Consider the following 57,179-nt stretch of genomic DNA (forward strand, 5'->3'; position numbering starts at 1 on the left):
GGCCTTCGTGACCGCCCTGCAGCTCCTACCGCCGCGCCAGCTCGCCGTGCTGATCCTGCGCGACGTCCTCGGATTCCACGCCAGCGAGGTGGCCTACATGCTGAGGGTGACCATCGAATCGGTCAACAGCGCCCTCAAACGAGCCCGCGCTAACCTGAAGCGCCGCCAGCAGCGGGCCGCCGACTACCAGCCGCGGCCTGCCGCTGGCTCGCCCGCCGAGGACGCGATCGTGGCTATGTTCGCAAGGGCGTGGGAGTCCGCCGATGTCGACGCGCTGGTGGCCCTGCTGACCGACGACGTTTTCATCGCGATGCCTCCGGAGCCTTTCGGATACGAGGGCCGAGAACTCGTGGCCCGCTACTGCGCCCGCCAGTTCGCCGCGGGCCGCAGGTTCGACCTTGTGCCGGCTCGAGCCAACGACCAGCCGGCGTTCGGGGCATACCTGCGCGGCCCGGGCGGAATCCGCCACGCGACCGGCTTCTATGTGCTCACCCTTGCCGGCGGCCAGATCTGCGGCATGACCCGCTTCGAGGCCAGCGTGCTGCCGTGGTTCGGGCTACCACGCTCACTCCCCAGCAGATAACGAGTGTCCGCAATACCCGATCTACTTCCAAGGAGGGCGCAATAGAACTGTCACGACCGCGTTCCAATCGAATTTCTCCGACATTTCCACGGTTATCCAGGCAGCCATTCAAGCTGTCTTTGACCGCGTCCGCCGGCGAGCTCCGACGTCGCCGGCATCACCGCTCGCACCACGAAGAGAACTCACTTGAGGAGAGCCCGTGACGCAGATGCCGCACCGTGTTGCCCGTGAGCTGATCGCCAGCCGAGTCGCCGACGGCGAACGGCGCCGCCTCGCTCGTCGTGCGGCCCACGCCCGCCGACGTCGTACCGCCGACTACCGCACCGACTAGACAACCTCCGCGCCGCAGCCCTACACCAGTGAGGGCTGCGCCGCGCCACTCCTGCGGCATCGAATGGCCACCAACCCAGCGGAGCCCGCACGGAGCCCGTCGGTGAAGGGAACGTCGCCCCGGCCGGGCCCGCGGCAAATCGCGACGCTCGTCGGATGGAACCCCACTCGACCTGCGCCCGCTCCCGGCGAAAGGGGCTAAGGCCGGATCAGCCGTGCCACCTCGAGCTTGGGCATACCGACCGGGCGGGGCACCGGCGCAGACCTTGCAACAGCCCGCCCCCTCCGGGTGGGTGCGCGATCTGAGTGGGGAGGGGCCTGCTTTCCCGAAGGCTCGAGGCGAGTTCGAGCTCTCGTACCACTACAGGTCGTAGTAGAGCTCGAACTCGTGCGGGTGTGGGCGCAGGGCGACGGGCTGGATCTCGTTGGTGCGCTTGTAGTCGATCCAGGTCTCGAGGAGGTCGCCGGTGAAGACCCCGCCCTCGAGCAGGAACTCGTGGTCGGCCTCGAGCGAGTTGATGACGGCATCGAGAGTGGCGGGCACCGTCGGGATGTCGGCGTGCTCGTCGGGCGGCAGCTCGTAGAGGTCCTTGTCGACCGGCTCGTGCGGCTCGATCTTGTTCTTGATGCCGTCGAGGCCGGCCAGCAGCATCGCGGAGAACGCGAGGTAGGGGTTGGCCGACGGGTCGGGGCAACGGAACTCGATGCGCTTGGCCTTCGGGTTCGAGCCGGTAATCGGGATGCGGACGCACGCGGAGCGGTTGCGCTGGCTGTAGACCAGGTTGACCGGCGCCTCGAAGCCCGGCACCAGGCGGTGGTAGGAGTTCACCGTCGGGTTGGTGAACGCCAGCAGCGACGGGGCGTGCTCGAGGATGCCACCGATGTAGTAGCGGGCGGTGTCGGAGAGGCCGGCGTACCCCGTCTCGTCGTAGAACAGCGGCTCGCCGTCGTCCCAGATCGACTGGTGGCAGTGCATGCCCGAGCCGTTGTCGCCGAAGATCGGCTTCGGCATGAAGGTCGCCGACTTGTTGTTGCGCCACGCGACGTTCTTCACGATGTACTTGAACTTCATCACGTCGTCGGCCGCCTTGAGCAGCTCGGCGAAGTTGTAGTTGATCTCGGCCTGGCCCGCCGTACCGACCTCGTGGTGGGCGCGCTCGACGGTGAGGCCGGAGCGCTCGAGCTCGATCACCATCTCGTCGCGCAGCTCGCCGAAGTGGTCGTACGGAGCAACCGGGAAGTACCCGCCCTTGTAGCGAACCTTGTAGCCGCGGTTGTTCTCCTCGGAGCCGGAGTTCCAGTACCCCGCCTCGGAGTCGATGTGGTAGTAGCCGGCGTTCACCTTGGTCTCGAATCGCACCGAGTCGAAGACGTAGAACTCGGCCTCCGGCGCGAAGTAGGCGGTGGTGCCGATGCCGGTGGACGAGAGGTACGCCTGGGCCTTGCGAGCGATGTTGCGCGGGTCGCGCGAGTAGGCCTCGCCGGTCAACGGGTCGTGGATGAAGAAGTTCACGACGAGGGTCTTCGCCGTACGGAACGGGTCGAGGTACGCCGTGGTCGGGTCCGGGAACAGCGACATGTCCGACTCGTGGATCGCCTGGAAGCCGCGGATCGACGAGCCGTCGAAGTTCAGCCCGTTGTCGAACACCGACTGGTCGAACGACGACACCGGAACGGTGAAGTGCTGCATGACCCCGGGCAGGTCGCAGAACCGTACGTCGATCATCTCGACGCTCTCGTCCGAGACGTACTTCAACAGCTCGTCGCTGGTGGCGAACATTCGTCCTCCTCGGCCGATGGTCGCGGCCTGGTGAGTCCGGGCGGGGCCGGTGTGTGCGGGTGTGGCCGCCACGGCAGCGGCGGACGTCGTCACCGTAGGAGCGGCCAGTTTCTCGACCGTATCCCCTGTGTTTCGCCGATGTAACGGGGCAGCCCGGGTGGGGTCCGGCGCGCGCCGGCCGTCGCCGTACGCTGACCCGGTGCCCACGCGCGACCTGCCCTTCGAGACGGCCTCGTGGGCCCGCCGGATCCTCGCCCTGCTCGTCGACTACGCGGCCTGCTGGGGCGTGATGCTGCTGATCTACGGCGGCGACTGGTTCGGCAGCGGGACCCTGCCGTCGGTGTACCTGAACCTGCTGTTCATCGCCGAGTCCGCGCTGCTGATGGCGTTGTCGGGTGGCTCGTTCGGCCAGCTGGCCACGCGCCTCCGCGTCATCCGGATCGACGGGAGTGCGCGGCCGCTGACCTTCCTGACGGCGCTGCTCAGGCAGTTCCTGATCTGCCTGGTGATCCCACCGCTGGTCTTCCGCCCGGACGGCCGGGGTCTGCACGACCTGATCTGCGGCTCGGCGACGGTCCCGCTGATCCCGCGCACCGACACCGCTTCGTGACCCGTTACGCCCTTGCGGCGGCGTCCTCGCGGTTACCCTGCCCAGGAGACCCGGTGTGCCGGGAGACCGGTTTCGCTCACGGGGAGCGGGGCCAGACCACGTGGAGCCCTGGAGGACCCCATGCGCAGCCTGACCCTTCGCACGGCGGCGCTCGCCGCCGTCGTACCGCTGGCCCTCGGGGCCCTGACCGCCTGTGGCAACGGCGACTCGACGACCGCGGCGGACCCGCAGGCATCGACGTCCGACAGCCCGAGCAGCCCGACCGGCTCGAGCACGCCGGAGGACACCCGGACCGGCTCGACCGGCGACGCCGTCGACCCGGCGGACTTCGTCGCCACGCTGAAGACCGCGGCGAAGGCCGTCACGACCGCGCGCTTCACGATGTCGATGGACCTCGGCGGCCAGACCGTCGACGCGAAGGGCGCCCTCGACATGACCGGCGACAAGCCGGCGATGCAGCTCACGATGGACCTGACCGGCATGGGCACGCCCTCCGAGATTCGCATGGTCGACGGGGTCATGTACATCGAGGCCCCTGGCAGCAACGGCACCTTCGTCAAGATGGACCTCAGCGACCCCAGCGGCCCCCTGAGTGGGTACGGCGGCGCGCTGACCGACTACGACCCGCAGTCGATGATCAACTCGATGTCGCCGGATGCGTTCAAGAAGATCACCGACCTCGGCTCGGAGACCGTCGCCGGGCAGCAGCTCGAGCACTACCGGATCAGCCTCGACACCGCCGAGGCGACCAAGATGTTCCAGAACCTGCCGAGCAGCGGGGCGACCCCGAAGACCCTGACCTATGACCTGTGGCTGGACAGCCAGAGCCGCTTGGCGCGGTTCAAGATCCTGGTCAAGGGCGTGAGCGCCGTGACCGCGACGTACTCCGACTACGGGGCCGAGGTGAACATCACCGCGCCCGACCCGTCGGACATCGTCGCGCTGCCGGGCAGCAGCACCGCGGGCTGAGCGAGTTCGCTCAGCGCCCGCGCATCTGACCGCGCATGCCCTTCATCGAGGTGGGCACCGGGCCCTTCGGCATGGGCACGACCGGGCGCGAGGCGTCGATCGCCTTGAGCCGGGCCAGGATGTCGGTGATCTCGGCGGGCTGCACCTGACGCTTCATCTTCTGCACGTGGCGGGACAGCTTGGCGAGCGGGATCTGGCCCTCGTCGTTGCCGACCAGGATCTCGTGCACCGGGGCGTCGACGGCGACCCGCTCGTGGCGCTTGCGCTCGCCGGTCATCAGGGCGCGGAGGCGACCCGGGCTGCCCTCGCCGACGAGGAGGATGCCCGGCGGACCGACCACGCGGTGCACGACGTCCTGCTGCTTGGTGAAGGCGATGGCGTTGTCGACGTGCCACCCGCGCTTGAGGAGGCCGAGCGCACCGGCGGCGGCGCCTACCTGGCCCTCCATCTGGCCGTACACGGCCTTTTGCGCGCGCCGGGAGAAGACGATCAGGCCCGACAGCACGCCGAACATGAGCCCGCCGACGACGGAGAGGATGAGGCCGAGGGTGCTGCTGCGACCGACCACGAGCCAGAACACGCCGAAGCCGACCACCAGCCCGAGCAGGCCGACGCCGAACACCCAGCGCCCGAGGGCCGGGTCGCTCTTCCTCGCCATCTGGTAGGTCTGGGCGAACTGCTGACGGCGGCTCAAGGCCGGAGGATCGGCCGGCTTGGGCGTGGGGCTCTTGGCCATGCGGGGACTACTCCGTTGACGTGCGGCTGTGATGGCAGGTGGTCAGGACGGCGTGCGTGCCGACATGGCCTGACGGTACAACCGTCCGGCCCGGTACGACGAACGCACGAGCGGCCCGGACATGACCCCCGAGAAGCCGATCTCCTCGGCCTCGGCGGCCAGCTCGACGAACTCCTCGGGCTTCACCCAGCGCTCCACCGGGTGATGCCGGGCGGACGGACGGAGGTACTGGGTGATCGTGACCAGCTCGCAGCCCGCCGCGTGGAGGTCGCGCAGCGCCTGGCTGACCTCCTCGCGGGTCTCGCCCATGCCCAGGATCAGGTTGGACTTGGTGACCAGGCCGAACTCCCGGGCCGCGGTGAGCACGCCGAGTGAGCGGTCGTAGCGGAACGCCGGGCGGATCCGCTTGAAGATGCGCGGCACCGTCTCGACGTTGTGGGCGAGCACCTCGGGCCGGCTCTCGAAGACCTCGGCCAGCAGGTCGGGCTTGGCGTTGAAGTCGGGGATCAGGTTCTCCACGCCGGTGTCGGGGTTCAGCGCGTGGATCGCCCGCACCGTCTCGGCGTACAGCCAGGCTCCGCCGTCGGGCAGGTCGTCGCGGGCGACGCCGGTGATCGTGGCGTACTTCAGGCCCATCTTCGACACGCTCTCGGCGACCCGACGCGGCTCGTCGCGGTCGAGCGGCTCGGGCTTGCCGGTGTCGATCTGGCAGAAGTCGCAGCGGCGGGTGCACTGGTCGCCGCCGATCAGGAACGTCGCCTCGCGGTCCTCCCAGCATTCGAAGATGTTGGGGCAGCCCGCCTCCTGGCAGACCGTGTGCAGACCCTCGGACTTCACCAGCCCGTGCAGCTCCTGGTACGCCGGCCCCATCTTCGCCCGCGTCTTGATCCACTCGGGCTTGCGTTCGATGGGCGTCTCGGCGTTGCGGACCTCGAGCCGGAGCAGCCGGCGGCCGTCGGGAGCGGCGTTGTGCCGTGCTTCGGGGGGCGTGCCGGTCGAGACTTGAGTCACCGCCCCATCGTACGTGGGGGGCCCAGTCCGCCCGAGTCGGGGAGCGACGCAGCGCCGACTCAGCCCGGGAGCCCGAGCACCGGGACGCGACGCTGGCGAACGGGCCCGGGCCGCGGCTCGTAGTCGGGCGTCGCGTCGTACGGCGCCCAGGCCAGCAGGTCGGTGAGATGCCGGCGCACGCTCGGCAGTACGTCGTGAACGGTCACCTCGCGGCCGAGCTCGGCGGTCAGAGACGTGACGCCGGCGTCGTCGATGCCGCAGGGGACGAACCGGTCGTACCACGAGAGGTCGACGTCGCAGTTGAGGGCGAAGCCGTGCATGGTGACGCCCTGGCTGACCCGGATGCCGAGGGCGGCGATCTTCCGCTCGGGACGGCCGGCGTCCGCCCGGAGCCACACGCCGCTGCGGCCGGGCACGCGCGCGGTCTCGAGGCCGAGGTCGGAGCAGACGCCGATCAGCGCCTCCTCCACTCGGCGTACGTAGTCGACCACCTTGACGTGGTCGGGCAGCCGGACGATCGGGTAGCCGACCAGCTGGCCGGGTCCGTGGAAGGTGATCATCCCGCCGCGGTCGACGTCGATCACGGATGCATCGCCGGGGTCGGCCGGCCGGTCGCCCGGCGCGGTGCGCTTGCCGGCGGTGAAGACCGGCGGGTGCTCCAGCAGCCAGACGGTGTCGGGCTGGGCGCCGCTCACGACGCGTTCGTGGATCGCGCGCTGGGTGTCCCACCCTTCGAGGTAGTCGACCGCGTCGGCGTCGAACCCGCCCTCGCGGAACACCAGGTCACTCACGCCATGAGCCTAACCTCCGGCCCACGAAGTCCAGCTGCGCCGGCAGCATCCGCGTCCAGTACGCCGCGTCGTGCGCTCCGTCCTCGAACGTCGACGTGATCGGTCGCGCGAACCCTGCGACGTACGCCTTGTCGTCGGGGTAGAAGGGGTCCTCGGTCCCGCAGTCGACCCGGACGGCGATCCCGTCGAGGTCCGCCTGGTGGCCGAAGACGGTGTACCGCTGGTACTCCGCCGCGTTCGCGAAGCCGTCGGGCGAGGCGTAGGCCGGGTCGCGCCAGACGGCCGGACTCAGCACGGACACGGCCCGGACCTTCTGTCGGCCGACGATCGGGCCGAGGCGCAGCGACCCGTAGCCACCCATCGAGTAGCCATGGAAGGCCATGCGGTCGGTGTACAGACCCTGCTCGGCCAGCAGCGGCAGGAACTCCTGGACCACCATGCCGCCGGCGTCCTCGCCGTTCGGGCGCGGGTGCCAGTACGTCGTACCGCCGTCGACGGTCGCGATCGCGAACGGCGGCACCTCGGCCGCGACGGCCGCGGCCAGGAACCGGTCGATCCCGAGCTCGTCGATCCAGGAGCGGTGCGTGCCGCCCAGGCCGTGCAGGGCGACCAGCACCGGCAACCGCTCAGTGTGGGGTCCGGGATAGATCACCGACCAGCCGGTCCGGGCGCCGAGTCGCAGCCGGGACGCGAAGGACCCGCTCACGACGCGACCCGGCGTCACGTCGGGAATGTGCCCGGCCGGGCCGGTCTGCCCCAGCGCCCGTCGCAGCCGCGACCGCCCCGGCAGCCAGCCCTCGTCGACGGCGAACCCGGCTGCGGCGACCGCGCCCGCGGCTCCGGCGACGCCGGCCAGGACTCCACGTCGGGACACGTGCACGCGCCCACCGTAGGAGCCTGTGGACAGTCCCTGCGGGGAGCGCGCCGGTCGGGTCACAGTGGTGGGATGCGGACTCGGACGCTCCTGTTGCTGGCGGTCGCGGTGACCGTCGTTCCGGTCTGGCTGGCCGGGGTGGCCGAGGGAGGGCGACCGTCGGTCCGTGTGCCGTCCGTGCCGATCGCCGGCGATCCCGGGTCTCCCGCGGCCCAGGCACTCACCGTGCTCCGTCGATGGGATGTACGCCGGGCGGCGGCCTGGTCGGCCGGCGACCCGGCCGCCCTCGCTCGGCTCTACGTGCACCGGTCGCAGACGGGCGCCCGCGACGTGGGCGACCTCCTCCGATGGGTACGCCGCGGTCTGCGCGTGGTCGGCCTCCACCAGCAGGTCACGGCGGTCCGGGTCACCGGGGGCGATCCGCGCCGGATCGTGATGGTGGTGACCGAGCGGACCGTCGACGGGATCGCGGTCGGCGCCCGACGCCGTACAGCGGTCCCGGCCAGCGCCTGGGCGACCCATCGGGTCTCCCTCCGGCTCTCACAAGGCCGGTGGCGGGTCGCCGAGGTGCGGACTCAGCCGGCCAGGTGACCCCAGCGGGTGGCGAGCCGCTCCCAGGGTCCGCTGTCGGCGACCCTGCCCTCGACCAGCACCACGACCCGGTCTGCCTGGGTCAGCGCCGCCGCCTTGGAGGTCGCGCCGATCACGGTGGCACCGCGCTCACGCAGCGCCGTCCAGAGCTCGACCTCCGTCGTCGCGTCGAGCGCCGATGAAACGTCGTCGGCAAGCAGCAGCTCGGCGTCGCAGGCCAGCGCCCGGGCGAGCGCGAGGCGCTGCACCTGGCCACCCGACAGGCGTACGCCGCGGTGGCCGACCAGCGCGTCGGGGCCACCGGCGTCGCTGACGTCGCGCCGCATCCGGGCCGCGTCGAGCGCCGGGACGACCTCGCGCCCGGCGTGGTCGAGGGCGACGTTCCCGCGGAAGGTGCCGGACAGCACGCGCGGCACCTGGGCCACGTGGGCCACCCGGCCCGGCCGGAGGTCGGCCTGGTGGTCGTCGAGGATCGTGTCGTTCCAGCGGACCTCACCGGTGCTGGTGACCAGGCCGGCCAGCGCGCCGAGCAGGCTCGACTTGCCGGAGCCGACCTGACCGAGCAGGAGGACCAGCTCGCCGGTCGTCACCTCGAGGTCGACGTCGCTGACGCCGATGGTCCCGTCGTCGTGGATCGCGGTGAAGTCTCTGACACGCAGCCCGGTCAGCGGGTCGTGCGGCGCGGGCACCGGGTCCGGCGCGATCCCGTGCACGAGGTCGACCCCCGGAGGCAGCTCCATCAGGTCTCCGCCGCCGGCGAGCCGGCTGGTCGCCCGCATCCAGGCACGGGTGCCCGGTGCCTCGGTGATTACCGAGCCGGCGACCCGGCCGAACCAGTCGAACCCGTTCACCGCGCCCGCGACCATGAGCGCCGTGGCGAGGCCCCAGCCACCGGTCACGAGAATGGCCCACGCCGAGACGACGCCGACCTGCACCATCACGATCGGGACACCGTCGAGCAGCGCCTGGACGCGGTGCTCGCGGACCGCGGCCGCGACGCGGCCGCCGTCCACGTCGCGCAGATGACGGTGGACGTCGGGGGTGGCCGCGGCCAGCTTCACCGTGCGGACCGAGTCGAGCGAGGAGACGAGGGAGCGGCCGAAGCGCGCGCGGGCCGCCGAGGATGCCGCGGCCGAGCGCCCCGCTACCCGGCGTCCGAACGACGATGCGACGGCGGAGGTGGCCATCACGCCGAGGAGCACGGCGCCGGCGAGTGCGGTGCCGGCCACCACGGCGGTGACGACGGAGATCGCCAGGCCGTTCAGGAAGTCGACCCAGCGGTCGGCGTACCGCGCCATCCGGTCGGCGTCCATGGTCCGGGCGACGACCTCGCCGGGCGGCGTCTTCTCGAGTCGGTGAGCCTCGGTCTGCCCGTGGAGCACCCGGGTGCGCGCTCGCAGCATCACGGCGATCCACCACTGCGGGTAGCGGCGGATCCCTACCGCCAGCAGCACCGGCGAGACGATCAGCGAGACGACCAGCAGCGCCACCAGCGGGATGGGGTGCTCGCCGTGCTGGAGGTCGGAGACGATGTGGCCCCACAGCCAGCCGGTGATCGCGCCGAACGCGCCGGTGAGCGCGCACACGAGGAACAGGCCCATGCTGTAGAGGCCCCACTGCGGCTCGATGAAGAGCGCGTTCTTGGTGGCGCGCGCCAAGCCGGGGATCGGCCGGAGGGTGGGTGCCGGCGGGGGAGCACCAGTGCGGCGCTGGGTGCCGACCGCACCGTCGTGCAGCGAGTCGTCGACCTCGCGCAGCGACGACTCGCTCGCCGAGGCGGTGAGCAGGTCGCGGAACGGTCCCGTCCGCTGCGCGAGGTCGTCTCGCGCACCCTGCTGGACGACGCGACCGCCGGCGAGCACCGCGACCTGCTCGGCGCGCTCGGTCGTCGAGAGGCGGTGGGCGACCAGGATCCCGGTGCGACCGGAGAGCAGCCGCTCGGCGGCCCGCACGACGCGGGCTTCGGTGAGGGGGTCCATCCGTGCGGTCGCCTCGTCGAGCACCACGACCCGGACGTCGCGCACGAGCAGCCGGGCGAAGGCGACCAGCTGCTCCTCGCCGGCGCTCAGGCTGGTGCCCCCCGGGCCGAGCGGGGTGTCAAGCCCCCGGGGCAGGCCCTCGACCCAGGCGGTCAGACCGAGCTCGGCGACCGCGGCGTCCACGGTGGCGCGCGGGAGGTCGGCGAAGAGCGTGATGTTCTCCGCGAGCGTGCCGGCCAGGATCTCGGTGCGCTGGGTGACGACGCCCACCGCCGAGCGCAGCTGCTGGAGCTCGAGGTGACGGACGTCGACACCGCCGAGGAGCAGCGACCCGGGCTCGGGCTCGACCGCGCGGGACAGCAGGGAGGCCAGCGTGGACTTGCCGGAGCCGGTGCGGCCGACTAGGGCGCACGTCGTACCGGCCGGGATCGTGAGGTCGACGCCGTTCAGGGCGAAGGTGCCCTGTGCATAGGCGAAGTGGAGATCGACGAAACGGACGGACAGCGCTCCCTCGGGCAGTTCCTGGCCGCCCTCGGGCTCGGCGTCGGAGGCCATCAGCCCGCGCAGGCGGATCACGGCACCGAAGCCCTCCTGCAGGTCGGGCAGGTGCCGCGCCAGCTGGTCGACCTGGCCGACGAACATCGTGGTGACCAGGAACAAGGTGACCAGCGAGGCGGTGGAGAGATGGCCGTCGATGACCAGCGTCACGCCGACCAGCGCCGTGGCCGCGAGCACGCCGTGGAGCAGCACCCCGGTACGGCGACTGATCCGGGCCTCCAGGCTGACCACGTCGGCGAACCGGGCGTGCACCCGGCCCGCGAGCTCGGTGCAGCGGCGCACGACGAACGGCTGGCCCAGGCTGGTCCGCAGGTCGTCGCGCGCGGCGACGCCCTCCTCCATGGCGGCGGCGTGGTCGGTCCACGCCATCTCCTCGACCACCTTGCGCTCGGAGATCTGGGGCAGGATCTGGCGCACGACGAGCAGGGCTCCGAGCCCAGACAGCGGGAAGAGGATGAACGCCGGCCACCACGTGAAGCCCGCGACCAGCCACAACGGGCCGGCGGCCATGAACGTGCGTACGGCCATCCAGACGCCCTGCCGAAGCAGCGTGCCGACCTCGTGGGTGTCGTCGTCGATCCGGTCGAGCACCTCGCCGACGGCCTGCTCGCTCAGCTCCGAGAGCGGCTGGGCCATCGCGGCGTCGAGCAGGTCGGCGCGCAGCCGACCCTCGGCGCGGTCGACGAGCCCGGCCCACAGCGTGCGGCCGCACGTGTCGAGAAGAGCGGCGCCGACGACGCACAGTGCCAGCAGCCGGACCAGACCCGCGCTCGGGTGCTCGGCCAGCCGCCCGGCGACGACCGAACCCGACGACGTCCCGATCGCGCCGAACAGCGAACAGGTGAGCGCGACGCCGGCGAACGGCGTACGCATGCGCCGCCAGTCGACCGGCACGCGACCGTCCGGCACGCGCGGTGTCGCGGTGCTCGGGCGCGCCGGTGTAGAGACGAGATCGGTGGTGGTCACGGTGCTACGACGGTACGGCGGACCGCCGACGTCCTGCCTCTTGTTTTCAGCGCAGGCCGGACAGGCCGGAGGCGACCACCGCGGTCGCGTCCCGGTCGCGGAACTCGAACCCCGCGTCGAGCAGTACCTGGGGCACGAGGTTGACCGAGCCGAGCAGCTCCGGCGCCAGCGGGCCGGCGCCGATGCGGATCGCGGGTGACGGCACCGCGACGAACGCCGGACGGCCGACCGCGTGGGCGAGGGCCCGGGTGAAGTCCGCGTTGGTCGGCGTCTCCGGGCAGCAGACGTTGATCGGCCCACTCACGCTGTCGTGCTCCGTCAGGTACACGACGGCGGCGAGCCAGTCGCGCAGCGACACCATCGGGAAGTACTGCCGGCCACTCCCGATCCTCCCGCCGAGGCCGAGCCGGTACAGCCGGCGCAGGATCCCCAACGGCTGCGACTCACGGTCCATCACCGGTGCGGTGCGGAGCACGCACACCCGCGCACCCGCTTCGCGGGCGGGTTGTGCAGCGGCTTCCCAGACCCGGGTCACGTCGGCCATCAGGGTGTGTCCACGACTGTCGCTGGCCTCGGTCACCGGCACGTCGCCGTGGTCGCCGTAGATCGCGATCGCGTTGCCCGCCACGAACGCCGGCTTCTTCGTCGACCCCGCGATCGCCTCGGCGAGGGTGCGGGTCGTGGTGACCCGCGACTCCCGCAGGTTGCGGGCCCAGCGCGTCGAGTAGGGGTTGCCGATGGTCGGGCTGCCGGCCGCGTTGACGACCAGGTCGGCATCCTCGATCACCTGGGCGTCGATCTCCCCGGTGGCGGGATCCCACCGAGACTCCGCGTCGGCCGTCGGTGTACGTCGTACCAGCGACGTCGAGGTGTGGCCGCTATCCCGCAGTGCCTCGATCAGGTGCCGCCCGAGGAACCCCGAGGCGCCACCGACGAGGACGTGCATCAGACCTCGAACTGACCGGCCTCGAGCCGCGCCTTCACGTCGGTGAGGAACCGGGCCGCGTCGGCGCCGTCCACGAGCCGGTGGTCGTAGGTCAGGGCCAGGTAGACCATCTGCCGGACCGCGATCGTCTCGCCGAGGTTGGGATCGTCGATCACGACCGGCCGCTTGACGACGGTGCCGGTGCCGAGGATCGCGACCTGCGGCTGGTTGATGATCGGGGTGTCGAACAGCGCGCCGCGGCTCCCGGTGTTGGTCAACGTGAACGTGCCGCCGGACAGCTCGTCGGGCGTGATCTTGTTCGTCCGGGTGCGCTCGGCGACGTCCGCGATCTTCCGGGCCAGCCCCGCGATCGACAGGTCGCCGGCCTCCTTGATCACCGGCGTCAGCAGACCACGCTCGGTGTCGACGGCGATCGCGAGATTCTCGCGGTCGAAGTAGGTGACCTCGCCCCTCTCGGTGTCGATCGCGGCGTTCAGGCTCGGGTGGGCCTTGAGCGCGTCGATCGCCGCCTTCGCGAAGAACGGCATGAACGAGAGCTTCACGCCCTCCCGCGACGCGAAGTCGGCCTTCGCCGAGTCGCGCAGCCGCGAGATCGCGGTGACGTCGACCTCGACGACCGTGGTCAGCTGGGCGCTGACGTGGAGCGACTCCACCATCCGGTGCGCGATCACCTTGCGCAGGCGCGTCATCGGCTCGGTCTTGCCGCGCAGCGGCGATGGGACCGGCGCGCCCGGTGCGGTGGCCGCCGATGCGGGCTCGGTCCGGGAAGGCTGGGCCGCCGCTGCCGCTGCCGCCGCCGGCTGGGTCGGCGTGGTGTCCTTGCCCTGCTTCTGCGCTGCGTCCAGCACGTCCTGCTTGCGGATGCGGCCACCGACGCCGGTGCCGACGATCCCGGCCAGCTCGACGCCGTGCTGGGCGGCCATCTTCCGCACCAACGGCGTGACGTACGCCGAGGAGTCACGGCCACTTGACGGCGCGGCCTGCGCCGCCGGCTGCTCGGCCTGCGCCGCCGGTGCCTCTTCCGCGGCCGGTTGCTCAGCCTCGGCCGGCACGTCCGCCGCCTGCTCGGCGGGCTGCTCCGGCGCGGATTCCTCCTGCGCGGGCTCCTCCTGAGCGGGCGGGGCCTGCTGCTCCGCCTGCGCGGGGGCCTCGCCCGACCCGATCACGGCCAGCTCGGCGCCGACGTCGACGGTCTCGTCCTCGTTGACCTTGATCTCCAGCAGGGTGCCCGCCGCAGGGGACGGGATCTCGGTGTCGACCTTGTCGGTCGACACCTCGAGCAGCGACTCGTCGGCCGCGACCTGGTCACCCACCTGCTTCAGCCAGCGGGTGACGGTGCCCTCGGTCACGGACTCGCCGAGCTCGGGGAGGCGTACGACGGTGTGCCCCCCGCCGGACGGCTCGGCGGCACCGGCTGTCGCCGCGGCCACTTCCTCGCGAGGTGCTTCGGCCGGCTGCTCGGGCTCGGCCGGGGTGTCCGCGTGCTCGGCCTCGGCGTGCGCCTCCTCGCGCTCGACCCGCTCCTCGTCGAGCGGGGTCTCCGCGGCCTGCTCGGGCTCCGGCTCGGGCTCCGGCTCGGGCTGCGCGGAGTCACCACCGCCGGCGTCCACGCCGCCGGACGACTCGTCGGCCGCACCGATCACGCCCAGTACCGCACCGACCTCGACCGTGTCGTCCTCGCTCGCCTTGATCTCCAGCAGCGTGCCGGCCACGGGCGACGGGATCTCGGTGTCGACCTTGTCGGTGGAGACCTCCAGGAGCGGCTCGTCGACGGCCACCTCGTCACCGACCTGCTTCAGCCATCGGGTGACCGTGCCTTCGGTGACGGATTCGCCGAGCTCGGGGAGGTTGACTTCGGTGGCCATGTGAGGGGGATCTTCCTGTCTCGTGGTCCGGCGTGTGGGTCAGGCGCCGCTCATGAATGGGCGTGCAAGGGCTTCCCGGCGAGCGCCATGTGGGCCTCGCCGAGGGCCTCGTTCTGAGTCGGGTGGGCATGCACCAGGGGCGCGACGTCCTCGGCGTGTGCCTCCCAGTTGTAGATCAGCTGGGCCTCGCCGATGAGCTCGCCGACCCGGTCGCCGACCATGTGGACGCCGACGACCGGCCCGTCCGTACGGCGTACGAGCTTCACGAACCCCTGGGTCATCAGGATCTGGCTCTTGCCGTTCCCGCCGAGGTCGTAGGTCACGGTCTCCACCCCGTCGTCTCCGTACGCCGCGCGCGCGGCGGCCTCGTCGAGCCCGACGGAGGCGACCTCGGGGTGGCTGTAGGTCACGCGCGGGATGCCGGCCTCGTCGATCGGCGCCGGCTCGAGCCCGGCGATGTCCTCGGCCACGAAGATGCCCTGCTGGAACCCGCGATGGGCCAGCTGCAGGCCGGGGACGATGTCGCCCACGGCGTACACGCCCTCGAGGTTGGTGCGGCAGCGCTCGTCGGCGAGCACGAAGCCGCGGTTCATCGCGACGCCCTGCTCGTCGTACCCCAGCCCGTCGGTCGACGGTGCGCGGCCGACCGCGACGAGCAGCAGCTCCGCCTCGATCACGTCGCCGCCCTCGACGGTGACGGCCACGCCGTCGTCGGTGACCTTGACGCTCTGGAACGGGGTGGAGGTGCGGAGGTGGATCTTGCGCTTGCGGAATGCGCGCTCGAGCGCCTTCGACGATGCCTCGTCCTCGGCAGCCACCAGCCGGGGGAGCGCCTCCACGATCATCACCTCGGCGCCGAAGCTCGCCCACACACTGGCGAACTCGCAGCCGATCACGCCGCCGCCCAGGACGACGACCGACGCCGGCACCCGGTCCAGGGCGAGGGCCTGCTCGGAGGTGAGGATCCGCTCACCGTCGATGTCGAGACCGGGCAAGGAGCGGCTGTAGGAGCCGGAGGCCAGCACCAGGTGCTTCCCGGAGTAGGAGGTGTCACCGACCGTGACCTGCCGGGGCCCGGTCATCCGCCCCACGCCCTCGATCACGGTGATACCGCGGCCCTTGATCAGCCCGGTCAGGCCCTTGAACAGCCGGGAGACGACCTTGTCCTTGTAGGCGTTGACCCCGGCCATGTCGATGCCGTCGAGCGTCGCGCTGACACCGAACTGGGACGACTCGCGAGTCTGGTCGGCGACCTCCGCCGCATGGAGCAAAGCCTTGGTCGGGATGCAGCCGACGTGGAGACAGGTGCCGCCGAGGTTGCCCTTCTCCACCAGGCCCACCGAGAGGCCGAGCTGAGCGGCGCGAAGCGCGCAGGCGTAACCACCGGATCCTGCCCCGAGAACGAGCACGTCGAACTGGCCTTCGGTCACCCGGTCATCCTTGCACTCTTTGCCACGCCGGCGGCAAGGAGGGCGAGAGGCGGGCGCTGCTGTGTGGCCTCATGCATCATGGCCTTCATGAGACTCTTCGGACGCGGTCGTGGACCGAGGTTCCGTCGTCCTAGCGGGGACACCGCGCGCACCGGCTCGACGCGGGTGCGGCCGTCGTCGAGCGACGACGAGCAGCACCTCGAGGACTTCGTCTCGACCCGCGAGGGAGTGGAGGGTTTCGTCGAGCCGCGGACGGCGGTCAGCGACGTCACCCTGCTCCTCGTGGCCTGGGACGGCGAGTTCACCCGTCGCCGGGTGCAGTCTGCGGACTGGGCCTACAAGTTCTGCCAGCGCCGGGGCATCGCGGCGTACGAGGCCGGCGTGGTCGGCATCCCGCAGCGGATGCGCGAGTACATCAAGCGACAGAAGGAGCGCGGTCGGTGAGCGCACGCGCGTAGTCGACCAGAGTCGTCAGGGTGAAGCCCGTGCCTCCCGAGGGCCAGTGACCCGTGGCGGCACCGCTGTTGAAGCCCGGGCCGGCGATGTCGAGGTGCCCCCACGGGCGGTCGCCGGTGAACTCGCGGAGGAACGCCGCAGCGAACAGCCCGCCGCCCCACCGCGTCCAGTCGTGCTGGAGCAGGTCGGCCAGCTTGCTGCCGCGTACCCGGTCCACGATGTCCTGCGGGATCGGCATCGGCCAGTGCTTCTCACCCGTCTGCTGCCCGGCCTCGACCAGCGCCGCGACCACGTCGTCGCTGCCGAACACCGCGCCCACGCGGTTGCCGAGCGCCATCGCCATGTGCCCGGTCAGGGTCGCCACGTCGATGATCACGTCGGGCTCCTGCTCGAGGGCACGGCCCAGACCGTCCGCGAGGACCAGCCGACCCTCGGCATCGGTGTTGAACACCTCGACGGTCTTGCCGCCGTAGATCGTGATCACGTCGCCGGGTCGCATCGAGGAACCGGACACCATGTTCTCGGCCAGGCAGGCGTACGCCGTGACGCGCACCGGCAGCCCGAGCCCGGCGATGGCCAGCGTGGCTTGAGTGATCGTGGCAGCACCGGCCATGTCGCACTTCATGGTCTCCATGCCCTTGGCCGTCTTGATGCTCAGGCCACCGGAGTCGAACGTGATGCCCTTGCCGACCAGGGCCAGGTGGGCGACCGGTTCGGCGGGGGAGTAGCGCAGCTCCACCAGTCGCGGCGGTGCGCTCGAGCCGCTGCCCACGCCGAGCAGGCCACCGCAGCCGAGCTCGGTCAGCGCGGCCTCGTCGAGGACCTTCGCCTTCACCTTGGTGCCCTTGACCGCCTTCGTGATCTCGGTGGCGAACAGCGGCGGCGTGAGGTCGCCCGCCGGCGTGTTGACCCAGTCGCGGACGCCGTTCACGGCGGCCGCCACGACCTGCGCGTCGTCGAAGGCGCTGATCGCCTCCTGGCGACGGGCGGCCGGGCTGAGCACCGTGACCGTGCCGGCCCGCTGGTCGGGCTCCTTGGACTGGTAGCGGGAGAACACGTAGCCACCGAGCAGGTAGCCCTCGAGCACGTTGCGCACCAGGCCCGCGTCGTCCGCGGGGAGGGCCAGCGCGACGGAGGCAGCGTTGGCCGTCGACCGGGCGGCGACACCCGCGGCGCGGCGTACGGCGAGGACCTGGGCGGGGCGCGCCTTCGGCTGCTGGCCCATGCCGACCAAGACGAGCAGAGGGCTGGACAGTGTGCCCCCGGTCGGCACGCGGGTCACCTCGCCACTCTTGCCGTTGAAGCCGAGGGTGCTGAGCAGCGGCCGTAGCGACCGCCCGAACGCGGCGGTGACCTCCTCCGCGCCGGCTGCCAGAGTGACGCCCTTGGTGCCCTTCCAGGCCCCGACGACCACGGCGTCGGCCCGAGTCTTCGCCGGGCTTGCGCCCCGCAGGTGGTAGCTGGTCACCGGGTCACCCTAGATGAGCGATGCGCGACGTCCGGGTCCCCGCGACGGGGTCCGGCCCGGTGTAGGTTCGCGGGCATGGCCGAGGACACCGCCCGCGGCACGGCGCTCCTGCAGTCGCCGCTGCACGAGCGGCACGTCGCACTCGGGGCCAAGTTCGCGGAGTTCGGCGGCTGGTCGATGCCGCTGGAGTACCCCTCGGGCGTGGTCAAGGAGCACACCGCCGTCCGCGAGTCCGTCGGCGTCTTCGACGTCAGTCACCTCGGCAAGCTCATGGTCACCGGCCCGGGCGCCGCGACGTACATCAACGCGACGTTGAGCAACGACCTCGGCAAGATCCGGCACGGCAAGGCGCAGTACACACTGTGCTGCGACGCCGAGTCCGGCGGCATCGTCGACGACCTGATCGCTTACTTCCACGACGACGAGCACGTGCTGCTGGTGCCGAACGCCGCGAACTCCGCGGAGGTCGCGCGTCGGCTCACGTCGCAGGCACCCGAGGGCGTGCGGGTGCTCGACCACCACCGGCAGTACGCCGTGCTCGCGGTGCAGGGGACGAAGTCCGACGAGGTCCTCGACGCGATCGGGATGCCCTCGTTGCACGAGTACATGTCCTTCGCCGAGGCGGAGTTCGAGGACACCGGTGTCGTCGTGTGTCGCACCGGCTACACCGGCGAGCGTGGCTACGAGCTGATCGCGCTCAACGAGGTGGCCGGCCTCCTGTGGGACCGGCTGCTCGCGGCGGGTGAGCCACTCGGAATGCTCCCATGCGGCCTCGGCGCGCGCGACACCTTGCGCACCGAGATGGGCTACCCCCTGCACGGGCAGGACATCACCGTCGACGTCACGCCCAACCAGGCCGGCCTCGGCTGGGCCGTCGGCTGGAGGAAGGACGCGTTCTGGGGTCGCGACGCGCTGGTCAAGGAGAAGGACGCCGGACCGCAGCGAAAGCTCCGCGGGCTCGTGTCCCTCGAGCGCGGCATCCCGCGCCCGGGCATGATCGTGAGCCTGGTGCCCGACGTACCGCTGTGCGAGATCACGTCCGGCACGTTCTCTCCTACGCTGAAGAAGGGGATCGGGATGGCGCTCGTGCCGACCTTCGTGGACCCGGAGGCCGAGCTCGGCGTGCAGGTCCGCACCCGCCGCGAGATCTTCGCCTCGGCCAAGCTCCCGTTCGTCGACACCTCCGTCCGCGAGTCATGAACCTCCCCGAGCAGCCGGCGACGTTTCGCCAGCCGTCGCCGGCCGAGCGGCCTTGGTGGTGGAAGCTGCTCGACGGCTCCGGCAGTGAGGCGCGGGTGCCGGAGGAGTACGCCCATCAGCGCTTCGCCTCACAGGCCGACGCCGAGTCGTGGGTCGGCGAGGTATGGGCCGAGCTCTCGGCGGCCGGGGTCGACGCGGTGACCCTGTTCGAGCACGAGCGCGAGGTCTACGGCCCGATGTCGCTCTCGGCGTGACGGCCGTTCTTCGGGGTCCGCGGTTGGGCGCCAAACCGCAACCCAATGCACAGAAATGACGCGGTTCTTGACCAATCGGTTGGGTGTGGAAACGGTTCAGGTGCCGGTCGGGACGAGTTCGCCGACGGGGACCTCGGCGTCGAGCCGGTTGCCGAGGGGCGCGAGGGGACAGGCCCAGTCGGGGTCGTAGGTACAGGACGGGTTGTAGGAGAAGTTGAGGTCGATCACCCAGGCTGAGCCGTCGGGTCCCTCGCGCCCGAGGTCGGCGCCCTTGACGGTGTCGAGCAGGTAGCGACCGGCGCCGTACGTCGTGCGGCCGGCCGTCGCGTCGCGCAGCGGCAGGAAGATCCCGTTGCCGTAGGAGCTCAGCCACCACACGTCGAGCCCGCCGAGGCCCGGGATCTCGAACCGGCCCGCCCGCCGGAACGGCACGGCCCCGTCGCTGCCGGTGGTCGGCTCCCACTCCTCGGGGTCCGCGGGCTCGATCGGAAGTGCGAACCGGTAGGCCGGGTCGTACGGCGCGTGCACCAGGCGCTGCCCCTCCTGCCGGGCGCTCGCGGGATGGGCACGGAACAGCTCGGTCCGTCGCTCGACCCACTCGGCGTGCGCGGCGGCCGGGTCGTCGTTCGCTCGGACGTCCGAGTAGAGCGCGTGCACCTCGCGTCGCCACGAGGCGACGTGCTGGGACCACGGAAGGAGATCGGCCATGCGGCCCAGCATGCCAAGGAGGGACGGTCGGGGTCAGGTGAGGGAGGGCGCGACACCGGGCTCGGACTCGTCGATCGGGAGCTCGCCGTCGACGATGCTCTCGCGCTCGAGGAACCGCTCGGCCATGTGCACCGACGGATGTGTCCCGGCGACGGCCAGGACCACGGTGCCGGCGATCACCAGCCAGCCGGCGCTCGGCAGCGCCTCGGGGTGCCACGACATCGCGAGGAAGGTGAAGGCGGCCGGTGCCCAGCGGCCACCGAGGGTGGAGAACACCTCGGCCACGCCGCCGTACTCGCCGCGTCGCGCGGGGTCCATGAGCTTGGCCTCGAACGCCCAGCTGGCGCCGGAGTTGTAGAGCTCGGCGCCGGTGACGGCCACGTGCCCCAGCCAGACCAGGAAGATGGTCAGGAAGCCGGCGGTGCTGTGGGTGGCCATCGTGATCAGGCAGGCGAGGATGAAGAACGCGCCGGAGATGCGCACCGATCGCAGCGCGTCCGAGAGCGTCGCGATGCCTCGAGAGGTGTAGGCCGGCAGGAAGATGCACATCACCGTGTTGGTGCCGAACAGCCAGGCGAGCAACCAGTGCGGGGCATCCGTGGCCTGCACCAGCCAGAGCGGGATCACGACGTTGAGCAGGACCTGGTTGGTCCACATGGTGCCGGAGAAGAGGCTGGTCAGCATCCAGCCGACGTTGTGCAGCGGGCCGCGCCCGCGTGGCTTCACCCGGGGCTTCGTGGGCTCGGACGACGACCGCGCCAGGTCATGCGGTGCGCGCGGCAGCCGGGTGATGAAGACGGCGTTGACCAGGCCGATCGCGAGCGTGAACAGCGGCATCCACCGCATCACCGTGAGGTTGTCGAAGGCCAGGGCGACGCCCCCGATGATCGCGCCGAGGGTGAACCCGACGTTCAGCGAGGAGTACATGTAGGCCTGGGTGGCCACCCGTTCGTCCTCGGGCATCACGTCGAGCACGTAGGCGTTGCGGCCGGCGCCACCGGCGTTCTCGATGATCTCGAAGGAGACGACCATCGCGACATAGCCGGTGAAGCTGTCGATGAACGGCCAGGCGGCGAAGAGCAGGGCTGCGAGGAACGCGCCCACCGCCCACGTCCGCTTGGGGCCGATCCGGTCGGTCAGCTTGCCGGCGGGGTAGGCCACGAGGAACGAGACGACGCCGGCAATGGTGAGGCCCAGTCCGACCTGGGCGGCCCTGAGCCCCACCACCTGGGTGAAGAACACGGCGGACCCCGTGAGGAACGTGCCCTCGGCGGTCGCAAACAGCAATGACTGCGTCGCCAGCCGTCGCGAGAGCGGCGTCGGCGGAACGAGGCGGCGTAACGAGCGTCCGAGACGTGGCACGCCCCTATCCGATCAGGAACCACCGACGGTCCACACCTGAATTTCGGCGAACCCGGTGGCGCCCTAACGTGGCCCCATGCGCCCGTTCTCCCAGGTCGATGTCTTCTCCACCGAGCCGCTCAAGGGCAACCCCGTCGCGGTGGTCCACGACGCCGACGGGATCAGCGACGAGGAGATGCAGCGGTTCGCGCACTGGACGAACCTGTCGGAGACGACGTTCCTGCTCACGCCGACGGACCCCGCGGCCGACTACCGGTTGCGGATCTTCACGCCGAGCGAGGAGCTGCCGTTCGCCGGTCATCCGACCATCGGCAGTGCCCACGCCTGGCTCGAGGCCGGTGGAGTCCCGAAGTCGGACGACGAGCTCGTGCAGGAGTGTGGCTCCGGGCCCCTGCGGATCCGGCGCGGCGAGCGGCTCGCGTTCGCCGCCCCGCCGTTGCTTCGCGACGGTCCGGTGACCGACGACGAGCGCCGGCAGATCCTGACCGCCCTCGCGCTCACCGACGACGAGGTCGTGGATCTCTCCTGGGGCGACAACGGCCCCGGCTGGGTGGTGGTGCTGCTGCGGGACGCCGATGCGGTGCTCGCCGTGCGGCCCGACTGGTCGTCGTTCGGGGGGCTGGACATCGGGGTGGTGGGCCCCTACCCGCCCGGCGCTGAGTGCGCCGTCGAGGTGCGGGCGTTCTGTCCGAGCATCGGGGTCGTGGAGGACCCGGTGACCGGCAGTCTCAACGCCAGCATCGGCCAGTGGCTCGCCAGCGACCGACTGCCCACGTCGTACGTCGCGTCGCAGGGGACGGTGCTCGGTCGCCGGGGCCGCGTCCATGTCGAGAAGGACGGCGACACCGTCTGGGTCGGCGGCGACGCGGCAACGACGATCAAAGGGGTTGTCGGCGTCGGCGCCTAACGTCGGAGCATGCTCGAGACACCCGACGACCTGGCCCGGCTGCAGTCGCTCCTCGACGCCTCGCACGCGCGCTCGACCGAGCACCTGCGCGGCATCATCCACGACGACCGGACCCTCTCTGCCGCCCAGATCGCCGGCCTGCTGACCGGGATGAAGGTGATCACGGCCGCCACGGTGACCGCGCACGGCGAGCCGCGGATCAGCGCGATGGACGGTCACTTCCTGCACGGCACCTGGACGTTCTCGACCAGCCGCACCTCGGCCAAGGCGCGTCACCTGGCCAGACGCCCCGCGGTCTCGGTCGCCCACGTGGACGGCGAGGCCCTCGCGGTGTTCAGCCACGGCCGGGTCCTGGAGCTGAGCGGCGACGAGCTGGCCTCGGTCGACGAGCACTGGACGGCGCACTACGGTTCGTCGCCGTTGTCGTGGGGCGACGTGGTGATGTGGCGGCTCGAGCCGACCTGGATGGTGGGCTACGCGTTCCAGCGCGATCAGCTGCTCGCAGATCGTGGTCTCACGACCTGAAATGGAACAACCTCCGATGGCGCGTCGTTGCGTCCTCACGTGAGCCTGCTCTTCTCGCCGCTGACCCTGCGCGGTACGACGTTCCGCAACCGCGTGTGGGTGTCGCCGATGTGCCAGTACTCCTCCACCGACGGACGTCCCACCGACTGGCACCTCGTCCACCTCGGTGCCCTCGCCCAAGGCGGGGCCGGGCTGGTGATGACGGAGGCGACCGCGGTGGTCCCGGAGGGCCGCATCTCGCCGCTGGACGCCGGGATCTGGAACGACGAGCAGGCGGCGGACTACGAGCGGATCGTCGACTTCGTCCGCGGCCAGGGCGCCGTACCCGGCATCCAGCTCGCGCACGCCGGTCGCAAGGCGTCGACCCGCGCACCCTGGCTCGGACGCGGCTACGTCCCGGTCGCAGAGGGTGGCTGGGAGACGGTCGGCCCGTCCCCGGTCGGGTACGCCGACTGGCCGGGGCCACGCGAGCTCACCAGCGACGAGCTGACCGCGATGCCGGGACGATGGGCGCTCGCCGCACGCCGGGCGCTCGAGGCCGGGTTCGAGGTCGCCGAGATCCACGCGGCCCACGGCTACCTGCTCCACCAGTTCCTCTCGCCGCTGACCAACCGGCGTACCGACGCCTGGGGCGGCAACCTGGCCGGCCGCAGCAGGCTGCTGCTCGACGTGGTGGACGCCGTGCGTGACGTGTGGCCCGAGGACCGGCCGCTCTTCGCCCGGGTGAGTGCGACCGACTGGGTGGAGGGCGGACTCGATGTGGACGATGTCGCGTCGGTCGCGGAGCGGCTCGCGCAACGCGGCGTCGATCTGGTCGACGTTTCGAGCGGCGGGAACTCACCCGACCAGGAGATCTCCAGCGGACCGGGTTACCAGGTGCCGTTCGCGACCCGGATCAAGAACGCATCCGGCCTCCTGGTCGGCACGGTCGGCCTCATCACCGAGCCGCGCCAGGCCGAGAAGATCCTCCAGGACGGCGAGGCCGACGTGGTGTTCCTGGCCCGCGAGCTGCTGCGCAACCCGCACTGGCCGCAGTACGCCGCGGCCGAGCTCGGGGCCGAGGTCTACTGGCCCGACCAGTACCTCCGCGCGCGTCCCTGACGACGTCGGCCCGCGCTCCTAGAGTGGGACCATGCAGGTCTACCTCGATCTTCTCCAGCGCATCCTCGACGACGGGGTCGAGAAGTCCGACCGCACCGGCACCGGCACCCGCAGCGTGTTCGGCCACCAGCTGCGCTTCGACCTGACCGAGGGCTTCCCGCTGGTCACCACGAAGAAGGTCCACACCCGTTCGGTCTTCGCCGAGCTCCTGTGGTTCCTGCGCGGCGACACCAACGTCAAGTGGCTGCAGGACCGCGGCGTGACGATCTGGGACGAGTGGGCCGACAGCGACGGCGACCTCGGCCCCATCTACGGCTACCAGTGGCGCTCGTGGCCGACGCCCGATGGCCGCCACGTCGACCAGATCGCGCAGGTCATCGAGCAGATCCGGGCCAACCCCGACAGCCGCCGCCACATCGTGTCCGCGTGGAACGTCGCCGACATCCCCGACATGGCGCTCGCGCCGTGCCACACGATGTTCCAGTTCTACGTCGCCCCCGCTCCCGACGGCCCGGGCCGCCTGAGCTGCCAGCTGTATCAGCGCTCGGCCGACGTCTTCCTCGGCGTCCCGTTCAACATCGCGTCGTACGCGCTGCTCACCCACATGGTGGCCCGGGTGACGGGGCTCGGCGTCGGCGACTTCGTGCACACCCTCGGCGACGCCCACCTCTACACCAACCACCTCGAGCAGGCGCATCTCCAGCTCACGCGCGAGCCGCGTGCCCTGCCGACTCTGTGGCTCGACCCGGCCGTGACCGAGATCGACGCCTTCGACCTCGAGCACATCGCGGTCGAGGGCTACGACCCCCACCCGGGCATCAAGGCCCCCATTGCCGTCTGAGCGACGTCGCCTCACGCTGGTCGCCGCGTACGCCGCCAACCGGGTGATCGGCGACCACGGTCGCATCCCCTGGCACCTGTCCGAGGACTTCGCCCACTTCAAGGCGACCACCATGGGTGGGGTGCTGGTGATGGGACGCGCGACGTACGACTCCATCGGCCGCCCGCTCCCCGGGCGGACGACGATCGTGGTCACTCGCAACCCCACCTGGTCCGCCGACGGCGTGCTCGTCGCGCACTCGCTCGACGACGCACTCGCCCTGGCCGCGGAACAGCCGGGGGAGACCTTCGTGGTCGGGGGCACGCAGATCTACGAACAGGCCCTCCCGCTGGCCACCCATCAGGTGCTCACAGAGGTCGACCTGGCGCCCGAGGGAGACGCGTACTACCCCGACTTCGACCTCGATGAGTGGGTCGAGACGAAACGCGAGCCCTGCGAGGGGTTCACCTGGGTCTGGTGGGAGAGGCGATGACGCTCGACATCACCGTCGACGGCACCGGCGACGAGCCGCCGTACGAGCAGATCCGTACCCAGATCGCGGGGCAGGTGGCGAGCGGCGAGCTGCCGCCCGGGACGAAGCTGCCGACGGTCCGCGCGCTGGCCGAGACCTTGGGGATCGCCCCGAACACCGTCGCGCGGGCCTATCGCGAGCTGGAGCACGCAGGGGTGGTCACCACTCGGGGCCGGGCAGGCACGGTCGTCAACGGCGACGGTGCGGACCGGGCCGCCAAGGAGGCCGCGACGACGTACGCCGACGCGATGCGGGCCCTGGGCGTGGGGCAGGATGAGGCTCTCGGGCTGGTACGCCGCGCGTTCGGCCGGCCCGTGAGCAGCTGACAACCAGACACCGAGCCGTTTTCAAGGGGGCGGACGTGCGGGTGCATGACGAGGTCCGTGACGCGCTGGCCGACGGGCGCGCGGTGGTGGCGCTCGAGAGCACGATCATCAGCCACGGTCTGCCGCGTCCCGACAACGCGCGGCTGGCGCGGGAGTTCGAGCAGGCGGTCCGAGATGGCGGTGCCGTCCCGGCAACGGTCGCCGTCATCGACGGCGAGGCCCGGGTCGGGCTCGACGACGCGGCGCTCGACCGGCTCGCCAACGACGAGGATGCGGTCAAGGTCAGCGTCCGCGAGCTGGCCGCCATCGCGGCCCGGGGCGGCGTGGGTTCGACGACCGTCGCCTCCACCGCACACCTCGCCGCCCGGGCGGGCATCATCGTCTTCGCGACCGGCGGTCTCGGTGGCGTCCACCGGGGTGCCCAGGACACCTTCGACGAGTCCGCCGACCTGACCACCCTGTCCCGCACCGGCGTGCTCGTGGTCTGCGCGGGGGTGAAGTCGATCCTCGACGTCGGCGCCACCCTCGAGCGGCTCGAGACGCTGGGCGTGGGCGTGCTGGGCTACCGCACCGACCGCTTCCCCGGCTTCTATCTCGCCGACTCCGGTCACGAGGTCGGATGGCGAGTCGAGTCCGCCGGCGAGGTCGCCGCGATCCTGGCGGCGCGCGACGCCGTCGGCACCGATGACCTCGGACTGATCCTGGCCAACCCGATCGCCCCCGAGGACGAGCTCGACCGCGTCCTTCACGACCGGCTGCTCGACTCCGGTCTCGCCGCCGCCGAGCGCGACGACGTACACGGCAAGGACGTCACGCCGTACCTCCTCGACTGGTTCCATCGCGAGAGCCAGGGCAAGTCCCTGCGCGCCAACGTCGCGCTGGTCAGGTCCAACGCCCGGCTCGCCGCCGAGGTGGCGTCGGCCTATGCGGGACGGACGCGGTGACCTTCTTCTGCCTGGGCGACCTGATGGTCGACGTCGTCGCCCGGCTGTTCGGTCCGCTGGCCGAGGGGTCGGACAGCCCCGGGGTCATCGCGTACGTCGGGGGCGGCTCGGCCGCGAACACGGCAGCCTGGCTGGCCCGCGTGGGGGAGACAACGACGTTCATCGGCGCGATCGGCGACGACCCGGCCGGCCAGTCGCAGGTCGAGAGCCTGCACCGGCTCGGGGTCGACGTGCGGTTCGGGGTGGACCGCACCAGGCCGACCGGCACCTGCCTGGTGCTGGTCGCACCGTCGGGGGAGCGGACGATGGTCCCCGATCCCGGCGCCAACCTGTCGCTGCTCGAGCACGACGTACCGATCGACGAGTTCCGGGCCGGCGACCATCTGCACGTCTCGGGCTACGCGCTGCTCCGGGACTCTCGTGACGCCGCCCTCCACGCCTTGCACGCGGCCGTCGCAGCGGGCATGACCGTCTCCGTCGGCGCCGCCTCGGCCGCTCCGCTCGAGCAGCTTGGCCCGCGTGGGTTCCTGGACATGGTCCCCGGCGACGCGCTGCTGTTCGCCAACGAGAAGGAGGCCGCCGTCCTCGTCGGCACGTCCGCGACGTCCGCGGACCTCGCCAGGTTGCTCGCGACCGACGGTCGGCAGGCCGTGGTGACCGCCGGATCCGGGGAGGCGACCTGGAGCAACGGCGAGGCAACGTCGTCCCTGGCTGCCGAAGCGCTCGACCGGCCCGAGCTCGACACGACCGGTGCCGGCGATGCGTTCGCGGCCGGCTTCCTGGCGGCCCGTGCCCGGGAGGCAGCGCCGGAAGTGTGCCTGCGCGACGGGCACGCGCTCGCGGCCGCCGCGTGCCGTACGACGGGTGGTCGGCCCGAGCCCTGAGCACCGTGACAGGGTGGGCGGCATGGAGCTGCGCATCTTCATCGAGCCTCAGCAGGGCGCGACGTACGACGACCAGCTGACCGTCGCGCGACTGGCCGAGGGGCTGGACTTCGGGGCGTTCTTCCGTTCCGACCACTACCTCGCGATGGACGTCGACGGCCGACCGGGACCGACCGACTCGTGGGTGACGCTGGCCGGCATCGCCCGGGAGACGGACACGATCCGGCTCGGCACGATGATGACGTCCGCGACCTTCCGCTATCCCGGGCCGCTCGCGATCTCGGTCGCCCAGGTCGACCAGATGAGCGGCGGGCGGGTCGAGCTCGGCATCGGCGCGGGGTGGTACGACGCCGAGCACGCGGCGTACGCCATCCCCTTCCCACCCGCGGGCGAGCGCTTCGACAACCTCGAGGACAATCTCGCGATCCTCACCGGGCTGTGGACGACGCCCGATGGCGAGACGTTCTCCTACCAGGGCTCGCGGCACAGCGTCGTCGACTCACCGGGCCTCCCGAAGCCCGCGCAGCAGCCGCACCCGCCGATCATCATCGGCGGCAAGGGCGCGAACCGCACCCCGGCGCTGACGGCCCGGTACGCCGCGGAGTTCAACCTGCCGTTCGTCGGCCTGGACGTCACCGAGCAGCAGATCGGACGTGTTCGAGCGGCCTGCGAGGAGATCGGTCGCGACCCCGACGAGCTCGTCTACTCCAACGCGCTCACCGTCTGCTGCGGTGCCGACGAGAACGAGATCAAGCGGCGGGCCGAGTTCATCGGCCGCACGCCGGAGGACCTCCGGGAGAACGCCCTCGCCGGCACGCCCCAGGAGATCGTCGACACCCTCGGCCGCTACGCCGCGCTGGGCTCGCAGCGCATCTACCTCCAGGTCCTCGACCTCCACGACCTCGACCAGATCGGCCTGCTGGCCGACGAGGTCATGCCGCACGTCTGAACACGACCAGGTCGGGTCGGTGGCGACGCGGCGATCGATGCCGGGCCCACCCACCGAATGGTCATGAACCGCATGGCTGAGGGCCCGAGACCTGCGGTTCGTGACCATCCGGTGCAGTTTCTCCAGGGACGGCTCAGGCGAGGCCGTCGAACGGACGGACCTCGACCTTGCCCCGGCAGGCCTTCGACCCCTCGGCCGCGAGCTTGAGCGCCACGTCGAGATCCGGAGCGTCGATCACCCAGAAGCCCCCGATGACCTCCTTGGTCTCGAGATAGGGCCCGTCGGTCAACACCGGCGCCTCACCCTGGCCGTCGACGACGGTCGCCGTGGACGCCGGCTGAAGCCCACCGGCGAAGACCCAGTAGCCCTCGGCGTGAAGCTTGTCGTTGAACACGCCGGTCGCGGCGAACGCCTTCTCCATCTCCTCCTTGGAGCCGTAGCTCCCGAACTCGTCCATCTCGGCGGGTCCGTGCACGGTCAACAGATACTGCGTCATCTCGATCCTCCTCAGTTCCAGGCGGTCCCGATGACCACCTTCTACCTCCACCACGAAAGCCCTCGCGCCGATCCGACAACCTGCCACAGACGGTGTCCGGTCCAGCAGAGCATTTCTCTCGCGACCTGTCGGATCGGTCATGGCACGTTCGTGGAAGGGGTACGAGCAGGTCGCACCGCGCGGCCCGCAGAGGAAACGGAGCCCGACATGTCCACCACCACCGCCCATGTCTCCACCCGCGTCACCCCCGACGCGCATGCCCCCGCCGGCCAGCGACAGCCTGTCTGGAGGCACGGCGTCGCCGCGGCCGTGGTCGCCTCGGTCGCCACGACCGTCCTCGCGACGGTCGCCTCGGCCGCCGGGGTCTCGTTCGCCGACGGCACCGGCACGAGCATCCCGATCGCCGCGTTCGCGCAGCTGACGCTGGTCTTCTCGCTCGTCGGCGTCGGCATCGCTGCCGTGATGGCGCGTACGGCGCGCCGGCCGCGGGTCACGTTCGTGCGGACGTCGGTCGCCCTGATCGCGCTGTCCTTCGTCCCCGACCTCACGTTCGGCTTCGACCCGGGCTCCGCGGCCACCCTGATCACGCTGCACTCCGTCGCCGCGGCGATCGTGGTGCCGACCCTGGCGGGGCGGCTCGCGCGCACACGCTGACCTTCTTTGCCCCACGCTCCTCAACTCAGGCGATGAGCCAGCTCGGTCGTCTTCGTACAGTTGCCTTGGCCTTGCTAGGGGGGCCGGCATCCGGGGACCCCATGCCCAACGGATGCCATTCGGCGCCCGCCGGCGCCCCGCCGCCGGCGGGCGTTGACATGCCCGGGAGTCGAGGAGGGCCGTCGGTACGCCTGAGCGGGGCCAGCTCCGAGTAGCCTGAGCCGCATGACGTCCCCGGCGCCTTTCGGGCGAATGCTGACGGCGATGGCCACGGCGTTCACCGACGATGGCGAGGTCGACCTCGACGGGACGGCGGCGATCGCGCACCATCTCGTCGATCACGGGCACGACGGCGTGGTCGTGAGTGGTACGACGGGGGAGAGCCCGACGACGTCCGTGGGCGAGAGCGGCGAGATCCTGCGCGTGGTCAAGGATGCCGTCGGCGATCGCGCGACGGTGATCGCGGGGGTCGGCACCAACAACACCGCGCACAGCATCGAGCTCGCCCAGCAGGCCGAGAAGCTGGGGGCGGACGCGCTCCTCCTCGTGACGCCGTACTACAGCAAGCCTGGCCAAGCGGGCGTCCTCCACCACTTCGAGCAGGTCGTCGGGGCGACCGGCACCCCCGTGGTCTTGTACGACGTGCCCGGCCGCACCGGCACCCAGATCAGCCTCGAGACCTACGAGCGGATCAAGTCCGACACCGTGGTGGCGGTCAAGGACGCGGTCGGCGACTTCGCGCGCGGCGTACGCCTGCTCGAGCTCGGGTACTCCATCTACAGCGGCGACGACGTCTCCAACCTCGCCTGGCTCGCCCACGGGGCGAGCGGCGTGATCAGCGTGGTCGGCCACGCGGCCGGTCATCCGATCCGCTCGATGATCGAGGACTTCCTCGACGGCAACACCACCGCAGCCCTGAAGACCTACCAGCGCCTGCTGCCGGCGACCACTGCGATCATGGGTGTCCCGAACTACGGGGCCACCACCGCCAAGGCCTGCCTGCAGCTGCTGGGCGTCCTCGACAACCGCAACGTCCGGGGACCTCTGGTCCCGCTCACGGACGACGAGGTCGGCGCCCTACGCGCCGGCCTCGAGGCCTCCCAGCTGCTCTGACCCACTACCCAGAGAGAAAACCCCTTGAGTCACCCGCATCCTGAGCTCTCCGCGCCGTCCGAGCTGCCGAAGGGAGGCTTACGGATCTACCCGCTCGGCGGCCTGGGCGAGGTCGGTCGCAACATGACCGTCCTCGAGTACGACGGTCGCCTGCTGATCGTCGACTGCGGCGTCCTCTTCCCCGAGGAGTCCCACCCCGGCGTCGACCTGATCCTGCCCGACTTCGACGCGATCCGAGACCGGCTCGACCAGGTCGAGGCGCTGGTCCTCACCCACGGCCACGAGGACCACATCGGCGCCACGCCGTACCTCCTGCGCGAGCGCGGCGACATCCCGCTGGTCGGCTCCGAGCTGACGCTCGCCCTCCTCGACTCCAAGCTCCGCGAGCATCGGCTCAAGGAGACCGTCCACCACAAGGTGAAGGCGGGCGACCGGCTCACGCTCGGTCCGTACGAGCTCGAGTTCGTCGCCGTCAACCACTCGATCCCCGACGCCCTGGCCGTCGCGATCCGCACCGGCACGTCCCTGGTCCTGCACACCGGCGACTTCAAGATGGACCAGCTCCCGCTCGACGGCCGCATCACCGACCTCCGCGCCTTCGCGCGACTGGGGGAGGAAGGCGTCGACCTCTTCCTCACCGACTCCACGAACGCCGAGGTCCCCGGCTTCACCACGTCCGAGCAGAACATCGCGCCGGTCCTCGACAGCGTCTTCTCCGGCAGCGACCAGCGGATCATCGTCGCCTGCTTCGCCTCCCACGTGCACCGCGTGCAGCAGGTGCTCGATACGGCGGTCCGGCACCGCCGCAAGGTCGGGTACGTCGGGCGCTCGATGGTCCGCAACATGGGCATCGCCCAGGACCTCGGCTACCTCCACGTCCCGCCCGACGTGATGGTCGACGCCAAGGATCTCGCCGACCTCGCGCCCGAGCGTCAGGTGCTGATCTCCACCGGGAGCCAGGGCGAGCCGATGTCCGCGCTCAGCCGGATCGCCCAGCGCAACCACAACTTCGTGCACATCGAGGAGGGCGACACCGTCATCCTCGCCAGCTCCCTGATCCCCGGGAACGAGAACGCCGTCTACAAGGTGATCAACGGCCTCACCCGGCTCGGGGCGAAGGTCGTGCACAAGGGCAACGCGCTGGTGCACGTCTCCGGCCACGCCAGCGCCGGCGAGCTCCTCTACGCCTACAACGTCGTCCGGCCGCGCAACGTGCTGCCCGTGCACGGCGAGTTCCGGCACATGAAGGCCAACGCCGACCTCGCCCGGGCCACCGGCGTCGAGAACGTCGTCATCGCCGAGGACGGCGTCGTCGTCGACCTGATCGAGGGTGTCGCGAGCATCGCCGGCAAGGTCGACTGCGGCTACGTCTTCGTCGACGGCTCCAACATCGGCGACATCACCGAGTCCGACCTCAAGGACCGCCGGATCCTCGGCGAGGAGGGATTCGTCTCGGTGATCGTGGTGATCGACTCGGTCAGCGGCAAGGTCTCCAGCGGCCCCGAGATCCATGCGCGCGGGTTCGCCGAGGACGACAAGGCGTTCGACGACATCAAGCAGCCGATCATCGACGCGATCGACCGGGCGATCCGTGAGGGCACCGACGACACCTACCAGCTCCAGCAGGTCGTACGCCGGGTCGTGGGCCGCTGGGTCAACCGCGAGCTGCGCCGTCGTCCCATGATCATCCCCGTGGTCATCGAGGCGTGAGCAAGGACGCACCGCGGCGCCGATCAGGGGGTCGTCAACCTCACGTGGCCGCCAACACACCGGCCACGATCAGCGCCTGGCCGACGTGGTAGGTGACCATCACGGCCACCGGTGCCCAGGGGAAGGGCCTGACGAACCGGTTGACGGCCAGGATCGAGTCGCTGGCCGCGAACACCGTCGCGCCGACGGCGATCGTGGGATCCCCGGTGTCGAAGGCCACGATCACCATCGCCCCGATCACGATCGTGTAGAGCCCGACCGGGGCCGCGAGCGCCCAGCCGGAGCGGAGGTATGTCGCGGGCGCCACCTGCCGGGTCGCGAGCAGGCAGGCGAACAGCACCGCCCAGGCTGCCCAGGCCCACCCCGCCGGGTCGAGCCCGAGCCGGACGAAGGAGACGACGAACGCGACATGGCCGACCAGGAACGCCGCGAGTCCGAGCCGGAAGCGGGTGTCGGAGTCGCCGAGCAGGAACACGTCGCCGGCGAGGCCGAAGGCCAGGGCGACGATGAGCCAGAGTCCGGCGGACGTGTCGGCCGCGCCGAGGACGAGAGCGACCACGATCAGGCCGACCACGGTGGCCGGCTTCGCCCAGGTCTCGATACGCCGGTCGCCGCGCGCCACGGCGTACCAGTCGACCGGCGCGAGCACCGCCGGCAGCACCCAGACCAACTCCACGGCGGCAGCATGACAGGCCTGTCGGCGCCCCGTGCCAGGGTGGCGGCATGAACGTGAGCGAGCTCCTCGCCGACGCCCTCGGGCGCGTCCGCGAGCAGATGCCGGACCTCGTCGCAGGCCTCAGCGACGACGACCTCGCCTGGCGACCAGACCCCGAGGCCAACTCCATCGCCTGGCTGGTGTGGCACCTGACCCGCATCGAGGACGACCACGTTGCCGGCGTGACTGGCACGGAGCAGGTGTGGGTCGCCGAGGGCTGGGCCCAGCGGTTCGGACTGCCTTTCGGTGTGCACGAGCACGGCTACTCCATGAGCGCCGCCGACGTCGGCAAGGTGCGGGTCAGCGGCGACCTGCTGACGGGGTACTACGAGGCGGTGGCGGCACGCACCGCGGCGTACGTCGCCTCGCTCGGGCCCGACGACCTCGACCGGGTCGTCGACGCGGCGTGGGACCCGCCGGTGACCCTGGGCGTCCGGCTGATCAGCGTCGTCAACGAGGTGAACGCCCACCTCGGACAGGCGCAGTACGTCCGCGGGCTGCTCGAGCGGAGGTAGCCCCTCAGACCAGCGTCCCGAGACGGCGACCCGCGCGCGGCGTGTGGTCCGTGTGACTGGAGTGACGGTGACCTAGATTCGTCACCATGGCGACCCGTACGTCTTCCCCGCCGGGTTCGCGGAGCAGGGCCAAGACATCCGCGCGGCCTTCTACGCGTTCCCGGAGTACGTCGAAGAAGCGACCACGCTCGTCCGCGCGCAAACGGCGTCCGGCGCCCCGAGCTGTCCGCTCGGGGCGCGGTCCGGTCCTGCGTCTGTTCGCCGCGCTCGGCCGCGGGATCGCCGCGGTCTGGCTCGGCATCGCACACGCCGTCGGCGCCGTCGCCCGCAAGATCGGGCGGACCGCCCGCGACCTCGAGCCCGAGCACCGGCGCGACGGGGTCGGCCTGTTCCTGTTCGGGCTCGCGGTCGTCGTCGCGGGCGCCGTCTGGTGGCAGCTGCCCGGAGGCCTGATGGAGGGCGTCCACACCGTCGTCGCCGGCTCCGTAGGCAAGGTCGGCTGGCTGGTGCCACTGATCCTGGTCTGGATCGGCTGGCGCAACATGCGTGACCCGGAGACCAACGGCCCGGCCGGGCGTCAGGTCGTCGGCTGGATCGCCCTCGGGTTCGGCGTCCTGGGGACGGTGCACATCGCGGCCGGCAACCCCGCGCCGGTCAACGGCGACTCCTCCGACCTGCAGAACGCCGGCGGCGCCATCGGATACGTCGTGTCGAGCCTGCTTCTCGACCTGCTGCGCACGGCGTACGTCGTGGTGCCGCTGCTTCTCCTGCTGGCGTTCTTCGGGATCCTGGTGATCACCGCAACGCCGGTGTTCCAGGTGCCCGTCAAGCTCGCGGCGTTCCGCGACCGGATGCTCGGCCGTACGCCGGTCGACCAGTCCGACCTGCCCGAGAACGGCGTGCGCAGCCGGCGCCGCGGCCCGATCCTCGACGACGACGCGGAACCGGGCGACCCGGCGTACGACAGCCCGGTCTTGAGCGACCGCGAGCTGAAGAAGCGTCGTAAGCGCGGCGAGCTCGAGGACACCCAGACCGACGGTGACGCGACCCAGGCGATCCAGGTCGCCGGCCCGGACGACGACACGGCTACCGACATGGTCCCCCCGCCGCACACGCCGCTGCCCGACCGGATGGAGCAGCTCGAGCTCTCCGGCGACGTGGTCTACAGCCTCCCCAACAACCAGGTGCTGCGTCCCGGCTCGCCGCACAAGGCCCGCTCCCGGGCCAGCGACGAGGTGGTCGGCCGACTGACGCAGGTGCTCGAGGAGTTCGGCATCGACGCCCAGGTGACCGGTTACACGCGCGGGCCGACGGTCACCCGCTACGAGGTCGAGGTCGGCCCCGCGGTCAAGGTCGAGAAGGTCACCGCGCTCTCGAAGAACATCGCCTACGCCGTCGCCTCGGCCGACGTACGGATCCTCAGCCCGATCCCGGGCAAGTCCGCGATCGGCATCGAGATCCCCAACGCCGACAAGGAGATCGTCTCGCTCGGCGACGTCCTCCGGTCCGGCACCGCCCGCTCCGACCACCACCCGCTCGTGGTCGGGCTCGGCAAGGACGTCGAGGGGGGCTTCGTGGTCGCCAACCTGGCGAAGATGCCCCACCTGCTGGTCGCCGGCGCCACCGGCTCCGGCAAGTCGAGCTTCATCAACTCGATGGTGTCCTCACTTCTGATGCGCTCGACGCCCGACGAGGTGCGGATGATCATGATCGACCCCAAGCGGGTCGAGCTGAACGCCTACGAGGGCATCCCGCACCTGATCACGCCGATCATCACCAACCCGAAGAAGGCCGCCGAGGCGCTGGCCTGGGTCGTGCGTGAGATGGACCTGCGGTACGACGACCTGGCCAACTTCGGCTTCCGGCACATCGACGACTTCAACAAGGCCGTGCGTGCCGGCAAGGTCACGGTGCCGCCGGGCAGCGAGCGCGAGGTCGCGCCGTACCCCTATCTGGTGGTCGTCGTCGACGAGCTGGCTGACCTGATGATGATCGCGCCGCGCGACGTCGAGGACGCCGTCGTACGCATCACCCAGCTCGCGCGAGCCGCGGGCATCCACCTGGTGCTCGCGACCCAGCGCCCGAGCGTCGACGTGGTGACCGGTCTGATCAAGGCGAACGTGCCCTCGCGACTCTCGTTCGCGACGTCCAGCCTCGCCGACAGCCGCGTCATCCTCGACACGCCCGGTGCCGAGAAGCTGGTCGGCCAGGGTGACGGGCTGTTCCTGCCGATGGGCGCGTCGAAACCCGTGCGCGTCCAGGGCTCGTGGGTCACCGAGGCCGAGATCCACCAGGTCGTCGCGCACTGCAAGAAGCAGCTCGCGCCGACGTACCGCGAAGACGTGACCGCACCGCCACAGAGCAAGCGGGAGCTGGACGACGACATCGGCGACGACCTCGACCTGGTCATCCAGGCCGTCGAGCTGGTCGTGTCGACGCAGTTCGGGTCCACCTCGATGCTCCAGCGCAAGCTCCGCGTCGGCTTCGCGAAGGCCGGGCGGCTGATGGACATCCTGGAGAGCCGTGGCGTGGTGGGGCCCTCGGAGGGCTCGAAGGCACGCGACGTACTGGTGAAACCCGACGAGATCGACGTATTGATCGCCACCCTTCACGGGGAGATGGGGGCCTGACATGAGCATCGACACCGCGCACGACGAGTCCGTCCTGGAGACCATCGGGGGGCCGGTCACCGCACCCGAGCACCTCGTGGAGGTACGCCGCAGCCCGGGGCTCACCGCGGGGCTGGGGGCCGGCGCCTCGCTGGTCGCGGTGGCCTATCTCGCCCGTGCCGCCGGTGGCGGTGGCGTCCTCGACTGGTTGCTGGCGATCGTGCTCGGCCTGGTCGGGATCGCCAACCTCGCCGCGCTGCTGGACGCACGCACGCCGCTGCTCGTCGCCGACGACCTCGGCGTCCGGCTGCGGCTGGGCCGATCCTGGGTGGGCCTGCCGTGGGCGGGCCTGCAGGAGGTCGAGCACCGCGCCCGGCGCGGCTGGTGGCGCGACGGGCTGCTCACCGTTCGCACCCACTACGTGCAGCGGGTGCTGGAGGATCTCGATCCCGGGGGTCGGCGGATCGCCCGCTTCAACCGCCGGATGCACGCCTGGCCGCTCGTCGTACCGCTCGGCCTGAGCACCCGTGTCGTCGGAGCCGAGCCCAACCTGACGACGGCGCTGCGCGAGCTCGCCGCCGGCCGGGCACCGGTCGTCGAGCCGGCGTCGGACGGGGAGTCCGCGCCGCGTCCTCGCCAGGTCCCCGACCCGCGGCCCGCGATCGCGCACCTGATCGGTGTGGTCGCCGCACGCGTCGAGCGCCCGGATCGCGGAGACGCGGTCGAGGTCCTCGACGAGGCCGTCGAGGAGGAGCCAGAGGTCGTCGCCAGCGAGACCCCCGAGCCGGCCCGCGAGACCATCGCGGCGGCCCGTGCCGAGGTGCGCCGCGAGACGCGCGCCGAGCTCGAGCCGCTGGAGCTGCTCGAGGAGGACACCCAGATGTGGGGCGATCTGCACGCCGCTCCCGACGTCGAGGGCACTCTGCTCATCGACGACGACGTGGCCCATCCGCCGCCCGACCCGGTGATCGGTCCGCAGTTCGCGGTCGCCCGCGAGCGGCTCGGGCTGTCGGTCGACGAGCTCGCCGACCGTACCCGCATCCGCCCGCACGTGATCGAGGCGATCGAGGTCGACGACTTCAGCGCCTGCGGTGGGGACTTCTACGCGCGTGGACATCTGCGCACCCTCGGCCGGGTGCTCGGGGTGGAGGCCGGCCCGATCGTCGCGACGTACGACGAGCGCTACGCCGACGCGCCGATCGATCCGCGGCGAGTGTTCGAGGCGGAGCTGGCCGGCGCCGGCTCGATCCGCGCGACCCGCGGCGGCCCGAACTGGTCCGTGCTCGTGGCTGCGGTGATGGCGCTGATCCTGTGCTGGTCGGTGGCGCGGCTCGTCACCGGCGGCCCCGACCAGACGCCCGACCAGGCAGCGCTCACCGGGTCCGGCGGGCCGAACCACGGCCACGCCGCCGTCGCCGATCCGGTGCCGGTCACCGTCAGCGCGGCCGGCACGGGGGCGAGGGTCGTGGTCCGTGACGGCACCGGGAAGCTGGTGTTCTCCGGCGACCTGTACCACGGACAGCGGCACACCGTGCAGGCGTCTCCGCCGGTGCGGATCCAGTCGACCGACGGGTCGGTGAAGGTGACGGTGGGCGGGCAGGACCGCGGGCGCATGGGGCCAGCGGGCCGACCAACCACCCAGACCTACGTCGTACGCCGGTGAGGTCACCCACCCGGCCGCGGAAGCGGGACCCATAGCCACGGGGCGGCATACTCGGCCCTGATGACAACCACACACCGCGACGTGTCCGTCGCCCTGGTCACGCTGGGCTGCGCGCGTAACGACGTCGACTCCGAGGAGCTCGCCGGACGGCTGGCCGCCGACGGGTTCCGGCTGGTCGACGACCCGGAGAACGCCGAGACGGTCGTCGTGAACACCTGCGGGTTCGTCGAGGCGGCCAAGAAGGACTCCGTGGACACGCTCCTCGCGGCCGCCGATCTCAAGGGGTCCGGACGCACGCAGGCGGTCGTCGCGGTGGGCTGTCTCGCCGAGCGGTACGGCAAGGGCCTCGCCGAGTCGCTGCCCGAGGCCGATGCGGTGCTCGGGTTCGACGACTATCCCGAGATCGCGGCCCGACTGCGCTCGATCCTGGCCGGCGAGGCGCTGCACCCGCACACGCCGCGCGACCGTCGGGAGCTGCTCCCGATCTCGCCGACGGAGCGCGATGCGAGCGCCGTGTCGGTGCCCGGGCACGCCGTGGTCCGGGCAGGCTCGACCGACGGCATCGGCGTGCACGCTCCGGCAAGCGGCCCGCGCACCGTACGCCGCCGCCTGGCCGGTGGCCCGATGGCGCCACTGAAGCTGGCCAGCGGGTGCGACCGTCGGTGCTCGTTCTGCGCGATCCCCAGCTTCCGTGGCTCCTTCGTGAGCCGCCGCCCCTCCGACGTCATGGCGGACGCCCGCTGGCTGGCCGGTGAGGGCGTCCGCGAGGTCTTCCTGGTCAGCGAGAACAGCACGTCGTACGGCAAGGACCTCGGCGATCTCAGGCTCCTGGAGACGTTGCTGCCCGAGCTGGCGGCGGTGGACGGCATCGAGCGGGTACGCGTGTCCTACCTCCAGCCTGCCGAGACCCGGCCGGGCCTGGTCGAGGCGATCGCGACGACGCCGGGCGTCAGTTGCTACTACGACCTCTCCTTCCAGCACGCCAGCGCGACGGTGCTACGTCGGATGCGGCGGTTCGGTGATCCCGAGAGCTTCCTCGGGCTCCTCGAGCAGGTCCGTGCCTTCGCGCCGACCGCCGGCGTGCGGTCGAACGTGATCGTCGGCTTCCCCGGTGAGACCGACGACGACCTGCAGACCCTCTGCGACTTCCTGGTCGCCGCCCGGCTCGACGTCACCGGCGTCTTCGGCTACTCCGACGAGGACGGCACCGAGGCGGCCGCGTTCGACGGCAAGCTCGACGACGACGAGATCCGGGCCCGGGTCGAGCACGTCACCGACCTGGTCGAGCAGCTGACCTCCGAGCGGGCCGATGAGCGCATCGGCGAGCGGGTCGTGGTGCTCGTCGAGTCGGTCGAGGACGGCACGGCCGAGGGGCGCGCCGACCATCAGGGGCCCGAGGTCGACGGCACCACCCGGCTGGCCGCGGGTGCCCACCGCATCGGAGACCTCGTGGCCGCCACCGTCGTCGCGACCGAGGGGGCCGACCTCGTCGCGGAGCCGTGCGCATGACCGAGCAGGCTGCGACCGTCGGGAACTGGAACCTGCCCAACGTGCTCACCGGGCTGCGGATCCTGATCGTCCCCTTCTTCGGCTACGCCCTCCTGCACGACGGCGGCGACTCGATCGTCTGGCGCTGCGTGGCCACGCTGCTCTTCGTGGTGGCGATGGTCACCGACAAGGTCGACGGCGACATCGCGCGCTCGCGCGGTCTGGTGACCAACTTCGGCAAGATCGCCGACCCGATCGCCGACAAGGCGATGACCGGGATGGCCTTCGTGGGGCTTTCGATCGTCGGCGACGTCTGGTGGTGGGTGACGATCGTGGTCCTGCTCCGGGAGTGGTCGGTCACCCTGCTCCGCCTGTCGATCCTCAAGCACGTCGTCGTCGCCGCCGCCCGGAGCGGCAAGGTCAAGACGGCCCTCCAGGTCGTCGCGCTGACCGGCCTCTGCCTGCCGCTGCGCCAGCTGGACCCACCACTCCACGACGCGGGCGTGGTGCTGTTCTACGCCTTCCAGGCGACTCTCGCCGCGGCCGTTGCGATGACCCTCTGGTCCGGCTACGAGTTCTTCCGGGACGTGTGGCGACAGCGCGAGTCCATCCGCGCCACGTGACGTTCACCGGGACGCCACGTCCCGCTGGTGCTCCGGCCCCCCACGTCGTACTAGGGTGACGCGCACCACACTGTCGTCGGCATCCCGGCGCTCTCGGCTCTCGGCTCGGAAGGACCCTCCCGCTTCATGTTCTCCTTCGCTCGCGCACGCACGCGTGTGCTCATCGCCTCCACCGTCCTGGCGCTCGGCGCCACCATCCCCGGCGGGGCCCTGCTCGCCGGCGCCGACGCCAACCCGTCGGGCACCGGGCTGGTCATCAGCGAGGTGTACGGCGCTGGGGGCAACTCCGGCGCGCTGCTCAACGCCGACTACGTCGAGCTCTACAACCCGACCAGCGCCGACGTCAGCGTCGCCGGCGACTACATCCACTACCGCTCGGCCGCGGGCAGCAGCGGCGGTACGCCGTTCGCCCTCACCGGCAGCGTCCCGGCCCACGGTCACTACCTGATCCAGATGGGATCCCCCGGCGCCAACGGCACGGCCCTGCCGACCCCCGACGCCGGCCCGGCCGGATTCAGCATGGCGGCGGGTGGCGGTCAGGTGTTCCTGCTCAGCCAGAGCAGCGCGATCACCACGACCGGCGACATGAAAGGCGTGGCGGGCGTCGTCGACATGGTCGGCCAGACCACCGCAACCTCGTTCGAGACCATGGCGGCGGGCGCGGCGGCCAGCACGACGAACTCGCTCAACCGCAGTGCCACCGGTGGCGACTCGGACAACAACTCCGTGGACTTCTCACTGGCGGCCCCGTCGCCCGAGAACAGCAACCCGGTGATCGTGCCGCCGACCGAGCACACGATCGCGGAGATCCAGGGCACCGGAGCCTCGTCCCCATTGGTCGGCGACCCGGTGATCACCCAGGGCGTGGTGACCGCGGCGTACCCGACCGGCGGCTTCTTCGGCTACGTGCTCCAGACCGACGGCACCGGGAGCGGAACCGACGCGACCCCCGGCGCCTCCGACGCGATCTTCGTGCACCAGCCCTCGGGCGCCGTGACCGTCGAGGTCGGGCAGTACGTCCAGGTCACCGGCGACGTCAGCGAGTTCAACGGACTGACCGAGCTGAGCGTCAAGGCCGCCGACGTCCAGGACCTCGGCACCCCACCGCTCGGCGGCGTCCAGGCGCGCGGCATGGCCTACCCGACGACGGCTGACGGGCGAGAGGCTCACGAGAGCGAGCTGATCTCGCCGACCGACCCCTTCACGGTCACCGACAACTTCGACACCAACCAGTTCGGTGAGATCGGGCTGGCCACTGGCGACCACCAGCTGTGGCAGCCGACCGACCTCTACAACCCGAACCTCGAGCCCGCGCAGGTCGCCGCCGTCCAGGCCGACAACGCAGCGCGCGGCGTCGTGCTCAATGACGGGTCGAGCTGGAACTTCCTGACCACCGACAAGAACACCCCGATGACCTGGCTGAACCCCGCCAACCCGGTGCGCATCGGATCGACGGCCACGCTCCACCAGCCGATGATCCTGGACTACCGCAACAACCTGTGGGAGCTCCAGCCGACCAGCCAGGTGCGGGGCGACGGTCACGAGTGGGCGACGTTCGGCGACACCCGGACGGCCAACCTGACGCCGCAGCCGGTCGGCGGTGACATCGAGCTCGGCACCTTCAACGTGCTGAACTACTTCAACACCACCGGCAAGGACTGGATCGCCCAGGGCCACACCTGCACGTTCTTCAACGACCGCACCGGAGACCCGGTCGGAGACAACGTCTGCTCCGACAACGGTCCGCGTGGCGCGGCGGAGTCCAGTGGTGGCACCGACCTCTCCGACCCGAAGGCCGACTTCGAGCGGCAGCAGGTCAAGGAGGTCAAGGCGATCAACACCATGAACGTCGACATCATGTCGCTGGAGGAGATCGAGAACTCCGCCGCTCTTGGCGAGAGCGACCGTGACGACGCCCTGAAGTCGCTCGTCGACGCGCTGAACGCCGATGCGGGCACGACCCGTTGGGCGTACGCCCCGTCGCCGGACCCGGCCGACCTCCCACCCCTTGCGGAGCAGGACGTCATCCGTACGGCGTTCATCTACAACCCGAACACCGTGCAGCTGGTCGGTTCGTCCCAGGTGCTGTCGAACCAGTCCGGTGACGGACAGCCGTTCGCGAACGCGCGTGAGCCGCTGGCCCAGGAGTTCAAGCGCAAGGGTGCCCTCGACTCCGACGGCTTCCTGGTGGTCGTGAACCACCTCAAGTCGAAGGGCGACAGCTCGCCGCCGGCGACGGGTGACAACGCCAACGGCATCCAGGGCGCCTTCAACGGCGACCGGGTCCGGCAGGCGCACGCGCTCGTCGACTTCGCGAAGGCGACGGCGCAGGCAGACGGCACCAAGAAGATCTTCCTGGTGGGTGACTTCAACTCCTACACCCAGGAGGACCCGATGCAGGTGCTGTACCAGAACGGGTTCATCAACCAGCCCAGTGACGACCAGAAGGACACGTCGTACGAGTTCGACGGCCAAGCGGGCTCGCTCGACCACGTCCTGGCGAACGCGGCGGCGGCCACGATGGTCACCGCTCGCGACGTCTGGCAGATCAACGCCGAGGAGTCCGTGGGCTTCGAGTACAGCCGCTACAACTACAACGCCACGTTGCTGTACCAGCCCAACCAGTTCCGGGCGTCCGACCACAACCCGGAGCTGGTCGGCCTGAGCGCGCCGTTCAGCCAGCAGGCCTCGACCGTGAGCGCCACCGCGACCCCGAGCGCGGTGAGGAAGAAGAAGGACACGTCGCGCGTCGACGTGACGGTGACGGGTGCCCAGGGCGTCACGCCGACCGGCGAGGTCAAGATCCTGGTGGACGGCGTGACGGTCGGTACGACCACGCTCAGCGGCGGGACCGCGAGCTTCGTGGTGGGCCCGTTCCCGAGCGCGGGCGTCCGCGAGGTCGAGGTGGAGTACGCCGGCGACGATGTCACCCAGCCCGGCCACGCCAAGGTCGACATCACCGTCACCAACGGCAACCCGTAGGAGCGCCTGTCAGCCGGCGGCCGTGCGCAGGGCGAAGGCCGCCTGTACCAGCGTCAGGTGGCTGAAGGCCTGCGGGAAGTTGCCGACCATCCGGCCGTGCTCGGCGTCGTACTCCTCCGACAGCAGACCGACGTCATTGGTGAACCCGCACAGGCGGTCGAACAACGCGTGCGCGTCGTCCAGTCGCCCGGCCGCGGCGTACGTCGAGACCAGCCAGAAGGAGCAGGCCAGGAACGGGTGCTCGTGGCCGGCCAGGCCGTCCACGCCGGTCTGGGTGCGGTAGCGCAGCAGCAGACCGTCGCGCATCAGGTCCTCCTCGATGGCCGCGACGGTGCCCAGCATCCTCGGGTCGTCGGCCTCCACGAAGCCGACCAGCGGCAGCATCAGGAGCGAGGCGTCGACCTCGTGCGTGTCGTAGTGCTGGGTGAAGGTGTTGCGGTTCGCGTCGAAGCCCTGGGTCATCACCTCGTCACGCACCCGGTCGCGCAGGTCGCGCCAGCGGTCGACGTCGCCCTCGAGCCCGTGCCGCTCGACCGCCTCCACCGCACGGTCGAACGCGACCCACACCATCACCCGCGAGTGGGTGAAGTGCTGCCGCGGGCCGCGGATCTCCCAGAGCCCGTTGTCGCGGTCCTGCCAGGTCTCGGCGAGGTGGTCGATCAGCACCCGCTGCAGGCTCCAGGTGTCATCGCTCTGCCCCAGGTCGGACTCGCGCGCGGCCTCGAGGGCGAGCATCACCTCGCCGATGACGTCGGTCTGCCGCTGGTCGACCGCGCCGTTCCCGATGCGGACCGGACGCGCTCCGCCGTAGCCCGGCAGGCCGTCGATGGTGAGCTCGGTGAGCCGCCGCGAGCCGTCGACGGCGTACATGATCTGGAGGTCGGCGGGGTCGCCCGCCACCGCCCGCAGCAGCCAGTCGCGCCAGAAGCGCGCCTCCTCGGTGGCGCCCGCCTCGATCAGCGAGTTGATGGTGAGCGCGGCGTCGCGCAGCCAGCAGTAGCGGTAGTCCCAGTTGCGCTCGCCGCCGAAGTCCTCCGGCAGCGAGGTCGTCGGCGCCGCCACGATGCCGCCGGTGTCGACGTGGGTCATCAGGTGCAGCGTCAGCAGGGAGCGGCGTACGACGTCCGCGTGCGGGACGTCGGTGAGGTCGAGCCGGGCGACCCAGGTGACCTCGTCGTGGATCGTCTCGTCGACCAGCGCCGGATGGGGACCCGGTGTCCGGAAGTGAGACGGCAGCCACGTGGTCGAGAACGTCAGGATGTCGCCCTCGCGGACGTCGAAGTCGTCGACGTGACGGTTGCCGGAGGCCTCGGGCAAGCGGGCACCGCGCAGGACGAGCTTGTCCGGCCCTGCCACCGCGGTGATCGCCGGCTCGTCACTGTCCTCCAGCCGCCGGCGGATCCACGGGCGGGCGGTGCCGTACTCGAAGCGCACCACCCACTCGTGGTGCATCCGCACGGTGCCCCTCACGCCGGTGACCCTCCGCACGATGTCGATCCGGCCGTTGCCGGTGGGCATCACGTCGAGCAGGGTGACCACGCCGGTGTCGGTACTGAACGTCGTCTGCAGCGCCGCCGAGTTCTCGACGTACGCCCGCGAGACCTGGTAGTCGCCGACCGGGCACAGCTGCCAGTGCCCGTTCTCCTCGTCGCCGAGAAGTGCCGCGAAGCAGGCGGGCGAGTCGAAGCGGGGGAGGCACAGCCAGTCGATCGAGCCGTTCCTCCCGACCAGCGCTGCGGTGCTCCGGTCGCCGATCATCGCGTAGTCCTCGATCGGCCGGCTCACGGTCGCGACTGTAACCCCGCCCACTAGGCTCCCCGGCCATGAGGCGTCGTACGTCGCGCCGGGCCGACGGCGCGGAGGTGCTGGCGCTGCTCGGTGCCGCAGGAGCGACGCTGGCCACCGCGGAGTCGCTGACGGGCGGCCGGCTGGCCGCCGTGGTGACCGCGGTCCCGGGTGCGTCGGCGAGCTACCTGGGCGGCTTCGTCACCTACGCCACGGTGCTGAAGGAGACGCTGCTCGGCGTGCCGGAGGACCTCGTCGAGCGGTACGGCGTGGTCTCGAGCGAGTGCGCCAGGGCCATGGCCGAAGGGTGCCGCGTCGTGACCGGCGCGACGTACGCCCTGGCCACGACGGGTGTCGCGGGGCCCGACGCCCAGGAGGGGAAGCCGGTCGGCACGGTGTTCGTCGGCATCGCCGGACCGGACGGCGTAGCGGCGGTCACGATGGAGCTGGTCGGCGATCGGCACCAGATCCAGGACCGGGCGTGTCGGGAGGCGTTGTCGGCGCTGTGTGGGATTCTCCGTGGGGAACAACCCCCGCTCGGGTAGCGTTTCCGACAACACCGCACCGATCGAAACTGGTCGAGCGCACAGATCGACCGCAACAGGCAAGGAGGACCCCATGGCGCTGTTCCGCCGCCAGTTGGGTGATGTCCTCCGCGAGCGCCGCCTGGAGCAGGGGCTGACCCTGCGTCAGGTCTCGGCCGAGGCCCGGGTCAGCCTGGGCTACATCTCCGAGATCGAGCGCGGCCAGAAGGAAGCCTCCTCCGAGCTGCTGGCGTCCTTGTGCTCCGCCCTGGACGCCCCGCTGTCCGAGGTGCTGCGCGACGTGTCCGTCGCGGTCGCCGTCGAGGAGGCCGCCACCGCGCCGACGCCGCTGACGGTTCGTCGTCCGGTCGTGGCGTCCGCGTCCGCTGCCTGATCCGCTCAGACGTAGGGTGGTCACTCCGTCGGGAGGAGTGAAACCCATGGAGTCCAGGCCGCCGTTGCCGCCGTTCACCCGAGACGCCGCCGTGGCCAAGGTGCGGGGCGCCGAGGACGGGTGGAACACCCGTGACCCCGAGCGGGTCGCGCTGGCCTACACGCCCGACAGCCGGTGGCGGAACCGCTCGGAGTTCTTCCAGGGGCGACCGGCGATCATCGCCTTCCTGACCCGGAAGTGGGCCAAGGAGCTGGACTACCGGCTGATCAAGGAGATGTGGGCGTTCGACTCGGACCGGATCGCGGTGCGCTTCGCCTACGAATGGCACGACCGGGACGGCGCGTGGTGCCGGTCCTACGGCAACGAGAACTGGCAGTTCGACGAGAACGGCCTGATGGCGCGGCGGCACGCGAGCATCAACGATGTCCCGATCGACGAAGCCGACCGGAAGTTCCACTGGGACCTCGGCGGGCCCCGTCCGCTCGACCACCCGGGCCTGAGCGACCTGGATCTCTGAGCGCTACCGCTGGCAGGCCGGACACGCGTACGTCGTCCGCTCGCGGCCGACGTCACCGAGCATCGTCTCGACGACTCGAGTGCCGCAGCGGCGGCACGGCCGACCGCCGCGCTGGTGGACCCAGAAGTTCCGGCCGCGCCCCAGGTCGCCGGTCGTGGACTGGACCCCGCGGTGCCGGTTGAGGTCGAGCAGCTGGTGGGCGCGGGCGACCATCCGATGCAGGTCCGGCACAGCGCCGACCGGTGTCTCGGGAGCGACGCCGGAGATGAAGCAGAGCTCGTTGGCGTACATGTTTCCGACGCCGGCCAGCCGGGTCTGGTCGAGCAGGGCCTCCTTGATCGTGCGCTCGGGCTGCTCCCGGAGGCGGCGGACGGCTTCGTCGGCGTCCCAGTCGGGACCGAGCAGGTCCGGGCCGAGGTGACCGACGATCTCGGACTCTCGGTCGCGGGCCACGATCTCGACGATGCCGAGCTGGAAGCCGACCGCGACCGTGTCGTCGGTCTCGAGCACGATCCGGGCCGTATGGCCCGGGCGCGGCCACTTCTGTCCCGGCTCGAGGATCCGCCAGGAGCCTTCCATCTTGAGGTGGGTGTGCAGCGTCCAGCGCTCGTGTGCGTCGATGCGGGTCAGCAGGTGCTTGCCGCGCGAGACGGTGTCCACAACGGTCGCGCCCGACAGGTCCCAGGTGGCGTACGCCGGCACCCGGACGTCGGTGCTGGTCAGGGTCTTCCCGGACAGAGCACGGTCCAACTGCCGAGCCGCGCGCCAGACGGTGTCGCCCTCAGGCACGCAACCTCAGTCCTCGGGGTGTCGAGACGAAGCCGGCCGCGTCGAGCGCCTCGCGTAGCGGGGTCGATCCGCCGCCGAGGATCTGCTCACCGTCTGCCTTCTCCACCGTCATCCGGCCCAGAGCTCCCCGGCGCCCGGCCTCCGACAGCGAGAGCGCGGCCGGCCGCAGCAGAGCCGCCTCGTCGGACCAGGTCAGCAGCGTGCGGCCGCCCCGCTCGACGTAGAGGGTGAGGGCGCCGTCGACCAGGACGACGAGCGCGCCTGCCTTGCGCCCGGGCCGGTGACCGCCCGAGGTCTCGCGCTCGGGCCAGGGGAGGGCCGAGCCGAACGGGTTGGCCGGGTCGGTGGCCGCGAGAGTGACGGCCTCGGGCTTGTCCTGTTCGCCACCGACCTCGGTGAACGTGCGCAGCCGGTCGATCGCGCCGGCGGTGCCGAACTGGGCCGCGCCGAGCCCCTCGACGAAGTAGCCGCGTCGGCAGCGACCGGAGTCCTCGAACGCCGACAGGACCTTGTAGACCGCCGCGAACCCTCCGGTCGTCCGCTCGGACATCACCGCGCCGCGGGTGACCACGCCGTACCGCTCGAGCATCCGCTCGGCCGTCGCGTGAGCCCGCCGCGTCGGGTCGGGATCGACCTCGGGAACGATCGCCCAGCGCCCGGTGGTGGTGGGCGGGGGTGGCCGGACGCCGGCCCGGACCGGTCGTGCTCGCGGGGTGGTACGGCGAGCGCGGTGGGTGCCGGACCCGAACCCGGCGAGGGCACGCAGCGGAGCGAAGGTGTCGTTGGTGACGCGGCCGGACCAGACCAGCTCCCAGAGGGCTTCGGCCAGCTCGCGGTCCGTGCCGCCGGTCGCGGCCTGGAGCTGCCGGAAGAACCAGGCACCTCCGGGCGCCAGCGCGTCGAGCACGGCTCGGTGGAGCTCGCCGACCGGCGCTTCGTCGCCCGGATCGGGAAGGGGCAGCGTCAACGGAGCCTGGTCGCCGAGGTGGAGCGACACCCAGCCGTCGCTGCCGGGGAGGCTGGCGTGGCCGACCCAGGTCACCTCGCCGGAGGCGGTCAGCTCGTCGAGGAGCGCCGGCTCGTAGTCGGCGACCCGGCTCGGCAGGATCAGCGACTCCCAGGCGGACGCGGGGGCTGCGTACCCGGCGAGCTGATCGACCACCTGGAGCAGGCCGTCGACGCCGCGCGGGCCGCGCCGTGGCCGGTCGACGTGCTGCCAGGCGAGCAGGAACCGGCCGAGCGCGGCAGGCTCGACGGGCTCGACCTCGCGTCGGAGTCTGGCCAGGGAGCGTCGGCGCAGGAGCCGGAGCACCTCGGCGTCGCACCACTCCGTGCCCGAGCCCGCCGGTCGGAACTCGCCCTCGAGGACCCGCCCCTGGGCGCCGAGCCGCTGAAGGGTCTGCCGGACGACGGCGGCGCCGAGGCCGAGCCGGGCGGAGACGTCGGCGATCGTGAACGGGCCGTGGGTCCGGGCATATCGGCTGACCAGGTCGGCGAGCGGGTCGCCGACGGCCTCGGTGAAGGCGTCGGGGACGCCTTGCGGCACCGGTACGCCGAGGCCGTCGCGGAGGCGGCCGACGTCCTCGATGGCGGCCCACCGCTCCTCGCCGGCCATCCGGACCGCGACCGCACGGCGAGTGTCGGTGAGTGAGGTGAGCCAGGCGATGGCATCGGCGCCGTCGACGCTGCGGTCGGCGACCTCGTCGACGGTGACCGGGCCCAGCCAGCGGAGCAGGTCGGCGACGCCCTCGGCGTCGCGCGCCCGGCGCTCGGGATCGGTGCGCTGGAGCATCGCCTCGACCTCGGCGAGCACCTCGGGGTCGAGCAGCTCGCGGAGCTCGGCCCGGCCCAGCAGCTCCGCGAGCAGGCCCTGGTCGAGCGAGAGCGCCGCGGCGCGGCGTTCGGCGATGGGGGAGTCGCCCTCGTAGACGAACTGGGCGACGTACCCGAAGAGCAGGCTGCGGGCATACGGCGAAGGCTGGTGGGTGTCGACGTCGTGGATGCCGACCTCGCGACGCTGGACACGCCGCATCAGGGCGACCAGGGCGGGCAGGTCGTAGACGTCCTGGAGGCACTCGCGGACGGCCTCGAGCACGATCGGGAACGACGGGTACTTCACGGCGACCTCGAGCAGCGCGGCACTGCGCTGGCGCTGCTGCCACAGGGGCGAGCGTCGCCCGGGGTCGCGGCGGGGGAGCAGGAGCGCGCGGGCGGCGCACTCGCGGAACCGGGCCGCGAAGAGCGCGGATCCGCCGACCTCCTGGGTGACCAGGTCGTCGATCTCGTCCGGCTCGAACCCGATCACCTCGCCGGTCGGCGGCTCGGCGTCGGTGTCGGGGATGCGGATCACGATGCCGTCGTCGGAGGCGATCGCCTGGCTCCCCATGTTGGCGACGCCGTACCTCTCGCGCAGCCGGGCATTGATGGCCAGCGCCCACGGGGCATGGACCGGGGTGCCGTACGGCGAGTGGACGACCAGGCGCCAGTCGCCGAGCTCGTCGCGGAACCGCTCGACGACCAGGCTGCGGTCGCTGGGCAGGACGCCGGTGGCCTCGACCTGCTCGTGGACGTAGCCGACGAGGTTGTCGGCGGCCCACGCATCGAGACCGCGCTCCTCGGCGGCCGCGACCGCCGGCTCGCGCTTCGCCGACGCCAGGTCGCGGGTGAACGCGCCGATCGCCTCGCCCAGCTCGGCCGGGCGGCCGAGCGCGTCGCCCTTCCAGAACGGCAGCCGTCCGGGGATGCCGGGGGCGGGCGTCACCAGGACCCGGTCGTGGGTGATGTCCTCGATCCGCCAGCTGGTGGCACCCAAGGCGAAGACGTCGCCGACCCGCGACTCGTAGACCATCTCCTCGTCGAGCTCGCCCACGCGTCGACCGGGACCACTCTGCTCATTTCCGGCACCGACGAGGAACACGCCGAAGAGGCCGCGATCGGGGATGGTGCCACCGCTGGTGACGGCCAGGCGCTGTGCGCCGGGGCGGCCGGTGAGCTGCCCGGTGACGCGGTCCCAGACGACACGAGGCCGGAGCTCGGCGAACTCGTCGCTCGGGTAGCGACCGCTGAGAAGGTCGAGCGTGCCGTCGAAGGCGCCCCGGGGCAGCCCCGTGTACGACGCGGAGCGACGCACGAGGTCGAACACCTCGTCCGACGACCAGGCCTCCATCGCCACCATGGCGACGACCTGCTGGGCCAGCACGTCGAGCGGGTTCGTCGGGATGCGCAGCGCCTCGATCTGACCGTCGCGCATGCGCTGGACGGCCACGGCAGTCTGGGCCAGGTCACCTCGATGCTTGGGGAACAGCACGCCCCGGCTCACCTCACCGACCTGGTGGCCGGCCCGGCCGACCCGCTGGAGCGCACTGGCCACGCTCGGCGGTGACTCGATCTGGATCACCAGGTCGACCGCGCCCATGTCGATGCCGAGCTCGAGGCTGCTCGTCGCCACCACGCAGGGCAGTCGCCCGCGCTTGAGGTCGTCCTCGATGATCGCGCGCTGCTCCTTGGACACCGAGCCGTGGTGGGCCTTGGCGATCACCGGGGCCGCGGCGTACGACGTACCCGACTGCGCCATGACCTGAGCGGGCGGGGCTCCGTCGGTGTCGACGTCGACCCCGGCTCGCTCGGCGGCGATCTCGTTCAGCCGCGCGGTCAGCCGCTCGGCCAGGCGCCGGGAGTTGGCGAAGACGATGGTCGAGCGGTGCTGCCCGATCAGGTCGGCGACGTGGTTCTCCACGTGCGGCCAGATCGAGGAGGCTTCGCGTCCGCTGTCGTCGTCGGCACCCTGCTCGTCGTCTGGGCGGGAGTCGTCGTACTCCCCCGGCTGGGTCATGTCCTCGACCGGGACGACGACCTTGAGGTCCCACTCCTTGGCCGACGGGGGCGCCACGATCTCGACCGGGGTCGTCCCACCGAGGAACCGCGCCACCTCCTCCAGGGGCCGGACCGTCGCCGACAGCCCGATGCGCTGGGCCGGCTTCGGGAGCAGGGCGTCGAGGCGCTCGAGGGTGATGCCGAGGTGGGTGCCGCGCTTGGTGCCGGCGACCGCGTGCACCTCGTCGACGATCACGGTCTCAATCGTGCGCAGGCTCTCGCGGGCCCGGCTGGTCAGCATCAGGAACAGCGACTCGGGGGTCGTGATCAGGATGTCGGGCGGCGTGCGCGCCAGGGTGCGCCGCTCGGCCGCCGGGGTGTCGCCCGAGCGGATGCCGACGGTCACGTCGGGCAGTCGGTTGCCCAGTCGGTCGGCGGTCTGCCGGATGCCGATCAGCGGCGCGCGCAGGTTGCGCTCGACGTCGACCGCCAGCGCCTTGAGCGGGGAGACGTAGAGGACCCGCGTGCCCTTCTCGGCGGGTCGTGGCCGCGTCAACAGCCGGTCGATCGCCCACAGGAACGCCGAGAGCGTCTTGCCGGAGCCGGTCGGCGCGACCACCAGCGCGTGCTGACCGTCGGCGATCGCTTGCCAGGCACCCGCCTGCGCCGCCGTCGGCTCGGCGAACGCGGCTCCGAACCACTCGCGCGTCGGCGCGCTGAAGCGCTCCAGGGACGCGGGGAAGTCGGCCATGGAGCCATCCTTGCTCACCGGACCGACAGCGGCGGCGCCTCAGGTGCAGGTGGCCGCGCAGCCGGGGTTCTCTTGGAGCTCTGCCCACGCGGCCACGCAGACCCGTCCCCCAGGCCGCAGGACCCGGGCCAGCTCCGAGGCCCTGCCTCCCTCTCGGCGAAGAACATCGTCGCGAACCGGCTGAGCGCGCGCGTACCCTGCCGACCTGGAACCTCCTCGGCCCACCTCTTTAGCGTCACCTGGACGGTTGTCGTCACGGCGGAGTGGGGATACGTTCGGCACGCGGCCCGGGACACACCCGGGCCGCGACGTCGTAGGAGGGCACATGAGCGTTCTCGTCGTCGTCAAGGTCTCCGGGGACACGGCGACATTCCAGAAGGCACTGGCCGATCGCGCGGACGAGTTCGTGGCGGTGGGTGACCGGGCGAAGCAGATGGGGGCGATCCATCACCGGTTCGGCATCGGCGACGGAGTCGTGGTCGCGGTCGACGAGTGGGAGACCGTCGAGGCCTTCGAACAGTTCTTCGGCGACCCGAAGATGAAGGAGTTCGTCGCCTCGATCGGCGCCTCTCCGGTGCCACCGGAGATCACGATCGCCGAGGCGATCGCGTCCCCGGACGAGTTCTGACCTGATCTCCTCGCCTTGACCTGATCACGCCCGGGTGCCGGCTGTGGGTGCGCGTGATCGGCGCCTCGCCGAGGCCGCGCGAAGCCTCGGCGTGACCGCGACCGTGGGGCGCTGACCCGCCCAGGCCGTCCAGGCTGCCCGTCTACCGTCGCTCGGCGAGGTGTCGGATCCACGGAATCACCCCAGCCGGGTAAAGAGGCAAGGACTCACTCGAGTCGTCGACAGGGCGCCAGACAACCGGCACGACGCTGCCGTCACTCTCGGTCAGGGTGGCGTTGCTCCCTGCTGGCTGAGGGTCGAGCCGCCCGGAGTAGAGAAGCACGATCTCGTGTCCGGGCACGCCGTCGATCCGAAAGATGTTCTCCACGGTTGCCAAGTAGGCGAGACCCTGGATCGTCGCTCCGAGCTCCTCGTCCACTTCGCGCACGATCGCGTCGTGGTGAGTCTCGCCGAGCTCGACGCCACCTCCGATGAGGCGGTGGTATCCATCGGGATTCTCATCCGTCGGTGGGTTGAGAGTGACGGCGTGGCGGTCGCGGTCCTCGTGGAGCGCAATCAGCATGGCCTTCACCCGGATGTAAGACCTGTCCACGGACACCGGACGAGGCTAACCACCCGTCCTGCCAAGGCCCGGGGAGCGTTGAGATGTCGGCTGTCCACAGATCGTTCGGAGGGTCTCGACGCTGTCGGCGGGGCAATCTAGACTCGAACACATGTTCGATCGATCCGAGACTCTGCCGGTGGATGCCGAGCGGGTGCGCGCCTGGGTGGCCGACGTCGCCGGCGCCTCGGGTCCGGACGACGACCGCGGACGGCTCGACCTGATCACGGCGCTCGAGGAGCTGAAGTGCGCCGCCGAGGGGCTGCAGGCGGACCTCGCGGTCGAGGTGGACACCTCGATGCGGCAGCGGGCGGCGGACCGCGGGGTCCCGACGTCGCGGCAGGGGCAAGGCGTGGCCGCTGAGATCGCGCTCGCGCGTCGCGAGTCGCCTCATCGGGGACAGCAGGATCTCGGCCTGGCGAAGGTGCTGCGCAGCGAGATGCCGTTCACGAGGCAAGCGTTCCGCGCGGGTCGGATCAGCGGGTGGCGGGCCACGATCATCGCCCGCGAGACGGCGTGCCTGTCGCGGGAGGATCGCGTGGAGGTGGACCGCCGCGTGGCCGGCGACCTCGAGCAACTCGAGCGGATGGGCGACCGCGAGCTCGGCAACGCCGTACGCCGCCTCGCCTACGAGCTCGACGCGGAGTCCTGGGTGACCCGGCGGCGGATCGCCGAGTCGGAGCGTCGGGTGACGCTGCGACCGGCTCCGGACGTGATGTCACGGCTGTCGGCCGAGCTCCCGGTGGCGCAGGGCGTGGCCGTCTTCCGCTCGCTCAGCGAGCACGCCGACTCGCTCCGGTCGACCGGCGACCCACGCAGCCGCGGCCAGCTGATGGTCGACACGCTCGTCGCCCGTCTCCTCGGCACCGAACAACCCACCGCTCTCCCGGTGCTGGCCCACGTCGTCGTCGCTGACGACGTGCTGTTCGGCACGACGGAAGAAGCCGCGCACCTCGACGGCTACGGCCCGATCCCGGCCGAGCTGGCCAGGGAGCTCGTGAAGTCCGCGGACGACGCGAGCCTGGCTCAGCTCCGTCGCCCGTACGTGAAGCCCGAGACGGGTCAGCTGGTGGCCACGGACTCACGGGCCCGCTGCTTCCCCGACGGACTCGGCACCTTGATCGAGCTCCGCGACCAGTTCTGCCGGACGCCGTGGTGCGACGCCCCGATCCGTCACCACGACCATCCCGAGCCGGTCGGCGGGGGCGGTGAGACCAGCGAGCGCAACGGCCAGGGGCTCTGCGAGGCGTGCAACTACGCCAAGGAGGCGATCGGCTCTGGCGAGCCAGACCGTCACCCGGCGAACGCCACACGGTCGAGATCACGACCCCCGCCGGCCGCTCCTACCGGTCGACCGCGCCGCCCGCCCCGCGATGGCGGCCGGACATCAGCTACCCCCGCGCGCTGGTGGCGTGAGTCGAGAGCAAGTTGGATGTGTCGCTAGGCTCGGGCGCGTGTTCGGGGCACTCGGTCGGTTGGCCACACGTCATCCTTGGTACGTCGTCATCGGGTGGATCGTGGTATCCGTCCTGATCGTCAGCACGGCGCCGAAGCTGAGCGCCACGGCCGATCAGTCGGAGTTCCTGCCGTCGAAGTACGAGTCGATCCGGGCGGCGAATCTCCAGACCGACGCGTTCCCGCAGCAGACCAGTGTCGGCGCTCTGCTGGTGTTCGACCGGACCGACGGCGGCAAGCTCACCGCGGCCGACACCGCCGAGGTCCAGAAGATTGCCAACGAGCTGAACGGCACGGTCGACCCGGTCTTCTCGGGCGTGGTCGCCCAACCTCCTTCACAGAACAAGCTCGTGCAGCTGGCCGTGGTCGGGATCGCCAAGGACAAGAACCCCTACGACCCCGACGCGATCGACGCCGCGAAGGCCCTTCGGAAGGACGCCCACGCGGCGGTCGACGGCACGGACCTCACGGTCGGGGTGACCGGGGCGGCGGCGCAGGCGCTCGACTCGCAGGACGCCTCGGCCAAGGCCGAGGCGATCGTCGGGCTCACGACGTTCGCCCTGATCCTGCTGCTGATGGTCGTGATCTTCCGGAGCGTGATCCTCGCGCTGTTCCCGCTGCTCGTGATCGGCCTGGTCTCACAGGTGGCCGTCGGGCTGATCGGTGCCGCCAACAAGGTCTTCGACCTCAAGACCGACAGCTCGATCCAGGTGATCCTGATCGTGGTGCTGTTCGGCATCGGTACCGACTACATCCTGTTCTTCCTGTTCCGCTACCGAGAGCGGCTCCGCCTCGGAGAGCCGTCCAAGGACGCCGTGTTCCAGGCGATCGCCCGCGCCGGCGAGGCGATCGTCTCGGCCGGCGGTGCGGTGATCGTCTCCTTCATGGCACTGATCCTCAGCTCGCTCGGCATCTTCAAGTCGATCGGCCCGGCGCTGGCGATCGCGGTGGCCGTCACGGTGCTGGCGGCGCTGACGCTCGTGCCGGCGGTGGTGTCCCTGGTCGGGACGAAGATCTTCTGGCCGTCGAAGGCCTGGCAGAAGGAGCCGGGCTTCGCCCGCTTCGGCGCGATCGGACACTCGCTCGGCCGCCGCCCGGGGGTGTACGCCGCGGCGTCCGGCCTGATCCTCGCCGTGCTGGCGGTCTTCGCCCTCGGCTTCAACCCGAACTTCGACCTCGGCGACTCGGGCGCCCCGAAGACCGTCGAGTCCGCGGTCGCCCTGAAGACGCTGGAGAAGGGCTTCCCGCCCGGGGCGACCGACCCGACGGTCGTGCTGCTCCACTCCACCGACGGCACGCCGCTGGACGAGGCCGAGGCCACGGCGTACGCCGCCCGGCTGGGCAAGGTGGAGGGCGTGGGGTCGGTCGCGCCGGCGCAGCTGAGCCCCGACAAGAAGACGGCCTCGTTCAGCGTCGTGCTCGACACGGACCCGACCTCCGACGCGGCACTGGCCGCCATCAAGGGCCCGGTCCGCGACGCAGCGCATGCCGCGGCACCAGACGGCACCGAGGCACTGGTGGGCGGGACGACGTCGGTCTTCGTCGACTTCCAGAAGGCGATGAACCGCGACTACAAGGTCGTGTTCCCGGTCGCGGCGATCGTGATCGCGATCATCCTGGCGCTGCTGCTCCGGAGCCTGGTCGCGCCGTGGTACCTGATGGCATCGGTCGGTCTCGGGTTCGGCGCGACGCTCGGCGCGGCGGTGATCGTCTTCCAGCACATCCAGGGCAAGGAGGGCCTGATCTTCCTGCTGCCGATCTACATCTACCTCTTCGTGGTGGCGCTCGGCACCGACTACAACATCTTGATGATCGCGCGACTACGCGAGGAGGCCCGCGAGGGCAAGAACGCCCGTGACGCCGCCGCCGAGGCGGTGACGCACGCGGGCCCGACGGTTGCGGCGGCGGGCCTGATCCTGGCCGGCACCTTCGCCTCGCTGATGCTCGGCGGCAACTCGTTGCTGGTCGCCCTGGGCTTCTCGATCGCGTTCGGGATCTTCGTGGCGGCGTTCGTGATGGCGATGTTCTTCACGCCGGCGATCACCGCGCTGATCGGGCACGCGGCCTGGTGGCCGGGCCACGGGGACGAGAAGCGCGAGCCGGAGCAGGAGACCGAGCCGGCGGCGTCGGTCTAGGCCCGGGGCACCACCGCGTCGGCCTCGACCTCGACAAGCCAGCGCGGGTCGAGCAGGCCGGTCACGACGACCATGGTGCTGGCCGGCCGTACCTCGCCGAACACGTCACCGTGCACGGTGCCGACGGCGTCGGCGAGGTCGGAGCTCACGACGTACTGCCGAGTGCGGACGACGTCCGCGACGGTCGCGCCGAGCTCCTCGAGGGCGGCCACGACGATCTCCCAGCAGCGTCGTGCCTGGACCGCCGGATCCGGGTCGACGTGCCCGTCCGGCCACACCGGCGCCGTACCGCTCACGACGACCGTCGAGCCCACCCTGACCGCCCGCGAGAAGCCGATGGTCTCCTCGAACGGCGAGCCCGAGCGCGCATGGCGACGTTCCATGGCGTCACAGTAGGTCCTGAGGAGGGAGCAGCCGCCACGTGATGCCGCCGTCGTCGCTGGCGAACAGCCGGCCCCCTGACGTGGCCAGCACGGCGTGACGGCCGGACACGGCGAGCTGCCCGATGGTCTCGTCGGGTGTCAGCGAGAGGTGCGCCGTTTGTCGCCCGTCCGGCGAGTACACGACCGCGTGGTGCCCGGAGACGTACAGCGTACGCACGTGGCCGACGGGCTGACCTGCGATCGGCACCGTGCCCAGGTCCGCCGACGACCCGATCGTCGTCTTGCCAGTCGACGTCGGCAGCGGCTGGCCCTCGATCTGACTGGGGGTCCGGAAGAACCCGCAGCTCGGTCCTCGAGTAGAGGGGTCTCCACCGAACAGGT

General features: G+C 71.2%; 52 protein-coding genes (1 of these 52 running past the window's edge). 32 read left to right on the top strand and 20 right to left on the bottom strand.

The window, feature by feature from the left end; genetic code table 11:
* Both VGJ24_RS17920 and VGJ24_RS17925 read left to right on the top strand, forming a co-directional pair.
* The coding region (locus VGJ24_RS17920) for a sigma factor-like helix-turn-helix DNA-binding protein (protein WP_331502006.1) at positions 1–583 on the top strand (583 nt) is incomplete at its 5' end.
* Positions 584–782: 199 nt separating this feature from the next.
* Positions 783–914, top strand: coding sequence for a hypothetical protein (locus VGJ24_RS17925; protein WP_331502007.1), 132 nt, complete (start codon positions 783–785; stop codon positions 912–914).
* Positions 915–1,274: 360 nt separating this feature from the next.
* Here VGJ24_RS17925 and glnA read toward each other — a convergent pair whose 3' ends face one another.
* The gene (glnA, locus tag VGJ24_RS17930; RefSeq protein WP_331502008.1) at positions 1,275–2,693 is read right to left on the bottom strand and encodes a type I glutamate--ammonia ligase; all 1,419 of its coding nucleotides are present in this window, start codon (positions 2,691–2,693) and stop codon (positions 1,275–1,277) included.
* A gap of 199 nt (positions 2,694–2,892) precedes the next feature.
* Between glnA and VGJ24_RS17935 the strand changes: the two genes are divergently transcribed.
* On the top strand, positions 2,893–3,303 hold the full coding sequence (locus tag VGJ24_RS17935) for an RDD family protein (protein ID WP_331502009.1): 411 nt from the start codon (positions 2,893–2,895) through the stop codon (positions 3,301–3,303).
* 120 nt (positions 3,304–3,423) lie between these two features.
* Positions 3,424–4,272, top strand: a complete 849-nt coding sequence (locus tag VGJ24_RS17940; protein WP_331502010.1) for a hypothetical protein — start codon at positions 3,424–3,426, stop codon at positions 4,270–4,272.
* A gap of 10 nt (positions 4,273–4,282) precedes the next feature.
* Here the strand turns inward: VGJ24_RS17940 and VGJ24_RS17945 are convergent, their stop codons facing one another.
* From VGJ24_RS17945 to VGJ24_RS17960, 4 genes are all read right to left on the bottom strand, one after another.
* Positions 4,283–5,008: a DUF4191 domain-containing protein gene (locus VGJ24_RS17945; protein WP_331502011.1), complete on the bottom strand. Its 726-nt coding sequence runs from the start codon at positions 5,006–5,008 to the stop codon at positions 4,283–4,285.
* Between the two features lie 42 nt (positions 5,009–5,050).
* The gene (gene lipA / locus VGJ24_RS17950) at positions 5,051–5,953 is read right to left on the bottom strand and encodes a lipoyl synthase (RefSeq protein WP_331502075.1); all 903 of its coding nucleotides are present in this window, start codon (positions 5,951–5,953) and stop codon (positions 5,051–5,053) included.
* Between the two features lie 125 nt (positions 5,954–6,078).
* Positions 6,079–6,810, bottom strand: coding sequence for a lipoyl(octanoyl) transferase LipB (gene lipB, locus VGJ24_RS17955; RefSeq protein ID WP_331502012.1), 732 nt, complete (start codon positions 6,808–6,810; stop codon positions 6,079–6,081).
* Positions 6,803–7,690, bottom strand: coding sequence for an alpha/beta hydrolase (locus VGJ24_RS17960; protein WP_331502013.1), 888 nt, complete (start codon positions 7,688–7,690; stop codon positions 6,803–6,805). Before VGJ24_RS17960 ends, lipB begins: the two co-directional genes overlap by 8 nt.
* 66 nt (positions 7,691–7,756) lie before the next feature.
* Here VGJ24_RS17960 and VGJ24_RS17965 point away from each other — a divergent pair, with 66 nt between their 5' ends.
* Positions 7,757–8,275, top strand: a complete 519-nt coding sequence (locus tag VGJ24_RS17965; RefSeq protein WP_331502014.1) for a hypothetical protein — start codon at positions 7,757–7,759, stop codon at positions 8,273–8,275.
* Here VGJ24_RS17965 and VGJ24_RS17970 read toward each other — a convergent pair.
* The 4 genes from VGJ24_RS17970 to lpdA are packed head-to-tail and all read right to left on the bottom strand — an operon-like array spanning position 8,260 to position 16,019.
* Complete coding sequence (locus VGJ24_RS17970) at positions 8,260–11,778, bottom strand: ABC transporter ATP-binding protein (RefSeq protein ID WP_331502015.1); 3,519 nt, start codon at positions 11,776–11,778, stop codon at positions 8,260–8,262. The two genes, VGJ24_RS17965 and VGJ24_RS17970, sit on opposite strands and share 16 nt — an antisense overlap.
* 46 nt (positions 11,779–11,824) lie before the next feature.
* Positions 11,825–12,724 carry a TIGR01777 family oxidoreductase gene (locus VGJ24_RS17975; RefSeq protein ID WP_331502016.1) on the bottom strand — a complete coding sequence of 300 codons (900 nt, stop codon included), beginning with the start codon at positions 12,722–12,724 and terminating at the stop codon, positions 11,825–11,827.
* Positions 12,724–14,589, bottom strand: a complete 1,866-nt coding sequence (sucB, locus tag VGJ24_RS17980) for a 2-oxoglutarate dehydrogenase, E2 component, dihydrolipoamide succinyltransferase (protein ID WP_331502017.1) — start codon at positions 14,587–14,589, stop codon at positions 12,724–12,726. The genes VGJ24_RS17975 and sucB overlap by 1 nt, the downstream gene beginning before the upstream one ends.
* Before the next feature lie 50 nt (positions 14,590–14,639).
* Positions 14,640–16,019 carry a dihydrolipoyl dehydrogenase gene (gene lpdA, locus VGJ24_RS17985; protein WP_331502018.1) on the bottom strand — a complete coding sequence of 460 codons (1,380 nt, stop codon included), beginning with the start codon at positions 16,017–16,019 and terminating at the stop codon, positions 14,640–14,642.
* An 87-nt stretch (positions 16,020–16,106) separates the two neighbouring features.
* On the opposite strand from lpdA, the gene VGJ24_RS17990 reads away from it, so the two are divergent.
* A complete protein-coding gene (locus tag VGJ24_RS17990) occupies positions 16,107–16,463 on the top strand; it encodes a hypothetical protein (protein WP_331502019.1) in 357 nt (118 codons plus the stop codon).
* Here the strand turns inward: VGJ24_RS17990 and VGJ24_RS17995 are convergent.
* Positions 16,435–17,943 (bottom strand): leucyl aminopeptidase, encoded by a 1,509-nt coding sequence (locus tag VGJ24_RS17995; RefSeq protein WP_331502020.1) that lies wholly within the window; start codon positions 17,941–17,943, stop codon positions 16,435–16,437. The two genes, VGJ24_RS17990 and VGJ24_RS17995, sit on opposite strands and share 29 nt — an antisense overlap.
* A gap of 75 nt (positions 17,944–18,018) precedes the next feature.
* On the opposite strand from VGJ24_RS17995, the gene gcvT reads away from it, so the two are divergent.
* Together gcvT and VGJ24_RS18005 are read left to right on the top strand one after the other, a co-directional pair.
* Positions 18,019–19,143: a glycine cleavage system aminomethyltransferase GcvT gene (gene gcvT, locus VGJ24_RS18000; protein ID WP_331502021.1), complete on the top strand. Its 1,125-nt coding sequence runs from the start codon at positions 18,019–18,021 to the stop codon at positions 19,141–19,143.
* Positions 19,140–19,397, top strand: a complete 258-nt coding sequence (locus VGJ24_RS18005; RefSeq protein WP_331502022.1) for a hypothetical protein — start codon at positions 19,140–19,142, stop codon at positions 19,395–19,397. Before gcvT ends, VGJ24_RS18005 begins: the two co-directional genes overlap by 4 nt.
* A gap of 96 nt (positions 19,398–19,493) precedes the next feature.
* Here VGJ24_RS18005 and VGJ24_RS18010 read toward each other — a convergent pair whose 3' ends face one another.
* Positions 19,494–20,105, bottom strand: coding sequence for a DUF1684 domain-containing protein (locus tag VGJ24_RS18010; protein ID WP_331502023.1), 612 nt, complete (start codon positions 20,103–20,105; stop codon positions 19,494–19,496).
* Between the two features lie 33 nt (positions 20,106–20,138).
* Complete coding sequence (locus VGJ24_RS18015) at positions 20,139–21,467, bottom strand: MFS transporter (RefSeq protein ID WP_331502024.1); 1,329 nt, start codon at positions 21,465–21,467, stop codon at positions 20,139–20,141.
* Between the two features lie 76 nt (positions 21,468–21,543).
* On the opposite strand from VGJ24_RS18015, the gene VGJ24_RS18020 reads away from it, so the two are divergent.
* The 9 genes from VGJ24_RS18020 to VGJ24_RS18060 are packed head-to-tail and all read left to right on the top strand — an operon-like array spanning position 21,544 to position 28,455.
* Entirely contained in the window at positions 21,544–22,374 is an 831-nt protein-coding gene (locus VGJ24_RS18020) for a PhzF family phenazine biosynthesis protein (RefSeq protein WP_331502025.1), read from the top strand.
* Positions 22,375–22,383: 9 nt separating this feature from the next.
* The gene (locus tag VGJ24_RS18025) at positions 22,384–22,899 is read left to right on the top strand and encodes a pyridoxamine 5'-phosphate oxidase family protein (RefSeq protein ID WP_331502026.1); all 516 of its coding nucleotides are present in this window, start codon (positions 22,384–22,386) and stop codon (positions 22,897–22,899) included.
* 39 nt (positions 22,900–22,938) lie between these two features.
* Complete coding sequence (locus tag VGJ24_RS18030; RefSeq protein WP_331502027.1) at positions 22,939–24,000, top strand: NADH:flavin oxidoreductase/NADH oxidase; 1,062 nt, start codon at positions 22,939–22,941, stop codon at positions 23,998–24,000.
* A gap of 31 nt (positions 24,001–24,031) precedes the next feature.
* Positions 24,032–24,841 carry a thymidylate synthase gene (locus tag VGJ24_RS18035; RefSeq protein WP_331502028.1) on the top strand — a complete coding sequence of 270 codons (810 nt, stop codon included), beginning with the start codon at positions 24,032–24,034 and terminating at the stop codon, positions 24,839–24,841.
* Complete coding sequence (locus VGJ24_RS18040) at positions 24,831–25,313, top strand: dihydrofolate reductase (protein ID WP_331502029.1); 483 nt, start codon at positions 24,831–24,833, stop codon at positions 25,311–25,313. The genes VGJ24_RS18035 and VGJ24_RS18040 overlap by 11 nt, the downstream gene beginning before the upstream one ends.
* A complete protein-coding gene (locus VGJ24_RS18045) occupies positions 25,310–25,678 on the top strand; it encodes a GntR family transcriptional regulator (RefSeq protein WP_331502030.1) in 369 nt (122 codons plus the stop codon). The genes VGJ24_RS18040 and VGJ24_RS18045 overlap by 4 nt, the downstream gene beginning before the upstream one ends.
* Before the next feature lie 35 nt (positions 25,679–25,713).
* Entirely contained in the window at positions 25,714–26,622 is a 909-nt protein-coding gene (locus VGJ24_RS18050) for a pseudouridine-5'-phosphate glycosidase (RefSeq protein WP_331502031.1), read from the top strand.
* Positions 26,619–27,506 carry a carbohydrate kinase family protein gene (locus VGJ24_RS18055; protein ID WP_331502032.1) on the top strand — a complete coding sequence of 296 codons (888 nt, stop codon included), beginning with the start codon at positions 26,619–26,621 and terminating at the stop codon, positions 27,504–27,506. The genes VGJ24_RS18050 and VGJ24_RS18055 overlap by 4 nt, the downstream gene beginning before the upstream one ends.
* A 22-nt stretch (positions 27,507–27,528) precedes the next feature.
* Positions 27,529–28,455 (top strand): LLM class F420-dependent oxidoreductase, encoded by a 927-nt coding sequence (locus VGJ24_RS18060; RefSeq protein WP_331502033.1) that lies wholly within the window; start codon positions 27,529–27,531, stop codon positions 28,453–28,455.
* A 133-nt stretch (positions 28,456–28,588) separates the two neighbouring features.
* Here VGJ24_RS18060 and VGJ24_RS18065 read toward each other — a convergent pair whose 3' ends face one another.
* A complete protein-coding gene (locus VGJ24_RS18065) occupies positions 28,589–28,951 on the bottom strand; it encodes a YciI family protein (protein WP_331502034.1) in 363 nt (120 codons plus the stop codon).
* Between the two features lie 207 nt (positions 28,952–29,158).
* Here VGJ24_RS18065 and VGJ24_RS18070 point away from each other — a divergent pair, with 207 nt between their 5' ends.
* From VGJ24_RS18070 to VGJ24_RS18080, 3 genes are all read left to right on the top strand, one after another.
* Positions 29,159–29,605 (top strand): DUF6069 family protein, encoded by a 447-nt coding sequence (locus VGJ24_RS18070; protein ID WP_331502035.1) that lies wholly within the window; start codon positions 29,159–29,161, stop codon positions 29,603–29,605.
* A gap of 225 nt (positions 29,606–29,830) precedes the next feature.
* Positions 29,831–30,718 (top strand): 4-hydroxy-tetrahydrodipicolinate synthase, encoded by an 888-nt coding sequence (gene dapA / locus VGJ24_RS18075; protein ID WP_331502036.1) that lies wholly within the window; start codon positions 29,831–29,833, stop codon positions 30,716–30,718.
* Between the two features lie 24 nt (positions 30,719–30,742).
* Positions 30,743–32,428 carry a ribonuclease J gene (locus VGJ24_RS18080; RefSeq protein ID WP_331502037.1) on the top strand — a complete coding sequence of 562 codons (1,686 nt, stop codon included), beginning with the start codon at positions 30,743–30,745 and terminating at the stop codon, positions 32,426–32,428.
* Between the two features lie 40 nt (positions 32,429–32,468).
* On the opposite strand, the gene VGJ24_RS18085 is transcribed toward VGJ24_RS18080, so the two are convergent.
* Positions 32,469–33,104, bottom strand: a complete 636-nt coding sequence (locus VGJ24_RS18085) for a lysoplasmalogenase (protein ID WP_331502038.1) — start codon at positions 33,102–33,104, stop codon at positions 32,469–32,471.
* A gap of 47 nt (positions 33,105–33,151) precedes the next feature.
* On the opposite strand from VGJ24_RS18085, the gene VGJ24_RS18090 reads away from it, so the two are divergent.
* From VGJ24_RS18090 to VGJ24_RS18115, 6 genes are all read left to right on the top strand, one after another.
* The gene (locus VGJ24_RS18090) at positions 33,152–33,658 is read left to right on the top strand and encodes a mycothiol transferase (protein ID WP_331502039.1); all 507 of its coding nucleotides are present in this window, start codon (positions 33,152–33,154) and stop codon (positions 33,656–33,658) included.
* An 86-nt stretch (positions 33,659–33,744) separates the two neighbouring features.
* The gene (locus VGJ24_RS18095; protein ID WP_331502040.1) at positions 33,745–36,288 is read left to right on the top strand and encodes a DNA translocase FtsK; all 2,544 of its coding nucleotides are present in this window, start codon (positions 33,745–33,747) and stop codon (positions 36,286–36,288) included.
* A gap of 1 nt (position 36,289) precedes the next feature.
* Entirely contained in the window at positions 36,290–37,930 is a 1,641-nt protein-coding gene (locus tag VGJ24_RS18100) for a helix-turn-helix domain-containing protein (protein WP_331502041.1), read from the top strand.
* Between the two features lie 60 nt (positions 37,931–37,990).
* Positions 37,991–39,439, top strand: coding sequence for a MiaB/RimO family radical SAM methylthiotransferase (locus tag VGJ24_RS18105; protein WP_414691115.1), 1,449 nt, complete (start codon positions 37,991–37,993; stop codon positions 39,437–39,439).
* Positions 39,436–40,041 (top strand): CDP-diacylglycerol--glycerol-3-phosphate 3-phosphatidyltransferase, encoded by a 606-nt coding sequence (gene pgsA / locus VGJ24_RS18110; RefSeq protein ID WP_331502042.1) that lies wholly within the window; start codon positions 39,436–39,438, stop codon positions 40,039–40,041. The genes VGJ24_RS18105 and pgsA overlap by 4 nt, the downstream gene beginning before the upstream one ends.
* A 126-nt stretch (positions 40,042–40,167) precedes the next feature.
* On the top strand, positions 40,168–43,023 hold the full coding sequence (locus VGJ24_RS18115; protein ID WP_331502043.1) for an ExeM/NucH family extracellular endonuclease: 2,856 nt from the start codon (positions 40,168–40,170) through the stop codon (positions 43,021–43,023).
* A gap of 9 nt (positions 43,024–43,032) precedes the next feature.
* Here VGJ24_RS18115 and VGJ24_RS18120 read toward each other — a convergent pair whose 3' ends face one another.
* Positions 43,033–44,808, bottom strand: coding sequence for a glycoside hydrolase family 15 protein (locus VGJ24_RS18120; protein WP_331502044.1), 1,776 nt, complete (start codon positions 44,806–44,808; stop codon positions 43,033–43,035).
* A 38-nt stretch (positions 44,809–44,846) separates the two neighbouring features.
* Here VGJ24_RS18120 and VGJ24_RS18125 point away from each other — a divergent pair, with 38 nt between their 5' ends.
* The 3 genes from VGJ24_RS18125 to VGJ24_RS18135 all read left to right on the top strand — a co-directional run bounded on the left by VGJ24_RS18125 (position 44,847) and on the right by VGJ24_RS18135 (position 46,243).
* The gene (locus VGJ24_RS18125) at positions 44,847–45,353 is read left to right on the top strand and encodes a CinA family protein (RefSeq protein ID WP_331502045.1); all 507 of its coding nucleotides are present in this window, start codon (positions 44,847–44,849) and stop codon (positions 45,351–45,353) included.
* A gap of 73 nt (positions 45,354–45,426) precedes the next feature.
* Positions 45,427–45,726: a helix-turn-helix transcriptional regulator gene (locus VGJ24_RS18130; RefSeq protein WP_331502046.1), complete on the top strand. Its 300-nt coding sequence runs from the start codon at positions 45,427–45,429 to the stop codon at positions 45,724–45,726.
* 46 nt (positions 45,727–45,772) lie between these two features.
* Complete coding sequence (locus tag VGJ24_RS18135; RefSeq protein WP_331502047.1) at positions 45,773–46,243, top strand: nuclear transport factor 2 family protein; 471 nt, start codon at positions 45,773–45,775, stop codon at positions 46,241–46,243.
* A gap of 3 nt (positions 46,244–46,246) precedes the next feature.
* On the opposite strand, the gene VGJ24_RS18140 is transcribed toward VGJ24_RS18135, so the two are convergent.
* Positions 46,247–47,032 (bottom strand): Fpg/Nei family DNA glycosylase, encoded by a 786-nt coding sequence (locus tag VGJ24_RS18140; RefSeq protein ID WP_331502048.1) that lies wholly within the window; start codon positions 47,030–47,032, stop codon positions 46,247–46,249.
* Positions 47,025–51,596, bottom strand: a complete 4,572-nt coding sequence (locus VGJ24_RS18145) for an ATP-dependent helicase (RefSeq protein ID WP_331502049.1) — start codon at positions 51,594–51,596, stop codon at positions 47,025–47,027. Before VGJ24_RS18145 ends, VGJ24_RS18140 begins: the two co-directional genes overlap by 8 nt.
* Positions 51,597–51,921: 325 nt before the next feature.
* Between VGJ24_RS18145 and VGJ24_RS18150 the strand changes: the two genes are divergently transcribed.
* Positions 51,922–52,224, top strand: coding sequence for a hypothetical protein (locus tag VGJ24_RS18150; RefSeq protein ID WP_331502050.1), 303 nt, complete (start codon positions 51,922–51,924; stop codon positions 52,222–52,224).
* Positions 52,225–52,366: 142 nt separating this feature from the next.
* Here the strand turns inward: VGJ24_RS18150 and VGJ24_RS18155 are convergent, their stop codons facing one another.
* Positions 52,367–52,822 carry an NUDIX hydrolase gene (locus VGJ24_RS18155; RefSeq protein WP_331502051.1) on the bottom strand — a complete coding sequence of 152 codons (456 nt, stop codon included), beginning with the start codon at positions 52,820–52,822 and terminating at the stop codon, positions 52,367–52,369.
* A gap of 115 nt (positions 52,823–52,937) precedes the next feature.
* On the opposite strand from VGJ24_RS18155, the gene VGJ24_RS18160 reads away from it, so the two are divergent.
* Together VGJ24_RS18160 and VGJ24_RS18165 are read left to right on the top strand one after the other, a co-directional pair.
* Positions 52,938–54,269 carry a DUF222 domain-containing protein gene (locus VGJ24_RS18160; protein WP_331502052.1) on the top strand — a complete coding sequence of 444 codons (1,332 nt, stop codon included), beginning with the start codon at positions 52,938–52,940 and terminating at the stop codon, positions 54,267–54,269.
* Positions 54,270–54,279: 10 nt separating this feature from the next.
* Positions 54,280–56,415 carry an MMPL family transporter gene (locus VGJ24_RS18165; RefSeq protein WP_331502053.1) on the top strand — a complete coding sequence of 712 codons (2,136 nt, stop codon included), beginning with the start codon at positions 54,280–54,282 and terminating at the stop codon, positions 56,413–56,415.
* Here VGJ24_RS18165 and VGJ24_RS18170 read toward each other — a convergent pair.
* The gene (locus tag VGJ24_RS18170) at positions 56,412–56,798 is read right to left on the bottom strand and encodes a RidA family protein (RefSeq protein WP_331502054.1); all 387 of its coding nucleotides are present in this window, start codon (positions 56,796–56,798) and stop codon (positions 56,412–56,414) included. The two genes, VGJ24_RS18165 and VGJ24_RS18170, sit on opposite strands and share 4 nt — an antisense overlap.
* 4 nt (positions 56,799–56,802) lie before the next feature.
* A protein-coding gene (locus tag VGJ24_RS18175; protein ID WP_331502055.1) for a hypothetical protein crosses the window boundary here: on the bottom strand, positions 56,803–57,179 show its 3' portion. It continues 295 nt past the right edge of the window; only the last 377 of its 672 coding nucleotides appear in the window; the start codon falls outside the window, past its right edge; it ends in the stop codon at positions 56,803–56,805.

It is taken from the genome of Nocardioides sp., assembly GCF_036493135.1.
Classification (GTDB): domain Bacteria; phylum Actinomycetota; class Actinomycetes; order Propionibacteriales; family Nocardioidaceae; genus Nocardioides.

Bases quoted from the DNA above. Each gene is read 5' to 3' on its own strand.
- glnA (WP_331502008.1), bottom strand. From the start codon at position 2,693: ATGTTCGCCACCAGCGACGAGCTGTTGAAGTACGTCTCGGACGAGAGC.
- VGJ24_RS17940 (WP_331502010.1), top strand. From the start codon at position 3,424: ATGCGCAGCCTGACCCTTCGCACGGCGGCGCTCGCCGCCGTCGTACCG.
- VGJ24_RS17945 (WP_331502011.1), bottom strand. From the start codon at position 5,008: ATGGCCAAGAGCCCCACGCCCAAGCCGGCCGATCCTCCGGCCTTGAGC.
- VGJ24_RS17965 (WP_331502014.1), top strand. From the start codon at position 7,757: ATGCGGACTCGGACGCTCCTGTTGCTGGCGGTCGCGGTGACCGTCGTT.
- VGJ24_RS17975 (WP_331502016.1), bottom strand. From the start codon at position 12,724: ATGCACGTCCTCGTCGGTGGCGCCTCGGGGTTCCTCGGGCGGCACCTG.
- sucB (WP_331502017.1), bottom strand. From the start codon at position 14,589: ATGGCCACCGAAGTCAACCTCCCCGAGCTCGGCGAATCCGTCACCGAA.
- VGJ24_RS17990 (WP_331502019.1), top strand. From the start codon at position 16,107: ATGAGACTCTTCGGACGCGGTCGTGGACCGAGGTTCCGTCGTCCTAGC.
- gcvT (WP_331502021.1), top strand. From the start codon at position 18,019: ATGGCCGAGGACACCGCCCGCGGCACGGCGCTCCTGCAGTCGCCGCTG.
- VGJ24_RS18005 (WP_331502022.1), top strand. From the start codon at position 19,140: ATGAACCTCCCCGAGCAGCCGGCGACGTTTCGCCAGCCGTCGCCGGCC.
- VGJ24_RS18010 (WP_331502023.1), bottom strand. From the start codon at position 20,105: ATGGCCGATCTCCTTCCGTGGTCCCAGCACGTCGCCTCGTGGCGACGC.
- VGJ24_RS18020 (WP_331502025.1), top strand. From the start codon at position 21,544: ATGCGCCCGTTCTCCCAGGTCGATGTCTTCTCCACCGAGCCGCTCAAG.
- VGJ24_RS18025 (WP_331502026.1), top strand. From the start codon at position 22,384: ATGCTCGAGACACCCGACGACCTGGCCCGGCTGCAGTCGCTCCTCGAC.
- VGJ24_RS18035 (WP_331502028.1), top strand. From the start codon at position 24,032: ATGCAGGTCTACCTCGATCTTCTCCAGCGCATCCTCGACGACGGGGTC.
- VGJ24_RS18045 (WP_331502030.1), top strand. From the start codon at position 25,310: ATGACGCTCGACATCACCGTCGACGGCACCGGCGACGAGCCGCCGTAC.
- VGJ24_RS18060 (WP_331502033.1), top strand. From the start codon at position 27,529: ATGGAGCTGCGCATCTTCATCGAGCCTCAGCAGGGCGCGACGTACGAC.
- VGJ24_RS18065 (WP_331502034.1), bottom strand. From the start codon at position 28,951: ATGACGCAGTATCTGTTGACCGTGCACGGACCCGCCGAGATGGACGAG.
- VGJ24_RS18070 (WP_331502035.1), top strand. From the start codon at position 29,159: ATGTCCACCACCACCGCCCATGTCTCCACCCGCGTCACCCCCGACGCG.
- dapA (WP_331502036.1), top strand. From the start codon at position 29,831: ATGACGTCCCCGGCGCCTTTCGGGCGAATGCTGACGGCGATGGCCACG.
- VGJ24_RS18090 (WP_331502039.1), top strand. From the start codon at position 33,152: ATGAACGTGAGCGAGCTCCTCGCCGACGCCCTCGGGCGCGTCCGCGAG.
- VGJ24_RS18095 (WP_331502040.1), top strand. From the start codon at position 33,745: ATGGCGACCCGTACGTCTTCCCCGCCGGGTTCGCGGAGCAGGGCCAAG.
- VGJ24_RS18100 (WP_331502041.1), top strand. From the start codon at position 36,290: ATGAGCATCGACACCGCGCACGACGAGTCCGTCCTGGAGACCATCGGG.
- VGJ24_RS18105 (WP_414691115.1), top strand. From the start codon at position 37,991: ATGACAACCACACACCGCGACGTGTCCGTCGCCCTGGTCACGCTGGGC.
- pgsA (WP_331502042.1), top strand. From the start codon at position 39,436: ATGACCGAGCAGGCTGCGACCGTCGGGAACTGGAACCTGCCCAACGTG.
- VGJ24_RS18115 (WP_331502043.1), top strand. From the start codon at position 40,168: ATGTTCTCCTTCGCTCGCGCACGCACGCGTGTGCTCATCGCCTCCACC.
- VGJ24_RS18125 (WP_331502045.1), top strand. From the start codon at position 44,847: ATGAGGCGTCGTACGTCGCGCCGGGCCGACGGCGCGGAGGTGCTGGCG.
- VGJ24_RS18130 (WP_331502046.1), top strand. From the start codon at position 45,427: ATGGCGCTGTTCCGCCGCCAGTTGGGTGATGTCCTCCGCGAGCGCCGC.
- VGJ24_RS18135 (WP_331502047.1), top strand. From the start codon at position 45,773: ATGGAGTCCAGGCCGCCGTTGCCGCCGTTCACCCGAGACGCCGCCGTG.
- VGJ24_RS18145 (WP_331502049.1), bottom strand. From the start codon at position 51,596: ATGGCCGACTTCCCCGCGTCCCTGGAGCGCTTCAGCGCGCCGACGCGC.
- VGJ24_RS18150 (WP_331502050.1), top strand. From the start codon at position 51,922: ATGAGCGTTCTCGTCGTCGTCAAGGTCTCCGGGGACACGGCGACATTC.
- VGJ24_RS18160 (WP_331502052.1), top strand. From the start codon at position 52,938: ATGTTCGATCGATCCGAGACTCTGCCGGTGGATGCCGAGCGGGTGCGC.
- VGJ24_RS18170 (WP_331502054.1), bottom strand. From the start codon at position 56,798: ATGGAACGTCGCCATGCGCGCTCGGGCTCGCCGTTCGAGGAGACCATC.